Source organism: Providencia manganoxydans (assembly GCF_016618195.1).
Lineage (GTDB): Bacteria > Pseudomonadota > Gammaproteobacteria > Enterobacterales > Enterobacteriaceae > Providencia > Providencia manganoxydans.
The window spans coordinates 865070-922740 of record NZ_CP067099.1 but is presented as its reverse complement, the minus strand read 5'-3'; the positions used below and the strand labels follow the sequence as shown (position 1 = coordinate 922740).

At 39.9% G+C, this 57671-nt stretch carries 49 protein-coding genes (1 of these 49 cut by a window edge); 23 read left to right on the top strand and 26 right to left on the bottom strand.

Annotated elements, in window-relative coordinates; all coding sequences use genetic code 11:
• The 8 genes from JI723_RS03975 to JI723_RS03940 form a co-directional block, all read left to right on the top strand.
• On the top strand, positions 1-173 hold the 3' end of the coding sequence (locus tag JI723_RS03975; RefSeq protein WP_319066948.1) for an AmpG family muropeptide MFS transporter. It extends 1339 nt beyond the left edge of the window; 173 of the gene's 1512 nt are visible here — the last part of the coding sequence; its start codon lies beyond the left edge, outside the window; the stop codon is at positions 171-173.
• Positions 174-419: 246 nt separating this feature from the next.
• Positions 420-1193: a nucleoside-specific channel-forming Tsx family protein gene (locus JI723_RS03970; protein WP_070926775.1), complete on the top strand. Its 774-nt coding sequence runs from the start codon at positions 420-422 to the stop codon at positions 1191-1193.
• A 428-nt stretch (positions 1194-1621) separates the two neighbouring features.
• Complete coding sequence (gene cyoA, locus JI723_RS03965; protein WP_272580388.1) at positions 1622-2569, top strand: cytochrome o ubiquinol oxidase subunit II; 948 nt, start codon at positions 1622-1624, stop codon at positions 2567-2569.
• 4 nt (positions 2570-2573) lie between these two features.
• Complete coding sequence (gene cyoB / locus JI723_RS03960; protein ID WP_272580389.1) at positions 2574-4565, top strand: cytochrome o ubiquinol oxidase subunit I; 1992 nt, start codon at positions 2574-2576, stop codon at positions 4563-4565.
• Positions 4555-5169 carry a cytochrome o ubiquinol oxidase subunit III gene (locus JI723_RS03955; RefSeq protein ID WP_140181908.1) on the top strand — a complete coding sequence of 205 codons (615 nt, stop codon included), beginning with the start codon at positions 4555-4557 and terminating at the stop codon, positions 5167-5169. The genes cyoB and JI723_RS03955 overlap by 11 nt, the downstream gene beginning before the upstream one ends.
• The gene (locus tag JI723_RS03950; protein ID WP_070926779.1) at positions 5170-5502 is read left to right on the top strand and encodes a cytochrome o ubiquinol oxidase subunit IV; all 333 of its coding nucleotides are present in this window, start codon (positions 5170-5172) and stop codon (positions 5500-5502) included.
• Positions 5503-5514: 12 nt separating this feature from the next.
• The gene (gene cyoE, locus JI723_RS03945) at positions 5515-6402 is read left to right on the top strand and encodes a heme o synthase (protein WP_070926781.1); all 888 of its coding nucleotides are present in this window, start codon (positions 5515-5517) and stop codon (positions 6400-6402) included.
• A 541-nt stretch (positions 6403-6943) separates the two neighbouring features.
• A complete protein-coding gene (locus JI723_RS03940) occupies positions 6944-8308 on the top strand; it encodes an MFS transporter (RefSeq protein WP_272580390.1) in 1365 nt (454 codons plus the stop codon).
• An 81-nt stretch (positions 8309-8389) separates the two neighbouring features.
• Here the strand turns inward: JI723_RS03940 and JI723_RS03935 are convergent, their stop codons facing one another.
• From JI723_RS03935 to JI723_RS03925, 3 genes are read right to left on the bottom strand one after another with little or no spacing between them, the layout of a single operon-like run.
• Complete coding sequence (locus JI723_RS03935; RefSeq protein ID WP_070926783.1) at positions 8390-9214, bottom strand: MoaF C-terminal domain-containing protein; 825 nt, start codon at positions 9212-9214, stop codon at positions 8390-8392.
• Between the two features lie 29 nt (positions 9215-9243).
• Positions 9244-9609, bottom strand: a complete 366-nt coding sequence (locus tag JI723_RS03930; RefSeq protein WP_070926785.1) for a nuclear transport factor 2 family protein — start codon at positions 9607-9609, stop codon at positions 9244-9246.
• A gap of 3 nt (positions 9610-9612) precedes the next feature.
• Positions 9613-10899 (bottom strand): MFS transporter, encoded by a 1287-nt coding sequence (locus JI723_RS03925; protein ID WP_319066957.1) that lies wholly within the window; start codon positions 10897-10899, stop codon positions 9613-9615.
• Positions 10900-11177: 278 nt separating this feature from the next.
• Here JI723_RS03925 and JI723_RS03920 point away from each other — a divergent pair, with 278 nt between their 5' ends.
• Entirely contained in the window at positions 11178-11975 is a 798-nt protein-coding gene (locus tag JI723_RS03920; RefSeq protein ID WP_337979791.1) for an SDR family NAD(P)-dependent oxidoreductase, read from the top strand.
• Positions 11976-12052: 77 nt separating this feature from the next.
• On the opposite strand, the gene JI723_RS03915 is transcribed toward JI723_RS03920, so the two are convergent.
• Positions 12053-12544 carry a YajQ family cyclic di-GMP-binding protein gene (locus JI723_RS03915; RefSeq protein WP_140181946.1) on the bottom strand — a complete coding sequence of 164 codons (492 nt, stop codon included), beginning with the start codon at positions 12542-12544 and terminating at the stop codon, positions 12053-12055.
• Positions 12545-12649: 105 nt separating this feature from the next.
• Here JI723_RS03915 and panE point away from each other — a divergent pair, with 105 nt between their 5' ends.
• Both panE and yajL read left to right on the top strand, forming a co-directional pair.
• Positions 12650-13564 carry a 2-dehydropantoate 2-reductase gene (gene panE / locus JI723_RS03910; protein ID WP_272580392.1) on the top strand — a complete coding sequence of 305 codons (915 nt, stop codon included), beginning with the start codon at positions 12650-12652 and terminating at the stop codon, positions 13562-13564.
• Complete coding sequence (gene yajL / locus JI723_RS03905) at positions 13524-14117, top strand: protein deglycase YajL (protein WP_272580393.1); 594 nt, start codon at positions 13524-13526, stop codon at positions 14115-14117. Before panE ends, yajL begins: the two co-directional genes overlap by 41 nt.
• 82 nt (positions 14118-14199) lie before the next feature.
• Here the strand turns inward: yajL and thiI are convergent, their stop codons facing one another.
• Positions 14200-15651 (bottom strand): tRNA uracil 4-sulfurtransferase ThiI, encoded by a 1452-nt coding sequence (gene thiI / locus JI723_RS03900; protein ID WP_070926794.1) that lies wholly within the window; start codon positions 15649-15651, stop codon positions 14200-14202.
• A gap of 217 nt (positions 15652-15868) precedes the next feature.
• Between thiI and xseB the strand changes: the two genes are divergently transcribed.
• The 3 genes from xseB to dxs all read left to right on the top strand — a co-directional run bounded on the left by xseB (position 15869) and on the right by dxs (position 19427).
• Positions 15869-16120 (top strand): exodeoxyribonuclease VII small subunit, encoded by a 252-nt coding sequence (xseB, locus tag JI723_RS03895; protein WP_070926795.1) that lies wholly within the window; start codon positions 15869-15871, stop codon positions 16118-16120.
• Positions 16121-16123: 3 nt separating this feature from the next.
• The gene (gene ispA, locus JI723_RS03890) at positions 16124-17041 is read left to right on the top strand and encodes a (2E,6E)-farnesyl diphosphate synthase (RefSeq protein WP_272580394.1); all 918 of its coding nucleotides are present in this window, start codon (positions 16124-16126) and stop codon (positions 17039-17041) included.
• Between the two features lie 517 nt (positions 17042-17558).
• A complete protein-coding gene (gene dxs, locus JI723_RS03885; RefSeq protein WP_272580395.1) occupies positions 17559-19427 on the top strand; it encodes a 1-deoxy-D-xylulose-5-phosphate synthase in 1869 nt (622 codons plus the stop codon).
• A gap of 516 nt (positions 19428-19943) precedes the next feature.
• Here dxs and thiL read toward each other — a convergent pair.
• The 10 genes from thiL to queA form a co-directional block, all read right to left on the bottom strand.
• Entirely contained in the window at positions 19944-20933 is a 990-nt protein-coding gene (gene thiL / locus JI723_RS03880; RefSeq protein ID WP_272580396.1) for a thiamine-phosphate kinase, read from the bottom strand.
• A gap of 230 nt (positions 20934-21163) precedes the next feature.
• Complete coding sequence (nusB, locus tag JI723_RS03875) at positions 21164-21580, bottom strand: transcription antitermination factor NusB (RefSeq protein ID WP_070926800.1); 417 nt, start codon at positions 21578-21580, stop codon at positions 21164-21166.
• A 26-nt stretch (positions 21581-21606) separates the two neighbouring features.
• Positions 21607-22077 (bottom strand): 6,7-dimethyl-8-ribityllumazine synthase, encoded by a 471-nt coding sequence (gene ribH, locus JI723_RS03870; RefSeq protein WP_070926801.1) that lies wholly within the window; start codon positions 22075-22077, stop codon positions 21607-21609.
• Between the two features lie 173 nt (positions 22078-22250).
• Positions 22251-23366, bottom strand: coding sequence for a bifunctional diaminohydroxyphosphoribosylaminopyrimidine deaminase/5-amino-6-(5-phosphoribosylamino)uracil reductase RibD (gene ribD / locus JI723_RS03865; RefSeq protein ID WP_272580397.1), 1116 nt, complete (start codon positions 23364-23366; stop codon positions 22251-22253).
• A 3-nt stretch (positions 23367-23369) separates the two neighbouring features.
• Complete coding sequence (nrdR, locus tag JI723_RS03860; RefSeq protein ID WP_070926803.1) at positions 23370-23819, bottom strand: transcriptional regulator NrdR; 450 nt, start codon at positions 23817-23819, stop codon at positions 23370-23372.
• Positions 23820-23997: 178 nt separating this feature from the next.
• Positions 23998-24966, bottom strand: coding sequence for a protein translocase subunit SecF (secF, locus tag JI723_RS03855; protein WP_140181886.1), 969 nt, complete (start codon positions 24964-24966; stop codon positions 23998-24000).
• A gap of 10 nt (positions 24967-24976) precedes the next feature.
• Positions 24977-26824, bottom strand: a complete 1848-nt coding sequence (gene secD / locus JI723_RS03850) for a protein translocase subunit SecD (RefSeq protein WP_081335912.1) — start codon at positions 26822-26824, stop codon at positions 24977-24979.
• Positions 26825-26851: 27 nt separating this feature from the next.
• Positions 26852-27184: a preprotein translocase subunit YajC gene (gene yajC / locus JI723_RS03845; protein WP_004905542.1), complete on the bottom strand. Its 333-nt coding sequence runs from the start codon at positions 27182-27184 to the stop codon at positions 26852-26854.
• A gap of 93 nt (positions 27185-27277) precedes the next feature.
• A complete protein-coding gene (gene tgt, locus JI723_RS03840) occupies positions 27278-28405 on the bottom strand; it encodes a tRNA guanosine(34) transglycosylase Tgt (RefSeq protein WP_070926809.1) in 1128 nt (375 codons plus the stop codon).
• Between the two features lie 85 nt (positions 28406-28490).
• The gene (gene queA / locus JI723_RS03835; RefSeq protein ID WP_272580398.1) at positions 28491-29561 is read right to left on the bottom strand and encodes a tRNA preQ1(34) S-adenosylmethionine ribosyltransferase-isomerase QueA; all 1071 of its coding nucleotides are present in this window, start codon (positions 29559-29561) and stop codon (positions 28491-28493) included.
• 473 nt (positions 29562-30034) lie between these two features.
• On the opposite strand from queA, the gene JI723_RS03830 reads away from it, so the two are divergent.
• The 4 genes from JI723_RS03830 to ggt all read left to right on the top strand — a co-directional run bounded on the left by JI723_RS03830 (position 30035) and on the right by ggt (position 34467).
• The gene (locus tag JI723_RS03830; RefSeq protein WP_070926813.1) at positions 30035-30643 is read left to right on the top strand and encodes an acyl carrier protein phosphodiesterase; all 609 of its coding nucleotides are present in this window, start codon (positions 30035-30037) and stop codon (positions 30641-30643) included.
• 334 nt (positions 30644-30977) lie between these two features.
• Positions 30978-31580 (top strand): peroxiredoxin C, encoded by a 603-nt coding sequence (locus tag JI723_RS03825; RefSeq protein ID WP_070926815.1) that lies wholly within the window; start codon positions 30978-30980, stop codon positions 31578-31580.
• 281 nt (positions 31581-31861) lie between these two features.
• The gene (locus tag JI723_RS03820) at positions 31862-32482 is read left to right on the top strand and encodes a hypothetical protein (RefSeq protein ID WP_140181884.1); all 621 of its coding nucleotides are present in this window, start codon (positions 31862-31864) and stop codon (positions 32480-32482) included.
• Positions 32483-32700: 218 nt separating this feature from the next.
• A complete protein-coding gene (gene ggt / locus JI723_RS03815) occupies positions 32701-34467 on the top strand; it encodes a gamma-glutamyltransferase (protein WP_070926819.1) in 1767 nt (588 codons plus the stop codon).
• Between the two features lie 66 nt (positions 34468-34533).
• On the opposite strand, the gene brnQ is transcribed toward ggt, so the two are convergent.
• The 3 genes from brnQ to phoB form a co-directional block, all read right to left on the bottom strand.
• Positions 34534-35859: a branched-chain amino acid transport system II carrier protein gene (brnQ, locus tag JI723_RS03810; protein ID WP_140181880.1), complete on the bottom strand. Its 1326-nt coding sequence runs from the start codon at positions 35857-35859 to the stop codon at positions 34534-34536.
• Between the two features lie 679 nt (positions 35860-36538).
• Positions 36539-37852 (bottom strand): phosphate regulon sensor histidine kinase PhoR, encoded by a 1314-nt coding sequence (phoR, locus tag JI723_RS03805; RefSeq protein WP_319066988.1) that lies wholly within the window; start codon positions 37850-37852, stop codon positions 36539-36541.
• Between the two features lie 20 nt (positions 37853-37872).
• Positions 37873-38562 carry a phosphate regulon transcriptional regulator PhoB gene (phoB, locus tag JI723_RS03800; protein WP_070926825.1) on the bottom strand — a complete coding sequence of 230 codons (690 nt, stop codon included), beginning with the start codon at positions 38560-38562 and terminating at the stop codon, positions 37873-37875.
• Between the two features lie 300 nt (positions 38563-38862).
• Here phoB and sbcD point away from each other — a divergent pair, with 300 nt between their 5' ends.
• Both sbcD and JI723_RS03790 read left to right on the top strand, forming a co-directional pair.
• On the top strand, positions 38863-40083 hold the full coding sequence (gene sbcD, locus JI723_RS03795) for an exonuclease subunit SbcD (protein WP_140181876.1): 1221 nt from the start codon (positions 38863-38865) through the stop codon (positions 40081-40083).
• Positions 40080-43757, top strand: coding sequence for an AAA family ATPase (locus JI723_RS03790; protein WP_272580400.1), 3678 nt, complete (start codon positions 40080-40082; stop codon positions 43755-43757). Before sbcD ends, JI723_RS03790 begins: the two co-directional genes overlap by 4 nt.
• Before the next feature lie 40 nt (positions 43758-43797).
• Here the strand turns inward: JI723_RS03790 and JI723_RS03785 are convergent, their stop codons facing one another.
• Together JI723_RS03785 and JI723_RS03780 are read right to left on the bottom strand one after the other, a co-directional pair.
• Positions 43798-45084 (bottom strand): cystathionine gamma-synthase family protein, encoded by a 1287-nt coding sequence (locus JI723_RS03785; protein WP_070926831.1) that lies wholly within the window; start codon positions 45082-45084, stop codon positions 43798-43800.
• A gap of 42 nt (positions 45085-45126) precedes the next feature.
• On the bottom strand, positions 45127-46161 hold the full coding sequence (locus tag JI723_RS03780; RefSeq protein ID WP_140181870.1) for an isopenicillin N synthase family dioxygenase: 1035 nt from the start codon (positions 46159-46161) through the stop codon (positions 45127-45129).
• A 328-nt stretch (positions 46162-46489) separates the two neighbouring features.
• On the opposite strand from JI723_RS03780, the gene JI723_RS03775 reads away from it, so the two are divergent.
• The 3 genes from JI723_RS03775 to JI723_RS03765 all read left to right on the top strand — a co-directional run bounded on the left by JI723_RS03775 (position 46490) and on the right by JI723_RS03765 (position 49099).
• Entirely contained in the window at positions 46490-47347 is an 858-nt protein-coding gene (locus tag JI723_RS03775; RefSeq protein ID WP_319066993.1) for a MetQ/NlpA family ABC transporter substrate-binding protein, read from the top strand.
• Positions 47348-47655: 308 nt separating this feature from the next.
• Positions 47656-48255, top strand: a complete 600-nt coding sequence (locus tag JI723_RS03770; protein ID WP_070926838.1) for a nitroreductase family protein — start codon at positions 47656-47658, stop codon at positions 48253-48255.
• Between the two features lie 541 nt (positions 48256-48796).
• Complete coding sequence (locus tag JI723_RS03765) at positions 48797-49099, top strand: hypothetical protein (protein ID WP_337979790.1); 303 nt, start codon at positions 48797-48799, stop codon at positions 49097-49099.
• A gap of 70 nt (positions 49100-49169) precedes the next feature.
• Here JI723_RS03765 and JI723_RS03760 read toward each other — a convergent pair whose 3' ends face one another.
• From JI723_RS03760 to JI723_RS03735, 6 genes are all read right to left on the bottom strand, one after another.
• A complete protein-coding gene (locus JI723_RS03760) occupies positions 49170-50342 on the bottom strand; it encodes a fimbrial protein (protein WP_272580403.1) in 1173 nt (390 codons plus the stop codon).
• 81 nt (positions 50343-50423) lie between these two features.
• Entirely contained in the window at positions 50424-52892 is a 2469-nt protein-coding gene (locus tag JI723_RS03755; protein ID WP_272580404.1) for a fimbria/pilus outer membrane usher protein, read from the bottom strand.
• A gap of 15 nt (positions 52893-52907) precedes the next feature.
• Positions 52908-53669: a fimbrial biogenesis chaperone gene (locus JI723_RS03750; RefSeq protein ID WP_272580405.1), complete on the bottom strand. Its 762-nt coding sequence runs from the start codon at positions 53667-53669 to the stop codon at positions 52908-52910.
• Positions 53670-53875: 206 nt separating this feature from the next.
• Entirely contained in the window at positions 53876-54388 is a 513-nt protein-coding gene (locus JI723_RS03745; protein WP_272580406.1) for a fimbrial protein, read from the bottom strand.
• A gap of 116 nt (positions 54389-54504) precedes the next feature.
• Entirely contained in the window at positions 54505-54780 is a 276-nt protein-coding gene (locus JI723_RS03740) for a helix-turn-helix domain-containing protein (RefSeq protein WP_272580407.1), read from the bottom strand.
• Between the two features lie 874 nt (positions 54781-55654).
• On the bottom strand, positions 55655-57604 hold the full coding sequence (locus tag JI723_RS03735; protein WP_337979789.1) for a bifunctional 2',3'-cyclic-nucleotide 2'-phosphodiesterase/3'-nucleotidase: 1950 nt from the start codon (positions 57602-57604) through the stop codon (positions 55655-55657).
• Positions 57605-57671: the final 67 nt, after the last annotated feature.

Genomic DNA, 57671 nt, shown 5'->3' with positions numbered 1-57671 from the left:
CCTCGTTTGCTTCAGTCAAAATTTACTTATTCACCAATTACATCTCTCTTTGGCTTGCATTACCTGAATATAAAAACTTTATTTTCAATACTGGCGCAAGTATTGGTGCACTCAGTTTAATCATTGGTGGCTGTCTCGATTTCTTCGCTGTCCGCAAAATAGTTAAGAAATAAAATATTAACAATGAAATCATCCCTAACTGAAATTAATTCGGTTAGGGTTTTTATTGACCTTTTAAATTAGATCTGACTAGCAAATATTGATATATCCATCGCCATAACGTGACAGACATCACTCATTGCGTGAAATATATTTTTTTATTGCAAATGAAAAGTCTAATATCTCACATGTTAAGGGCTAATCAGCCTTTTGGCTGACAACAATAAATCTCGTTAATACTCAAACGAAAATAATATATCATGAAAAAACAACTTCTCTGCGTCGCGGCAATCGCTTCTTTAGCTGGAACGGCCAATGCTGACGACTTTTTAGGCTATCAGAATGGTTTCGCGGATATCAATGTCAACTATCTAGACTGGTCTCACCGCACTGAAACTAAATCAGAAAATACCACTCGTAAAAAAGACTTTGCTTATATTGAATTAGAAGGCGGAGCTAATTTTAATTGGGGTGAGCTATACGGCTTTTTTGATGTAGAAAACCCATTCCACAAACGTCGTACAGAACCGGGACGCAACCAACGCTATACCATCAAAACAACAGGTCGCTTCTATTTAGGTGATACTGGTTTCAACGTCTATGGTCACGTATATGGTACATGGTCAATGCCAGGTGCGAAATATGGCGGTAATTTCCATGAAGTCAATACGTTATACGGTTTAGGTTATAACACTTCATTTGGTGATCTGTGGTTTAAACCTTTTGTGGCAATGCACTATGTTGACCAAACTTACTATTCAGGCAATAACGGCTATGTCGTTGGTTGGGTTGCAGGCTATGGCTTTAAGATGTTTGAAGAAAACTTCATGATCACTAACTGGCATGAAATGGAGTTTGCTCGTCATAAGCGTTACGGAAATGGCGGACGTGATGGGGTGAACGGGGCGCTAGCATTTTGGTGGAATGCAACACCAAACTTAGCAGCCGGTGTCCAGTACCGCTATGCAGACAATAAATTGGGTGATGATTTTTATCAAGATGCGATCATTTATACATTAAAGTATACGTTCTAAGACGGCCTATTTGATTGTAATAAAATTTTAAAAACACTCTTTTATTTTCAATGAAGTAAAAATTTTTCTTAGCTATTTTGCCGATAAGGTAGTGAAAACTGCCTTATCTTGATAAATAATCGTATATTTACCTACCATTTTATTTAACATTCATATCAGTTCCCCTGTTTTTAGCTCACTTTTGTATATATTTTTCTTTGATAAATGACAAAGATACTTTAAAATCTGCTCTGTTTTAGCAAAGAATGCCTATAAATTAGATAAGCTTTAACTTTTTCATCATAAGTTCTTCACATGTGATCATATTAACATAAAGAGCTAACAATCCAGCTTCTTTACCTTACAATTGTTTACACTCACATAACCTTACCGTAGAATGCCCCCACTGATGAAACGACAATTAGAATCTTTGTCATTTGGGGTCGTGGATGAGACTTATGAACTACAAAAAAAGCATTGGGGCAATCTCACTGGTTGCTGCTGCCTTCCTATTAGGTGGCTGCGATATGGTGTTGATGGATCCTAAAGGCGCCGTTGGCGTTAAACAAAAAGAGCTGATTCTTATTGCAATCGGCTTAATGCTCGTTGTTGTGATCCCGGTTATTTTCATGGCGTTTATCTTTGCTAGAAAATATCGTGAATCCAATAAATCAGCAACCTACCGTCCTAACTGGGCTCACTCAAATAAAATTGAGTTAGTCTGCTGGACTGTTCCTATCATCATTATCATTATTCTAGGTACTATCACTTGGAAAACGACTCATGAGCTTGACCCATATAAGCCATTAGTCAGTGATCAGGAACCTGTCACTATTGAAGTTATTTCAGCTGACTGGAAATGGATATTCATCTATCCAGAGCAAGGCATCGCAACAGTGAATGAAATCGCATTCCCTACTGGTGTCCCAGTTAACTTCAAAATTACGTCTGATTCGGTGATGAACTCGTTCTTCATTCCATCTTTAGGTGGCCAAATCTACGCAATGGCAGGTATGCAAACTAAACTTCACCTAATCGCTAATGAACCAGGTACCTACAAAGGCTTCTCTGCAAGCTATAGTGGCCACGGTTTCTCTGATATGAAGTTTAATGCGATTGCAACGGCTGATCGTCAAGGTTTTGATGAGTGGGTACAAAAGGTGAAAGCTTCACCGAAAACAATGGATACCATGCAAGCTTTCGACGAAGTCGCGAAGCCTAGCACAAACGTTCCTGTTACCTACTTCTCTAGCGTGAAACCAAACCTGTATAACGACATCGTTCTCAAGTTTGGCCATGAGCACCATAAGGGTCACGCTCCTGTTGAATCGAAAGATGAAAATACAGGTCACACTATGAATATGGGCCATTCTGCTCATACTGGCGTTGAGGAATAAGGGCATGTTCGGAAAATTAACACTAGACGCAATTCCGCTCCATGAACCTATTATCGTTATCACACTAATTGCTATCGTTATTGGCGGCTTGGCGCTAGTTGGTGCGATTACATATTTCGGTAAATGGAAGTGGTTGTGGAAAGAATGGTTAACCTCTGTTGACCATAAAAAAATTGGTGTCATGTACATCATTGTCGCAATGGTCATGTTGTTCCGTGGTTTCGCGGATGCCATCATGATGCGTGGTCAGCAAGTACTTGCTTCTGCTGGCCAAGAAGGGTTCTTAAACCCTCACCACTATGACCAAATCTTTACCGCGCACGGCGTTATCATGATTTTCTTCATGGCTACGCCTTTCGTTGTTGGTCTGATGAACTTAGTTGTTCCTCTGCAAATTGGTGCGCGTGACGTTGCTTTCCCATTCCTTAACTCATTGAGCTTCTGGTTCTTTGTAGTGGGTGTTGTTTTAATCAACATCTCTTTAGGGGTTGGTGAATTCGCTCAAACAGGTTGGTTGGCTTACCCGCCATTATCTGGCTTGGAGTACAACCCCGGGGTCGGGGTGGATTATTGGATATGGAGTCTCCAGATATCCGGTATTGGTACTCTATTAACTGGTGTTAACTTTATTGCGACCATTATCCGTATGCGTGCACCGGGTATGTCGATGATGAAAATGCCAGTATTCAGCTGGGCAGCACTGTGTACTAACGTACTGATCGTGGCAGCATTCCCTATCTTAACTGTCACTATTACCCTTCTGACTCTTGACCGTTATCTGGGCACCCATTTCTTCACTAACGATATGGGCGGCAACATGATGATGTACATCAACCTGATTTGGGCCTGGGGCCATCCAGAGGTGTATATTCTTGTTCTACCAGTATTCGGTGTGTTCTCAGAAATTGCAGCGACTTTCTCCAAAAAACGTTTATTCGGTTACACTTCCTTAGTGTGGGCGACTATCGTTATTACCGTGATGTCCTTCATCGTTTGGTTGCACCACTTCTTTACGATGGGCTCAGGAGCAAACGTCAACGCCTTCTTTGGTATCGCTACGATGATTATCGCAATCCCAACTGGGGTTAAGATCTTCAACTGGCTATTCACTATGTACCAAGGTCGTATTGAGTTTAAATCGCCAATGCTGTGGACTGTCGGCTTCATCATCACCTTCTCTGTTGGTGGTATGACTGGTGTTCTGCTAGCGGTTCCAGGTGCAAACTTCGTTCTGCATAACAGTCTATTCCTGATCGCTCACTTCCATAACGTTATCATTGGTGGTGTTGTATTTGGTTGTTTCGCAGGTATGACTTACTGGTTCCCGAAAGCGTACGGCTTTACTCTGAATGAGAAATGGGGTGTTCGTGCCTTCTGGTTCTGGATCACTGGTTTCTTCTTAGCATTTATGCCGTTGTACATTCTTGGCTTCATGGGTATGACCCGTCGTTTAAGCCAAAACATTGACCCTACATACCATACAATGTTAGTTGCTGCTGCTTGTGGTGCTGCATTGATCGCTATCGGTATTGCATGTCAAGTTATCCAAATCATTGTGAGTATCCGTGACCGCCATGAAAACCGCGACTTAACCGGTGACCCATGGGGTGGACGTACACTGGAGTGGGCAACTTCTTCTCCACCACCATTCTACAACTTCGCGATTGAGCCAAATATTCAAACTCGCGATGCATGGTGGGATATGAAAGAAAAAGGCATCGCTCATAAGAAACCGACTTCATATGAAGAAATTCATATGCCAAAAAATACAGGCGCTGGCGTGATTATCGCTGCATTTAGCTTGATTTTAGGTTTCGCGATGATCTGGCACATCTGGTGGCTGGCAATCGTTGGTTTCGGTGGCATGATTGTTACTTGGATTGCAAAAAGCTTCGACGAAGATGTTGATTACTACGTACCTGTTGCTGAAATCGAGGAAATCGAGAATAAGCACTTTGAAGACCTACGTAAGGCAGGTGTGAACGATGTCAACTAACACTATGACTAATCATAACGCAGCCCATGCAGAGCATGGGCACCACGATGCAGGCGGAACTAAAGTATTTGGTTTCTGGCTGTATATCATGAGTGACCTTATTCTGTTCGCCAGTTTATTTGCAACTTATGTTGTTCTGGCTGATGGAACTGCGGGCGGCCCTGAAGGTAAAGATATCTTCAGTTTGAAGTTCGTTTTAGGTGAAACTTTCCTACTATTATTTAGTAGTATCACCTACGGCTTCGCCATGATTGCAATGCATAAAGGTAAGATTGGACAAGTCAATTTATGGCTGTTCGCAACCTTCCTGCTCGGTCTTGGCTTCGTTATCATGGAAGTTTATGAATTCCACGAACTGATCGCTGAAGGCTTTGGCCCTGATCGTAGTGGTTTCTTGTCTGGCTTCTTTGCTTTAGTTGCAACACATGGTTTGCACGTAACTGCTGGTCTGATTTGGATCATTATTATGATGATTCAAGTCACTCGTCGTGGTCTTACTGACGTGAACCAAACTCGTTTGAACTGCCTGAGCTTGTTCTGGCACTTCTTAGATGTTGTTTGGATCTGTGTATTTACCGTTGTTTATCTTCTGGGGGCTATTTAAATGAGTCATGCAAAAGATGCTCACACTGGAGCAAGCCACGGTAGCGTAAAAACATACATGATTGGTTTTATACTGTCGGTTATTTTGACAGTCATTCCTTTCTGGATGGTGATGGAAGGCACAGCTTCACAAGCAGCTATCCTTTGGACAGTTGTTGGTATGGCTGTTGTGCAGATCCTCGTACATTTAGTATGCTTCCTGCACATGAATACTTCATCAGATGAGCGCTGGAACCTGGTAGCATTCCTGTTCACTATGCTAATCATCGGTATCGTTGTCGTTGGCTCTCTGTGGATTATGTACAACCTGAACATCAATATGATGCTCGACTAAAGAGTTGCCGATATGTTTAAGCAATACCTGCAAGTGACCAAGCCAGGAATTATTTTCGGAAATCTAATTTCTGTGATCGGCGGTTTTCTACTGGCCTCAAAAGGCACTATTGATTATCCGCTGTTTATTGCGACTTTGCTGGGTGTATCACTGGTCGTGGCTTCTGGTTGTGTTTTTAACAACTATATCGACCGTGATATCGACCGTATCATGGAAAGAACGAAGAATCGCCCTTTAGTTAAAGGGCTGATTGACCCGAAAATTAGCCTGATTTACGCCGCTGCATTAGGTATTGCTGGCATGCTGCTACTTCTTGTAGCAGCTAATGCTCTGGCAATGCTCCTTGCGGTAATTGGTTTCATCGTTTATGTAGGTATTTACAGCCTATATATGAAACGTAAATCAGTCTATGGCACGCTAATTGGTAGTTTATCAGGCGCAGCGCCACCGGTTATCGGTTACTGCGCAGTCACAAACGAATTTGATACAGGTGCACTGATCCTGTTATTGATCTTCAGTTTGTGGCAGATGCCACATTCGTATGCTATCGCGATTTTCCGTTTTAAAGACTATAAAGCAGCCAATATTCCTGTTTTGCCAGTTATTAAGGGGATCTCTGTCGCTAAGACACATATCTTCTTATACATCTTGGCATTTATGGTTGCCACTTTGATGTTAGCCATCAGTGGTTACGCAGGATATAAATACCTCGTGGTGGGTGCTGCGGTCAGTCTTTGGTGGCTTGGCATGGCAATTTCTGGTTTTAAAACCGAAAATGATGACCGTGTTTGGGCTCGTAAACTGTTTATCTTCTCCATCGTTGCGATTACTTCATTAAGCGTGATGATGTCAGTTGATCCGACAGTTTCAACCGATACTGTTATAGCTTTGGTGAGATAATTTCTATACTCTAAATAATTCGAGTTGCAGGTAAGCGACAAGAGAAGATAGCCGATGAGCATGGATAAACGATGTAATTCGGCTAGCTAAGCTTAGTCCCTTATACCTTAACGAAAAGCCCTGCAACTTGAAGGATGACGAGTATAACCAAATTAATTCTAACGGCAGGCTTGTCCTGCCGTTTTTATTTGCACTAATTAGCCTACCCTACTGAATAACTTTTATGTTCTAATAACGAGATATTCACTTCTAAAATAGCTAGATAAACAAAGCCTTTCTGACTAGTAAATAATTATCTACTCTAAAGATTCGGGGTTCAGCTAGACAACTAATCCCTAACCCCATGAGTAATGATGTGAATAGCGTTTGTAATTAAAGAGGTCACCGCTACAGCTTGAAGTTTCACGAGTAGAATACTCTAAATAATTCAAGTTGTAGCAAGGCGGCAAATGTAACTAATCCCTAGGAGCATACAAAAGTATGTGACTAGGGTTAGTGAATGAAGCCAACACAGCTACAGCTTGAAGTATGACGAGTATTTATGAATGACAACAAAATGACGCCTAACGAACTCCGCGCTACTTGGGGGTTAGGATCTGTTTTTTCCCTACGCATGTTAGGGATGTTTATGGTATTACCTATCTTGACCAGTTATGGCATCCACTTAAAAGGCTCTACTGAATTTTTAGTGGGTTTAGCTATCGGAATATATGGATTAAGCCAAGCCATTTTCCAAATTCCATTTGGGTTACTGTCAGATAAAATCGGTCGTAAACCTCTCATTGTATTCGGATTGATCATTTTTATTATTGGCAGTGTGCTGGCAGCCATGAGTGATTCTATCTGGGGTATTATTATTGGCCGTGCCTTACAAGGTGCAGGGGCAATCTCCGCAGCGGTTATGGCCTTACTGTCAGATTTGACCAGAGAACAAAACCGTACTAAAGCGATGGCATTTTTGGGGATTAGTTTTGGTTTAACTTTTGCTATCGCGTTGGTTTTGGGTCCTATTATTACCCATTGGGTTGGTTTGAGTGGGCTGTTTTGGGGAATAACGCTACTGGCAGGCGGAGCCATCGTCGTTACTCTATTTGTTGTCCCTAATAGCCATAATCACGTCACTAACCGTGAATCCGCCTTTGTGAAAGGTAACCTACGAGCAGTTCTAACGGCGCCACAATTACTTAAACTCAATTTTGGTATATTAAGCTTACATACATTATTAATGTCTAGCTTTGTAGCTTTGCCGTTACTTATGGAAAAAGCGGGCTATTTAGCCAAAGATCATTGGAAAGCTTACCTAGTCACCATGTTAGTCGCGTTTGTTTCAGTACTACCTTTCATTATTTATGCTGAAAAACACCGTAAAATGAAACAGGTATTTATTTTTTGTATTACCCTACTCGCATTGGCTGAAATCACGCTATGGCTATCAGGTGATCATTTATGGGTGATCTTTGTCGGCCTACAACTCTTTTTCGTTGCTTTTAATATCATGGAAGCCATTCTGCCTTCACTGATCAGTAAAGAAGCGCCTGCTGGCTATAAAGGGACTGCAATGGGGGTTTATTCCACCAGCCAATTTATCGGTGTTGCTATCGGGGGAATACTTGGTGGCTGGTTATATGATGTTAATGGCGCCGCTGCGGTGTTTATTGGTGGATTATTATTAACAGCAATCTGGCTTATTGTTAGCTTAACCATGCAGCAACCACCTTATGTCAGTAGTATTCGCTTAGAATTACCTAGCCACCTTACAGATAGCACACGGTTGCAAGCATTGTTAGCATCACAACCCGGTGTTATTGACGTTGTCGTTGTTGCCCAAGAATACAGTGTGTATCTTAAAGTCGATAGAAAAGCCACATCAAGAGAGCAGTTAGAAACAGTTATCTCACAATTTTGATGATAACTGCACCTTCTGTTGTTTCGAGTATAGGGCAAAAAGTGCAGTCAACTCATGGGATCATTTAAAATATGACTGTTTTTATCGTGGTGCTATACCTGTTGGATAGCAGTTATAGCTCATTTTATAAATAAAGGCTCCCGCACGTGAAGTTTGGATTTCACCTTGACTGGTGATACCCAAAAATTTTCCTGTACAACGGCCAATAATATAATCAAAGAAAAATACCGAACAAACAGGGATAATTTTTTCTCTAAACGTAAAAATATACATGTCTTCTTCAAATTTGTAGCAGGTAGCATAATCCATATCACCATGACCGAATTGCTCACCACGTAAATTCTGCCATGCATAGCGTTCTGAATTAACATAGAAGTGTTCGTAATAATGATTAGGACTATAAACATTCAGTGTTCTATAACCAATAAGCTCACGAGTTGGCCGAGGCTCTTCACCTGTGACCTCACCACCAAGGATCACCCCAGCCTGAAAATGCTGTACTAACCGCGAGCCATTACTCACTTTCCCCTCCGGTAATAAAATGCTACGAACAGTTAATACGCGCCGTGTTGCTATATTTAAGATCAAGGTTAAACTTTCATTTTGTTTATCCGTAAACTGAATATCGAAAAAATAATGATCTTTTGAAGTACAAACTTCTTCGCAGGGATCACAACCATATTCATCGTTGTATTGCCAATTAACCAATAGGTGACTTTGCTCTCCCTGAACAAATTGTAACTCCATAATACCGCCATCTGAATACTCTATAGTGATGGTTTTATCTAACCAATCCTGTGTATTAGGTAATCGATTCGTATCAATTCCTTTTGCAAAATCATCATAATTTTTCCAGCCAGATTCAGCATTTTGGTTTAATACATCTTGTTTTTCTGATCTCGACATATTCACCTTCTTTTTCTAAGTTAATATCATTACTGACTGCTAAACGTTTTATTCACAATCAACCAACGTGAATCGATTTCAACAAGAGATAAATAATCGATAAATTGCAATCCGTGGTAGAGTAATTTGACTTTCACATTGGCTATTCCCCCAGAAATATCAATAGTGACAATCTGCATAGAAAAAACTTCACCACATTCAGACGGGATCGGCATATGACTGATTTTATCTAGCCACTGTGATAACGATAATTTTTCAAACTCCCCCACAAGATAGCCAAATAATTGAGCATCTGGATGAAAAGCTTGGGTAAGCAAGCCAATATCGCGGTGATGCATTCCAAGAAAATAGGATTGTACAGTGCTATTGATTTCGCTTAATAGAGTATCTGACATCGTTCACTCTCCTGTTATAGGCATAGATTTTGATTGTGTTCGCTTTGCAATAACCAATGGCGCAGTTTCTTTCAAAAAGCAGGCTAGAATGCAAGAAAGTAATGCACCAACTGAAGCGATCAACAGAGGGCTAGCTAGCCCATAGTTATCAGCAATAAACCCAGCGGTGAAAGGTGCCACAAAGCCACCAATAAACTCGCCAATTCCCATAATCAAGCCTAATGTTGAGGCTATCATGGTTCTAGATACGGTTTCCGAAGGAATTGTTGCCATGAATAAAGTAAAGCAGCCCATTCCGGTATAAGTCAAAAAAACAATAATCCCTAATAAAAATGGATTATTGATATAACAAAGAAATAAAGGACAGCTCATTGCAATCAATGAAAAAAAGATAAGAATGGGTTTTCTACCTAGACGATCAGAAATCGCGGGGATCACAGTTCCCCAAAATACCCACGCAAAACCAATAGCACTGACAATCAACCCCATAGATTGTTCACTGAAGCCACGCTCTTTGACAAGAAAAGTCGGTGTGAAAGTGACAATAAGAATAAACCATGTCACAAAAAAGCAAGATATAAAAATACACAAGATAACATTTTTATTTTTACAAATTTCTTTATAACTGGTTTTTGCTATTTCTTTTTCATTTTTTTCAAATTTGCTATCCGCTATATCAGTCGTCAGATTTTTATTACTATTAATTTTCACCAGTTTATAAATTAAGAAAGCTAATATCAAACCGGGGATTACGGTAATATAAAAGGCATTTCGCCAACCATAATCGAGAGCAATCATAATAATAAGTGGCGGAGCGATAATTGCACCAAGCAATCCCGGAGCTGTGGCTTGAACTAACCCCATATTTAATCCACGGCGTTTAACTTGTGATGCTTCTAACATCAAAGATTGTGATATTGGCAATACAGGCCCTTCGGCGATCCCCATTAAGGCTCTGAAAACTAATAATAGAGCAAATGAAGACACAATTCCTGAAAGCCCTGAGAATACAGAGAACATCGCAACACAAATCACTAACATCGGCTTTCTAATATTAAAGCGGTCTGATATCGCCCCTAAGCCAGCGCCAGATAATGCCCAGCATAGCGCTAAAATAGCCGATAGCATTCCAAGATGTGCATTAGTAAGATTTAATTCATCTGACATCATCGGAAATAAAAAAGAAAGGGACAAGCGATCAAAAAAAACACAGCCAAATACACAAAACAAAAGTAGTAATAATTTATTTTCATAGCTAAATAAATTTAGTTTATTAATAACTATTTTCATTATTCAAACCTCACAATTAGGCTTATTCAGATATTATTTAGCCTAATCTAGCAAGTCAATTTATTTGTTACTATTTTGTTAATGATGAATTTTATCTATTTAAAAAACGCAATGAAATAAAAATACAATTAATTCACAAAAACAATTAATAAAAAATAAATTAGACCGATATTTTTATTATATTTTAGAATATCATTCTTTAGGTCGATATTCATTTAAAGTTAATTATTTCTATATTAATTATATGAGCTAAAATTTTAAAATAAAAAAGAGGAAATATGAAACCAAGGAATATCGTTATTACAGGCGGTGGAACAGGGATTGGTGAGGCTTGTGCCCATTTATTTACGCTTTTGGGAGACAACGTTTTTATTATTGGTCGACGAGCTGAACCTTTGCAAACCGTTGCTTATCAAACTGGCGCTATCGCTATTACTGCTGATGCCGCCACTGAAACTTCATGGAATGAGGTTATTTTACCGCAAATTAAACAACATACCGATACTATAGACGTTTTGATTTGTAATGCAGGCGCGATGGGGATAGGTAAAGCCGAAGATATCAGTGACCACCAATGGCATCAGGCTATGACCGCTAATTTAGACAGTGCTTTTGCGAGTGCCCGTGCTTGCCTACCTAATTTAGTTCAAAGCCAAGGCAACATACTTTTTATTGGCTCAATTGCTTCATTAGCATCAGGGCCTGAAGTTTATGGATATGTTACCGCAAAGCATGCAATCATTGGGTTAATGCGTTCTATTGCTCGTGATTATGGTCGTCAAGGCGTAAGAGCCAATGCCATTTGCCCTGGATGGGTAAAAACGCCAATGGCTGATGAAGAAATGCAACCGCTGATCAATCAGTATCAATTTACGTTAGATGAAGCTTACCAATACGTTTGCCGTGATGTTCCATTACAACGCCCTGCTACACCAAAAGAAATCGCCCTTGCCTGCAAATTTTTGTGTTCAGCTGATGCCGCAATCATTACAGGAACAACACTGGTTATTGATGGTGGTGCAACAGCCGTTGATTTACCCACTCTCGCTTTTACTGAAGGCGCTATCAGGGCATAACGTAACATCCTATTGATAGGTACTTTATCTAGCAAAAGTACCTATCAAATCAATGACGGATTACTGCAACAGTAAAACTAGTCGCGGAAGTTATTGAATTGGAAAGGTTGCCCTAAATCACTTGAACGCACTAACGCCATAACAGATTGCAAATCATCGCGCGATTTTCCAGTGACACGAACCTGCTCACCTTGGATCTGAGCTTGCACCTTCAATTTGCTATCTTTAATTGCTTTGACAATTTTCTTAGCAACCGCTGACTCGATACCTTGTTTTAAGGTCACTTCAACGCTATAAGTTTTTCCGCTGTGAACAATCTCCTCAGGGACATTCAATACTGCGCCATCAATACCGCGTTTAGACATTTTTTCTCTTAAAATATCCAGTAATTGTAGAACCTGAAAATCGGACTCACTGGTTACCTTGATGGATTCACTTTTGTCGTTTAACTCAAAACTCGCCGTCACATTTTTAAAATCCCAACGACTGGTTAATTCACGCTCGGCATTTTCTACCGCATTTCGTACTTCATTCATTTCAACTTCAGATACAATATCAAATGATGGCATGGTTAAGACCTCCTGATAATCAATATGATGCATGATAGCTGCTTTCTATTGATAGCAAAAGTACTATACTGGAAATCTACACTCATCACTGCCTTTAGGAGGAATATGAGAATAACGCTTATTGGCTGTGGTGCCATTGGCAAGCTATGGCTCGCTGCGCTAGCCCAACAAGGCCATGATATCCAAGGCTGGCTACGTATGGCTCAGTCTGATTTATTCGTTGATGTTAATGAACCTGATGGTCGCGTTTTTCGTGAACTTATCCCTTGCAACAACCTTAACCATCTACAACATAGTGAGCTAATTATTGTCTGCTTAAAAGCATGGCAAGTGTCTGATGCACTACTCCCTTTAATTCATAATATCCCTGAATCCTGCCCAATTTTATTACTGCATAACGGGATGGGGACATTAGGTGAATTAACACCTTTACGTCAGCCATTTTTAGCGGGTGTTACAACGCATGCCGCTTGGCAAAAAAATAATCAAGTCTTTCATGTTGCAAATGGCATAACTCACATTGGTGCGGTTAACTCAATTGCTGAAAATTGCTATCCTATCGCGGATATTTTGCATACAGCCCTACCCGATGTTGCGTGGCATAATGATATTTTAGCAACCTGCTGGCAAAAACTTGCCGCAAACTGCGTAATTAACCCGCTAACCATTATCCATGATTGCAAAAATGGTGAATTACTAAACCATACAGCCCAAATCAATTTATTAATTGATGAAATTTGCCAAGTGATGGATATAGAAGGATTGCATACCGATAAATTACAGCTCACTGATTATATTTATGGCATTATCCATAATACCGCAGATAACTATTCTTCTATGTTGCAAGACATTCGTAACAAACGACGCACTGAAATTGACTACATTACCGGTTATCTGATTAAACAAGCACGCGCACATGGGCTAAATACACCAGAAAATGATCGCCTATACCATTTGATTAAACAACGAGAAGAAAAAAATGACGGCTTCCGTACTAATATGCATCGCCAATGGCAGTGAAGAGATAGAAACGGTAACAACTGCCGATCTATTAGTCAGGGCTGGGATCGCAGTCACCTTAGCAAGCGTGACCGACGATGGTTCAGTGGCAATAACTGCATCAAGAGGAATAAAATTAATTGCAGATACACCTCTGATCAAAGTGGCCGATGAACCTTTTGATGCGATAGTCCTTCCAGGAGGAATGGGAGGCGCCGAAACATTTAGAGATAGCCCATTGGTGGTTGAAAAAGTCAGAAGAATGCATCTGGATGGAAAAATTGTCGCCGCTATTTGTGCAGCACCCGCTATGGTTTTGGAATATCATCAATTATTTCCTATCGGCAATATGACAGGCTACCCAAGCACACGAGAGCAAATTGCAGCCAACAAATGGGTGGATAAACGCGTTTATTTTGATGAGCGAGTTAATTTACTGACCAGTCAAGGACCTGCAACTACCTTTGATTTCGCCTTAAAATTGATTGAATTACTGGTTGGCCGTGATTCCGCGGCAAACGTTGCTTCACAGCTCGTACTCCCACCCGGTATTAATGATTATTTAGAACAATAATAAAAACCCCCAGTAATTGGCTATCCAACTATTGGGGGCACGGTACAGCCATCTCGGCTTTTATCTTGTCGAAATGAACAATTTATGGACGATAAACTTTTACATTATTAAAACCTTGCTCTTGCAAATAGAGCGCTTGTAAACGACTCATCACACCACGGTCGCAATATAATAAGTAAGTTTTCTCTTTAGGTAGATCACCAAACTGAGTACCAAGACGATAGAATGGAATGTGTTTAACGTCTATCCCTTCAATCGCCAACGGTTTGTCTTCGTGTTCATCAGGGGAACGGATATCTAAGATAACTTCATTTTCAGCTGAAAGCTCACTCACCATTTCAACTTCAGCCACTTGCTCGCGGCTTTCTTGCGCAATTTGGCGGATATCAATATTTTGTGATTGCTCAACCACTGAGTCTAAAATAGTGAAATCAAAGTTTGCTTCTTCGGCCTCGATACGTGCTTTGACTGCTTTTACCGTAGGGCTTTTAGAAATCACACCACAGTATTCAGGCATGGTTTTCGCAAAGTCTTCTGTACCAATTTGGCGCGCGACTTTAATGATGTGTTCTTTATCATGAGAAATTAGTGGACGCAGTACCAATGTATCTGAAGCATTATCAATCAAACGCAAGTTAGTTAAGGTTTGGCTTGATACCTGTCCTAATGCCTCACCCGTGACTATCGCTTGAACGCCATAACGCTCAGCCACTTTTGAGGCAGCACGTACCATCATACGTTTTAACACAACGCCCATTTGGCCATCATCGACTTTTTCTAGAATTTCAGCCACAACGGGTTCGAAGTTAACCGCAATAAAGCGTACCTTATGTGAGCTGCCAAAACGGTTCCATAAATAATGAGCGATTTGTTTTACGCCAATTTCATGAGCCGCACCACCTAAGTTGAAGAAACAATAGTGAACTCGACAACCTCGGCGCATTAACATATAGCTGGAAACGCCTGAGTCAAAGCCCCCTGAAATGAGAGACAATACATCTTCTTGTGTACCGATAGGAAAGCCACCAATGCCTTCATAACGTGCTTTCACGAGGATCAGGTTTTCATCTTCAATTTCTAGATGGACTGTGGTGTCAGGATCGGTGAGTTTCACTTTTGCTGAAGCGATATGTTGGTTTAAACCACCACCAATATAACGTTCTGCCTCAATCGAGGTAAATTCGTGCTTCCCTCGACGTTTTACACGAACACAAAAGGTTTTATTTTCTAGCGATGCACCGTATGCCTCATGTGCCATTTCATAGATATGATGTAGGCTAGTAAACGGTTTTTCTTCAACTTCTAAAATATGATGAATACCAGGGATACGTGTGAGCATATCACAAATTTCGTCGTGCTTTGTTTCCCCTTTAACACGCACTTCAATGTTATCCCAATGACGAACAACCGCGATTTCTTCACCTAGCGGCTTAAGCACATTGCGAATATTACTGGTTAGGATCTTAATAAAACGTAACCTAACGGTCTGGCTTTTAATGGTAATTTCTGGAAATAACTTAATGATAAACTTCATAATAGCTGCATGTTAATGTTATAGGGGCAAATGAACGTATTGAAAGAGACACACGCACAGGTTACCAATTGTCAATAAAGAAGCGTATTATAGCACCATCTTGCGGGTTGAATCTAAAAACACCAATAATAAATTGTATCCGCTGTCAGACTAAGTTAGTCTGCTGAATGAATAAAACACCCTAGTCGAATGATTGAACATTTGCGGTTAAAGAAATATGGCTAAAGAAAAACCTCAACAAGTCCCAGTAGTTAGCTTTGAAAACTCGCTTAAAGAACTTGAGGAAATTGTTTCTCGTCTTGAGTCTGGCTCGCTACCCCTAGAAGATGCACTCAATGAGTTTGAACGTGGCATCCAAATCGCTAAGCAAGGGCAAAAAGTCCTACAACAGGCTGAGCAACGCGTTCAGATCCTACTGAGCGATGATGAAAACAAAGCGCTTGATGATTTTTCACCCGATACTGAATAAATTATGTCTGAACAACATTCTAACAGCTTCGCAGTACAGCAGCAGCTAGCGTATGAGCGAGTTAATCAATATTTATTGCATGCCTTAGATGCACTTCCATTCTCTGATTTACCCCTTGCAGCGGCAATGAAGCATGGCGCCCTTCTCGGGGGTAAGCGCTTACGTCCATTTTTGACCTATACCGTAGGTGAAATGCTTGGCGTGAGTCGCAATAATCTTGATGTTCCCGCAGCAGCTGTTGAATGCATTCATGCCTACTCACTGATCCATGACGACCTTCCAGCGATGGACGATGACGATCTACGACGTGGACAGCCCACATGCCATGTCAAATTTGGCGAAGGAAATGCCATCCTTGCTGGGGATGCGTTGCAAACATTGGCATTCCAATTATTGTCATCTGGCTCAATGCCTGATGTTACAGATAAAGACAGAATTGCTATGTTAGCCGAGCTCGCTTATGCAAGCGGTTTGGCGGGTATGTGTGGTGGCCAAGCATTAGATCTCGAAGCAGAAGGCAAGCAGGTAGATTTAGTGGCACTTGAACGTATTCATCAACATAAAACGGGGGCTTTAATACGTGCCGCAATTCGTATGGGTGCCTATTCAGCAGGAACAAAAGGTCATCAAATTTTACCAGCGCTAGATAAGTATGCAGAAGCTATTGGCCTCGCGTTTCAGGTACAAGATGACATTTTAGATGTGGTTGGTGACAGTGAGGTGACCGGTAAGCGCCAAGGTTCAGACGCAGAACATGAGAAAAGCACTTATCCATCATTGTTGGGGCTTGAAGCCGCTCAGGAAAAAGCCCGTGAATTGTATTATACTGCGCTAGAAGCATTAAAAATAATTGAAATTCAAGGCTATAATACACAAACCTTAGTCGCACTTGCCAATTTCATTATCGAGCGAAAAAGCTAATGTAATACAATGTCATTTTACATTCAGACGAAGAATGATAAAGGTGGCATAATAGATATGTACTTTAGATAATTCGAGCGCTGGGTTGACCGGCGCTATACTCTTATGTGATTCAAATCACCATTCTGTGATAACTGAATAACACACTAGTAGTAAAAATATTACTGTGGCAAAGACATATTTTGCTTGCAAAAAACGATGCCACTTAATGTGTATACTCTAAGTCATTCGAAAGGGCAGCTAGACGATAAGATAATAGGTCGCTAGGAACATAAAAGACACTTTGACTGGTACAAATGAGAGCAGTCACCACGCCTTAACGAGAGGCGCTGCCACTTGAAGTATGACGAGTCATACTCTAAATAATTCGAGGTGCAGCTAGGCGACAAGTGAATGAGTCCCTAGGAGCATACAAAAGTATGTGACTAGTGCGAGTGAATGCAGTCAACAACGCTGCAACTTGAAGTATGACGAGTATATTACTTTATTAACAATTATAAATAGTAGTGAGCCCCTAATGAGTATTGATATCGCTAAGTATCCAACACTAGCGCTGGCAGAAACACCAGAAGAGCTACGTTTACTGCCAAAAGAGAGCTTGCCTAAGCTGTGTGATGAACTCAGGCAGTTTTTACTTAGTAGTGTTGGTCGTTCTAGCGGTCATTTTGCCTCTGGTTTAGGCGCGGTTGAACTCACCGTTGCATTACATTATGTTTATAAGACGCCTTTCGATAACTTGGTGTGGGATGTTGGTCATCAAGCCTACCCCCATAAAATTTTGACGGGTCGCCGTGATCGTATTGATACTATCCGTCAAAAAAATGGCTTGCATCCTTTCCCATGGCGTGGAGAAAGCGAATATGATGTATTGAGCGTTGGTCACTCATCGACTTCAATCAGTGCTGGCCTAGGTATGGCAATCGCCGCTGAAAAAGAAGATAAAAACCGTAAAACGGTGTGTGTGATTGGCGACGGTGCTATCACAGCAGGTATGGCATTCGAAGCGATGAACCATGCTGGTGATGTCGCGCCTGATATGTTAGTTGTCCTAAATGATAATGAGATGTCAATTTCTGAGAATGTTGGCGCACTCAATAATCATCTAGCGCATCTGCTTTCAGGCAAGTTGTACACCACGTTACGTGAAAGTGGTAAAAAAGTTTTCTCTAATATGCCTCCCATTAAAGAGCTATTAAAGAAAACTGAAGAACATATCAAAGGCATGGTCGTTCCAGGCACCATGTTTGAAGAATTAGGCTTTAATTACATAGGCCCTGTTGATGGCCATGATGTGATCGCGCTGGTGCAAACGCTAAAAAATATGCGTGATCTAAAAGGCCCTCAATTTCTACATATCATGACTAAAAAAGGTCGTGGATATGAACCCGCAGAAAAAGATCCTATCAGCTGGCATGCCGTACCTAAGTTTGATCCAAGTACCTTTACCTTGCCAAAAAGCAAAGAAACCGGCCCAACCTATTCGAAGATCTTTGGTGATTGGTTGTGCGATGAAGCACAAAATGATGACAAATTGATGGCGATCACCCCAGCAATGCGTGAAGGATCGGGCATGGTACGCTTTTCAAAAGAGTACCCTGATCAATATTTTGATGTTGCCATCGCCGAGCAACATGCCGTAACTTTTGCCGCGGGATTAGCGATTGGCGGCTATAAGCCAATCGTAGCTATCTACTCTACGTTCTTACAACGTGGTTATGATCAGGTGATCCATGACGTTGCTATTCAAAAAGTGCCTGTTTTATTTGCAATTGATCGTGCAGGTATTGTTGGGGCTGATGGGCAGACCCACCAAGGATCGTTTGATTTGTCTTATCTACGCTGTATTCCAACGCTAGTCATCATGACACCAAGCGATGAAAACGAATGTCGCCAAATGCTGCATACAGGCTATCACTATAGTGATGGACCAAGTGCAGTACGTTACCCTCGTGGTACTGGTACAGGGGCAGAATTACAGCCTTTAGCGCCATTACCTATCGGTAAAGGTGTTATTCGCCGTCAAGGTGAAAAAATTGCCATCTTATGTTTTGGTACATTACTCAGCCATGCGTTAGTTGCAGCTGAAAAACTCAATGCAACTGTTGTTGATATGCGTTTCGTTAAACCACTTGATGAAGCATTGATTTTAGAAATGGCTAATAGCCACGATCTAATCGTAACTTTGGAAGAGAATGCGATTATGGGCGGTGCAGGTAGCGGTGTTAACGAGTTTCTCATGCACCAACGAAAGATCCTACCTATATTGAATCTTGGACTACCTGATTACTTTATTTCACAAGGTAGCCAACAAGAAGTGCTTGCAGACTTAGGTCTCGATAGCGATGGCATCATCAAAGCTATTGAAGAGTATCAACAGAAAGCTTAATCCCTAAAAAAAGCAGGTATTGGAGTTATTCAATACCTGCTTTTTTAGCGTTATTTTAAAGATCCGTTATTTTAAAAAAGCATAGCTACGATCAATTTAAATCAAATTTCTTTTAAAAGGATCTTGCTTTTATCTCAAATAAAGTTCAGTATGTTTTTAATACCTAATTGCCCTCATAAGAATTTCTGTCAATATTGACAAAAACATCTCATACTTTTATGGGATATACGCCTCATTTTATTTTAGCTGCCTTTTGGCAGCTTTCTTTTGCCAATCCCAAAAGCTTATTTGTTTTAATTCAAATAATTATCGGTAGCCTTTATTGAACTAACGCTAGTTGATTTTATACCGAAAAAATTACTTCAATTATATTTTCATAACTCAAGCTGTAAGAAATAGATATTATTTTTATATTATAGATAATCGATAAATATCACTATCTGATGATAAATAATCAATAAAAAAGTCCATACCAGCAACTGACATGGACTTTTTTAATAATATTATTTTGATCCTTTAACTATTTACACTTTCCAAAACAAAGTGATCAAACCCTTTTAGGTTCACATCAACTGCTTGGTTATCATGATAGTAACGGATCCCTTCCGATTGAGGTTTGATCTGCCCAATACACGTAAAATGCGCCCCTGTATGTGCTAGTGCCATTTCTAACGCACCACGATTAATTTCAGGGATAGTGAAACAAAGTTCATAATCTTCACCGCCGCTAAGCGACCAAATCTGAGCTTGTTCTTGAGAGCAGTTTTGCTTCAATGCTTCTGATAAAGGCAAAGCATCTAAATTGATATGTGCTCCACAGCCACTCGCTTTCAGTATATGGTTAAGATCAGAGATCAGCCCGTCAGAAATATCAATTGCTGAAGAGGCTAAATTACGTAGCGCTTGCCCTTGTAAAATGCGAGGTTGAGGTCGTAAATGGCGACCAATTAACCACGATTTTTGCTCTTGATCCGCGATATCTAAACGCCCTTGTAGCAGAGCTAAACCCGCAGCACTGTCACCAAGCGTTCCTGTTACATATATCCAATCACCGTTACGAGCACCGGCTCTGGATAACGCTTTCCCCGTAGGCACAAGTCCATGTACCGTATAAGTTAGGCTCATAGGACCACGTGTAGTATCACCACCAATTAATTGCATTCCATAATAGTTAATTTGTTCAAACAAACTATCACTAAACTGCTCTAACCAAGTTGGATCAACATGAGGTAGCGTGATCGCCAAGGAAACCCATGCAGGATCAGCGCCCATCGCGGCAAGATCGCTTAAATTGGAAGCTAATGATTTATAGGCAAGATCTGCTGGTGATATATCAGGAAGGAAATGAATGCCAGAAACTAAAGTATCAGTGCTTACAGCAAGTTGCTGCTTTTCTGGGATAGTCATCAAGGCACAGTCATCACCAATACCGATGTTTACATCACGCCGATTCGTTTTTTGACGATTAAAATAACGCGCGATGAGGTCAAATTCGCCATATGACATGGTAGGTTTTCCGTTTTCGCTATACTTGGGAACTTCGTTATTAAAAAATAATAGACATAAAGATAGACCGCATAAGCAGTCTATCTTATTACTACTGTATACCCGCCATACTTCAAGTTGCAGTGCTTTTGGTTAACATATGGTGACAATACTCATGCGCACTTGTCACCTAACTGCACCTAGAATTATTTAGAGCATAGTACTATTACAGGAGGGGACCCTGAGCAATTTTATTTTTTACGGCGAACAGCAGGTGCAGCCTTATCAAGAACACCATTAACAAATTTATGGCTATCTTCTGCGCCAAATACTTTAGCGAGTTCGATGCCTTCATTAATCGCAACTTTGTAAGGAACATCTTCACGGAAGCTAAGTTCATACATAGCGACACGTAAAATCGCTTTCTCTACCTGCCCCAGCTCTTCCAGTTGACGAGATAAAAAAGGTGCCATCAGTTGATCAAGTTTAATAGCGTTGTTCGCTACACCTGACAACAGTTCACGAAAATAAATTACGTCAACGTCAGACATGTCCTGTTCAGCAATAAATTCATATTCCACATCAGAAACATTATTGCCAGATAATTGCCATGAATAGATGGCCTGTACAGCACACTCACGAGCGCGGCGACGAGCAGCAGGTTTCACAAGATTCCCCTTAAATAAAAACTAAATCAGCCTTTTACAGCTTTAAGTACATTAATCATTTCTAATGCAGTCAATGCAGCTTCAGCGCCTTTGTTACCTGCTTTTGTACCAGCACGCTCAATCGCTTGCTCAATATTTTCAGTGGTTAAGACACCAAAGGTTACAGGTACTTCACTGTTCATTGCAACGTGAGAGAGGCCTGAGCTACATTCACCAGCAACAAATTCAAAGTGAGCCGTTCCACCACGGATTACGGTACCTAAAGCGATAACTGCATCATATTTTTTCGTTTCAGCTAATGCTTTGACTGTTAATGGCAGTTCATAAGCACCCGGTACCCATACAACAGTGATGTTGTCTTGAGAAACTTGGCCGATACGCTCTAGCGCATCAACAGCGCCGTCCAGCAGACTATCATTAATAAAGTTGTTAAAACGAGCGATTGCAATAGCGACGCGCGCTTGTGGCGCGGCAACAACACCTTTAATTACGTTCATAGCCTTCCTTAAATTAATTATACTTGTCATCCTTCAAATTGCAGCACTTTGCACTAAGGTATAGCGGCTACATTTCGAATTATTTAAAGTATATACCCCATGGGGCGCGGATTTTATCACATTCTTTCACTAACCGCGTGGTTGAATTTCAGCAAAACCATAAAAAACTTCAATTACCACACAGGACGTAGTCTGACACGCAAGTCATCACCGACTTTCTGCACATCAGTAAATTCAAATTTTGGCGCATCTGATAAATGAGCAAGCGCAGGAAAATTCACTAGGCCACGCGCCGTATCACCGAGTAATTTAGGTGCAATATATACAATGAGCTCATCGACTAAACCAAGCTTCAATAATGAGCCTGCTAATATTGGCCCAGCCTCAACCCAAATGCTGTTTACGTTTCGCTTAGCCAATTGCATCATCAAAATAACCAAATCAATACCGTTATCATCCGCAGGGATCGCGAGTTGTTCGACTTGCCCTTGCCACATGGCATCAACCTCTGGTTTTGGACGCACTAACCAGCACTCCCCTTCAAGCTGAGTGACTTTGTGCTGAGCGGTGACTCTATTATGGTTATCCAAAACAATACGAATAGGCTGACGTAATGCATTTTCAGGATAAATAGCTTGAATATCGGTAGGCAATTCATTCCAGCGAACTGTCAATGATGGATCATCCGCTAACACAGTATTACTTGTGCTTAAAATTGCACTGGCTTGTGCTCGCAACATTTGAACATCTTTCCTAGCCGCCGCTGAGGTGATCCATTTACTTTCCCCAGATTGCAAAGCGGTTTTACCATCAAGCGAAGCCGCTAGTTTTAATTGGATATATGGGAATGCCGTACGCATGCGTTTTAGAAAACCACGATTTAGCGCCTCAGCCTGCTCCATTAATACGCCACTGGCCGTTTCAATGCCTGCCTTAGATAGCATATATAGGCCTCGCCCTGCTACTTGAGGATTGGGATCTTGCATTGCGGCGACGACACGGCTAACCCCTGCATTAATTAAAGCTTCAGCGCAAGGTGGTGTGCGCCCATGGTGGCTACAAGGCTCTAGCGTAACATAAGCTGTCGCTCCTTTGGCTTTTTCACCGGCCATTCGCAATGCGTGTACTTCTGCATGGGGTTCGCCTGCTTTTTGATGATAGCCTTCACCCACTATTTCGCCATTATTGACGATAACGCAGCCAACATTTGGATTAGGTGACGTTGTAAAACGGCCTTTTTCAGCGAGCTCTAGGGCTCTCGCCATATAGATGCTATCTTGTTCTATCATGCTTTAATCCTGTAATTTAGCGATCTCTTCGCCGAACTCACGTATGTCTTCGAAGCTACGGTACACTGAAGCAAAACGGATATAAGCGACTTTATCCAGTTTTCTCAGTTCATCCATCACTAAATTACCAATCTGTTTAGAAGGAATTTCCCTTTCACCTGTTGCACGTAATTTTGATTTGATGGAGATAATAGCCTGTTCAACTGCATCCGCGCTAACCGGTCGTTTTTCTAATGCTTTTTGCATACCGCGGCTGAGTTTTTCTTCATCAAAAGGTTCACGTACTTCATCACTCTTAATTACCCGTGGCATAACAAGTTCCGCCACTTCAAAGGTGGTGAAGCGTTCATGGCAAACGAGACATTGACGACGCCTACGTACTTGAGAGCCTTCTCCAACTAGACGCGAGTCAATTACTTTCGTATCCACAGCTGAGCAAAATGGGCAATGCATAGTGTTTCCTGATCTTATTTCGGGTAAACAGTGTAACTCAGTGCTTAATAAAAAACACCCCGCAAGGCTGTACATTTAAAGCCTAGCGGGGTGTTTTAGTTTTGTGTTTTACTTTTCAGTAAACTAGAAAGATTGTTTTAACGCTTAACCCAAAACATTAGCCATGGTGAAAACACCTTTATGGCAATAAAGACTCTTGGTCAGCGCCTTCTTTCTCAACCTTCGGTGGAAGCAAATGTTCACGTCTCATACCCATCTTCAGTGCTAATGCAGAAGCAACATAGATAGATGAGATAGTACCGATGGTCACACCAATTAACATAACCAGTGAGAAGCCTTCTAACATCGTGCCACCAAAGATATACAGCATCAGAACCACTAATAATGTTGTTGCTGATGTCATAATGGTACGGCTTAATGTCTGAGTCAAAGAGACGTTCATGATTTCGTATGGCGTACCACGACGAATTTTACGGAAGTTCTCACGAATACGGTCAGATACCACGATACTGTCGTTCAGTGAGTAACCAATCACCGACATCAACGATGCCACGATGGTCATATCTATCTCAATATGAAAGAGAGATAAAATACCTAACGTAATCACAACGTCATGTGCAAGCGCTAATACGGCCCCTGCTGCTAGACGCCATTCGAAACGGAAGCCAACATAGATCAAAATACAGATCAGCGCCGTTAACAGTGCTAATGCACCTGTTTGAGCGAGCTCAGCCCCAACACTTGGACCAACAAACTCAATACGTTTAACTGTCGCTTGTTCATCAACATTTTTATTGATGATAGTAATGATCTCTTTACCAACTTCTTGACCCGCTGTTCCTTCAATTGGTGGTAGACGGATCATAATGTCACGGCTGCTACCAAAGTTTTGGATTAACGGATCTTTGTGCTCTGAATTAGATAAACTCTCACGAATTTTATCTAAATCCGCAGGCTGACTTAAGTTGATTTCTATGACGGTACCACCAGTGAAATCAAGCCCCCAGTTGAAGCCTTTAACTCCAATAATCACAATTGATGCGATCAGCAATACGATAGAAATACCAAAGGCAACGTTGTCCCAGCGCATAAAGTCATAAACTTTACGGCCATAGTTCAATTGTTCAACAGTATAATCCTGTGCCACAACGTGCTCCTTAAATTGACAGCTTGTTGACACGTTTACCGCCATATAGCAGGTTCACGATTGCACGCGTACCGATAATAGCTGTAAACATAGAGGTGGCGACACCGATAGCTGTCGTAATTGCAAAGCCTTTGATTGACCCTGTACCCACTGCGTACAGAATAATTGCAGTGATCAATGTTGTCAGGTTTGCATCGATAATACTTGAGAAGGCGCCTTTATAACCTTCATGAATCGCTTGCTGGACGGAACGCCCATTGCGCAGCTCTTCCTTGATACGTTCGTTGATCAAAACGTTGGCATCGACCGCAACGGCAAGGGTTAATACAATACCGGCAATACCTGGCATGGTTAACGTCGCCCCTGGTAACAAGGACATCACACCAACAATCATAATCAAGTTTGCAAACAGTGCCGTACTGGCAATCAAACCAAACTTACGATAATAAATAATCATAAACAGGATTGATGCTAATAGACCTGCTAAACAGGCTTTCAAACCTTGCTCGATATTTTGCAAACCAAGGGTTGGACCAATGGTACGCTCTTCAACGATTTGAATTGGCGCAATCAATGCCCCCGCACGCAGCAATAGTGATAGCTGGCGAGCTTCGTTTGGATCTTGAATACCTGTAATACGGAACTGGCTACCGAAACGCGCTGAAATATTGGCAGCATTGATGACTTTCTCATCTTTGACCAAAATCACACGGCCTTCAGCGTCTTTCTTGCCACTGTCTTTATATTCAACAAACAGTGTTGCCATGAGTTTACCCTGATTATCACGAGTAAAATCAGACATGGTAGAACCACCAGCACTATCAAGACCAATGCTTACTTGTGGAGCACCGTTTTCATCGCCGCCAGACGTTGAATCAGTAATATGATCACCCGTTAAAATAACGCGCTTATACAGTACGTAAGGCACACCATTACGATCATATTTAACTTCAGAATCACCCGGTACACGACCACTTTCAGCCGCTGATGGATCAACGCTTTGGTTGACTAAACGGAATTCCAATGTGGCTGTCGCACCAAGAATTTCTTTAGCGCGCGCAGTATCTTGAATACCCGGTAACTCAACAACAATACGCTCCGCACCTTGGCGTTGAACTAATGGCTCGGCAACACCTAATTGGTTTACACGGTTACGAATAATCGTAATGTTTTGAGATACAGCATAGTTACGAGCCTCACGTAGACGCTCATCCGTCATTACGGCAGTCATGGTATTGTCGCTACCATCTGAAAACACTAAATCTTGGAATTTACGAGCCAGTGTTTTCTCTGCTTGGCTACGATCATCAGCGTTACGGAAACGCACTTCAACGCTATAATTGTCGCCTTTACGGATAGATGAGTACGGAATGCCTGCTTGGCGCAAGTCATTGCGTATACCGTCCATGTTTTGTTCCTGCAACTTACCTAATGCAGTATCCATATCCACTTCCATCAGGAAGTGAACCCCACCACGCAAATCAAGGCCAAGTTTCATTGGCTCACCACCGACAGCTTCTAACCACTTCGGTGTTGCTGGTGCAAGGTTTAATGCAACAACATATTGATCACCCAGTGCGCTTACCAGTGCTTCACGGGCGCGTAGCTGGATATCCGAGTTGTTGAATCGGGCAAGTACAGCCCCATTTTCCAAAGCGACAGATTTGCTTTGGATATTGTCTTTTTCTAACGTTTTTTGGACTTGGATCAGCGTTTGTTCATTGGCGGCGGTTCCCCGCACGCCAGTGATCTGAACAGCCGGATCCTCACCATATAGGTTTGGAAGCGCATAAAGCAGACCGATGAGGATCGCAGCGATCAGCATCAGATACTTCCACAAAGGATAACGGTTTAGCACGGCAGTTCCCTTCGGGAAAATCAGAAATTAAATAGCTTTCATTGTGCCTTTTGGTAAAACGGCAGCAACGAAATCACGTTTGATGGTTACTTCAGTGTTCTCACTCAGTTCAAGAACAACATAACCCGTTTCAGAAACTTTGGTTACACGTCCAATCAAACCGCCGGTCGTTAAAACTTCATCACCCTTAGTGATTGATTCCATCAGTTTACGGTGCTCTTTAGCACGTTTTTGCTGTGGACGCAGGATCATGAAATAGAAGATCAGGGCGAAAACGACAAGCATGATAACCATTGTGTATGGGCTACCCTGTGCTGGAGCGCCTGCGGATGCCGCTGCTTCAGAAATAAAAAAACTCATTCAACTTTCCTCATTGTTATTGAACGCAATTTAAAACATAAGTACAGCCAAGCCTGCTATGCTACACAGGTTCAACCTATTTCGCACTTAAATTCATTCCATATTTAACGAAGGTTGGGTTTTCCCAATCTTCTGATAAAAATCTTTAGCGAACTCGTCGAAGTTTCCTTCTTCAATCGCCTGACGAATACCCGCCATTAAACGTTGATAATAACGTAAATTATGAATGGTATTTAACCTTGCGCCAAGAATTTCATTACAGCGATCGAGATGGTGCAAATAAGCACGGCTATAATGGCGGCAAGTATAGCAATCACACTCTGAATCGAGTGGGGCAGTATCCGATTTATATTTCGCATTGCGAATTTTTACCACGCCAGTGGTGACAAATAAATGTCCATTTCGCGCATTTCGAGTTGGCATCACACAATCGAACATATCAATACCGCGACGGACACCTTCAACTAAATCTTCAGGTTTACCGACACCCATTAAATAACGAGGTTTATCAGCCGGTATTTGCGGGCAAACATGCTCTAAAATACGATGCATATCTTCTTTTGGCTCACCAACCGCCAAACCGCCTACAGCGTACCCATCAAAACCAATCTCCACCAGCCCCTTAACAGAAATATCACGTAAATCTTCGTAAACACTGCCTTGGATAATGCCAAATAACGCATTTTTATTGTTTAACTCATCAAAACGCTGACGGCTACGTGCAGCCCAACGTAAAGACATTTCCATTGACGTTTTAGCATAATCCCAATCAGCAGGATATGGCGTACATTCGTCAAAAATCATCACAATATCAGAACCAAGGTCGTACTGAATTTCCATTGATTTTTCAGGGCTTAAGAAGATTTTCTCACCGTTAATTGGATTACGGAAATGCACACCTTCTTCTTTAATTTTACGCATTGCACCAAGACTAAAAACTTGGAAACCACCTGAGTCAGTTAAAATCGGCCCCTGCCATTGCATAAAATCATGTAAATCGCCGTGCAATTTCATGATTTCTTGCCCAGGGCGTAGCCACAAATGGAACGTGTTACCTAAAAGGATCTGTGCGCCCGTTTCTTTAACTTCTTCAGGCGTCATGCCTTTAACGGTTCCATAAGTACCAACAGGCATAAACGCAGGGGTTTCAACCACACCACGCTCAAAAATCAAACGACCACGACGCGCTTTGCCATCCGTGGTTTGTAATTCATATTTCACTATTATGTCTCCTAGCATCAGAAAAACAGTCCGATGCTGATTTTCACTTTTATCAGCAAGCAGCGTTGCTGTTGCCTACATTAACTTACTCTCCAACCTGCTCATGACGAGCATCGGGATTACAGGTGATATACATCGCATCACCATAACTAAAGAAACGATATTGCTGTGCAACTGCTTCTTTATAGGCTTGTAGGGTATTTTTATACCCTGCAAACGCAGAAACTAACATAATCAACGTTGATTCTGGCAAATGGAAGTTTGTGATCAATGCGTCAATGATTTGGTATTCATAACCTGGATATATAAAAATTTGCGTATCATCAAAGAATGGTGCTATCAGCGCATCTTGGCTGGCTTTAGCCGCACTTTCTAATGAGCGTACTGAGGTTGTTCCTACCGCAACAACACGGTTTCCTCTTGCCTTACAAGCTAATACCGCATCAACAACATCTTGTGGCACTTCTGCATATTCAGAATGCATTATATGATCTTCAATGCTATCAACCCGAACAGGTTGGAATGTACCCGCACCAACATGCAAGGTGACAAAGGCCATTTCGACACCTTTTGCTCGTAGCGCTTCTAATAGTGGTTCATCAAAGTGTAAACCTGCTGTCGGTGCAGCAACGGCGCCCGGACGCTCACTATAGACGGTTTGATAAAGTTCTTTATCTGATTCTTCATCAGGTCGATCAATATAAGGTGGTAATGGCATATGGCCGATTTGATTGAGTATACTCAATACATCGCGTGGATCATCAAAACGCACTTCAAATAAGGCACCATGACGCGCTAGCATTGTCGCATTCACGCTTTCATCTTCACCTAAAACCAGCTCAGCACCTTCTTTTGGCGCTTTAGATGCCCGAATATGTGCCAATACACGATGCTCATCTAGCATTCTTTCGACAAGTAGTTCGATTTTACCGCCACTCGCCTTACGGCCAAATAAGCGTGCAGGGATCACCCGAGTATTGTTAAAAACTAACAAATCACCGGGCGCCAGTTTATCTAGAACATCGGTAAAAATACCATGGGTCAGTTTTCCCGTTGGTCCATCGAGGCTCAGCAGTCTGCACGCGCTTCTTTGCGCTTGAGGATAGTGGGCAATTAATTCTTCAGGTAATTCAAAAGTAAAATCGGAAACACGCATTGTCTTAACTTCGATCTAAAAAACAGGCGACTAGTCTAGTGCTGAGGACTCGAAGGCGCAAGAAATAAGCGTATTTTTGCCGAAAAAACTGTTTTTATGTAACAAATGTTTTGCAAAATCCGCCATTTCTTTAATTAAAAACAAAACGCTTCTCTTTTTCCCTTTTCCCTTTTCCCTTTTCCCTTTTCCCTAACTCGATCTTATACCCCATGAATTTCGAATTAGAGCAAGGCAGCTAGCAAACTGCCCCCTAGGAGCATACATAAGTATGTGACTAGGGTCAGTTTGTGCGGCGAACACAGCTATAATTTGAAAGGCATCGGGTATAATTAGCGAGCAAACTGAGCCCTAGGAGCACACATAAGTATGTGACTAGGGTCGGTTTGTGTGGCGAACGTAGCTATAATTTGACGTAGCTATAATTTGAAAGGCATCGGGTATTATTAAGATAGTATCGAGTATATGATAACCACATGAACTTCTTAGCTCACCTACATCTAGCTCACAAAGCCAATAGTTCCTTGCTTGGCAATTTAATGGCCGATTTTGTTCGAGGTAATCCCGAAGGCCTCTATCCGCCTGATGTTGTTACAGGTATTTTTATGCATCGAGCCGTTGATAAAGCGACCGATACTCACCCTTTAGTCAAACAAGCTAAATTATTGTTTCGTGATGATTATCGTCGTGTTGCCCCCATCACGCTTGATCTGGTCTGGGATCATTTTCTTTCTTTGCATTGGAATATCATTGAACCTACGATGTCGTTGAGTAATTTTGTGCATTTTGCCCGATCTCAAATCGAACCCGATCTTTGTCATACCCCTGAAAGATTTCAGGAGTTAAATGAGTTTCTTTGGCCACAACAATGGTTAATTCGTTACGCTGAAAAAGCGTATATCGGTAAATCATTAAATGGAATGGCACGTAGACGGCCTAAATTGCATGCACTCAGTGGTTCTTTTAATGACTTTTTATTGCACTACACTGAGCTCGAACAGCTATTTTTCGAATTTTACCCACAGATGGTTAATAAAGCTGAACAACGAATTTTTGTCGGTAACCTCACAACATCGACAACTTGATCGCTATACCACTTGCACTTTGTTGTATTAAAATTATTGTATTGATGTTAATTTATTAAATTGCTACAATTGATAGGCAAAAGCTATCACAACGATTGGTATTTATACCTTTATTGTTTGTAGGGAATTCCATATTCTTCCACAGTGTATAAATATACTCTAGATAATTCGAGAGGCTGCTCGGTGGCCAGTGAATGAGTCGCTAGGAACATAGAAAACTATGTGGCTGGCGTTGAATGAACGTCATCACCATGTTTTAACGAAAAAGCGCGGCAACTCGAAGTATACCGAGTATATATAGAAAGCCTTTAATTCAAACTCATAGGAGTAAATTATGGTTCTGGTAACACGTCAAGCCCCTGACTTTACTGCGGCAGCTGTTCTTGGTAACGGTGAAATCGTTGATAACTTCAACCTAAAAAACCACCTGAACGGCCGTGCAGCTGTGATCTTCTTCTGGCCAATGGACTTTACCTTTGTATGTCCTTCAGAATTGATTGCATTTGATCACCGTTATGAAGAATTCAAAAAACGTGGCGTTGAAATTGTTGGTGTCTCTTTTGACTCCGAGTTTGTTCACAACGCATGGCGTAAAACTCCTGTTGATAATGGCGGTATTGGTGAAGTTAAATACCCAATGGTTGCTGATATCAAACGTGAAATCATGAAAGCTTACGGCATCGAGCACCCAGAAGCAGGTGTTGCTCTGCGTGGTTCTTTCTTAGTAGACAAAAATGGTGTTGTTCGTCACCAAGTCGTTAACGACCTACCACTAGGCCGTAATATTGATGAAATGCTGCGTATGGTTGATGCGCTGCAATTCCACGAAGAGCACGGTGATGTTTGCCCAGCTCAGTGGGAAAAAGGAAAAGAAGGTATGAACGCATCTCCTAAAGGCGTTGCTGACTACCTGACCAAAAACGCAACGGGTCTGTAATTAAGACCTTTTAAGTTTTTATAGATCGGCATAGGCGTTGCTTGTGCCGATTTTTCCATTTTTAGAGATTGCCATCATATTATTCCCTCCTGTCTTGTCATCTTTTTTGCAATAGCGATTGCTAGAAAATTCTTAATTAAACTTAAAATTCAATATATTTAAGAATATATAGCGAACCATACTTTCATGGTTTCAATATTTATAATATGGTTACATTTATCAATAATTAGTTACATTTTTTAGCTTAATCGCTAAGACAATCATAAAGTAGGATAAATGTCATGAAGTTCAAAATGTTAGCATCCATTGTTATTGCTGGAGTGGCACTTGCTGGCTGTGATAATAACCAAACGGCATCCGAAAGTAATTTCAAAAAATCCATTCAAGATTATCTCGATACAAAACCTGCTATTTGTATTAATACAGGCTCATTCCCTGCTGGTTTTTTAGCACCATCCAATACACGTACTATTGAACAATTAGATACTTTGGTTGATGCGGGACTATTAAATAAAGCGAACAAACAAATTGTTGTTAAGGATATGTGGGGCACTGAGAAATCAGGTGATGGCGTAGAGTTTACGTTAACTAGCGAAGGTCAAAAATTCTTTGACGCGACAAAAGCCGATTTCTCAGGTCGTGGTAGCTTCTGCACCGGTAAATTTGTCGTCACCGAAGTCACTAACTTTACTGAGCCAGCTGAGCGTGGTGGACAAAAAGTTTCAATTGCTAATTTCAAGCAAAAGATTGAAGACGTCGCACCTTGGGCTAAAAATGAAAAAGTGATTGCCGCTTATCCACAAATTAAAACCAGCCAAGAACGAGCTGAAAAATCACAACAAAGTCCTTTAGTTCTAACCAATAATGGTTGGATCCATATCGCCTTATTTAATCAAAAATAAACTCAAAAAATATCTTTAGAGGCACCCCTGTGTGCCTCATTATTGCCACGAAAAATTCCCTCAAAATAAATTTTTTAGCATTTTGTTAACACTTTTCAGTTTTATCCTTCAGTTATCTCAACTATTTTATGCTATACATTAAGCGTACAAATGATTAACAAATAATTCACATTAGTCGTTTATGTTACATAATCTCATACATTCATCAGGAGATACTAATGATAAAAACATCATGGCGCCCTTCTGCCCTACTACTTTCGCTACTTATCTCACCTCAGTTATTTGCTGCCTCAGAGCCTGCTGTTGAGGCACAAAAAGGCATGGTGGTATCTTCTCAACATTTAGCATCACAGATTGGTGCTGATATCCTTAAGGCTGGTGGTAACGCGGTCGACGCTGCTGTTGCTGTTGGTTATGCACAAGCGGTCGTTAACCCATGCTGCGGCAATATTGGTGGTGGTGGTTTTATGACAATCCACCTTGCTGATGGCAACGATCTTTTTATCAATTTCAGGGAAACGGCCCCTAAAGCAGCTAATGCAGACATGTATCTCGATAAAGATGGCAAACTCATTAAAGATGCCAGCCTTTATGGTTATTTAGCTTCCGGTGTTCCAGGTACTGTCAAAGGCCTTGATTATGCTCTTGAAAAATATGGCACCATGAGTCGCCAACAAGTGATGGAGCCGGCGATTAAATTAGCCAGAGAAGGATTTATTTTGACGCGAGCAGATACTGACGTACTGGATACGACGACAGATCGCTTTAAGCAAGATCCTGAAGTGGCACGCATCTTTTTAAAGCCTGACGGTAGCGCTTTCCAACCGGGTGATCTATTAGTACAAACCGATCTAGCTAATACACTGGAAAAAATAGCAAAAGAAGGACCTAAGGCTTTCTATGAAGGCGAGATCCCTAAAATTGTTGAACAAGCCTCTAAAAAGAATGGCGGCATCTTAACTGCCGACGATTTTGCAAATTACACGATCACCGATACAACACCAGTTAGCTGCACCTATCGTGGCTATAAATTTATCTCTGCGCCACCACCTAGCTCAGGTGGTGTAACGATTTGCCAAACGCTGAATATATTAGAAAACTATGATCTTAAAGGAATGGGCTTCAATTCCGCTGAATATATCCATACGTTAACAGAAGCGATGCGCCATGCTTATATGGACAGAAATACGTTCTTAGGTGATCCCGCATTTGTCGATAACCCAACGGATAAATTGCTGAGCAAAGCCTATGCGGAAGAACTGCGCAAAGAGATCAAACCAAATCAAGCCACACCATCAACTCAAGTTCAGCCGGGTGTTGGCCCACATGAAAAACCAGAAACGACTCACTACTCTGTTGTCGATGATAAAGGTAATGCGGTTTCAACCACCTATACCATCAATGGCCGTTTTGGCTCAGTGGTGATCCCGCCGGGTACCGGCTTCTTTTTAAATGATGAAATGGATGATTTCACCACTAAAGTCGGTGAAAAAAATATGTATGGGCTAGTGCAAGGGGAAAGAAACTCTATTGCTCCCGGTAAGCGCCCACTTTCATCAATGAGCCCAACCATTGTGACTAAAGATGGCCATGTGTTCCTAGTACTTGGTTCACCGGGAGGATCGCGTATTATCTCAATTACCCTACAAACCGCATTGAATATTATCGACCATGGCATGCCGCCACAAGAAGCGGTAAATGCTGCAAGGATCCACCACCAATGGTTACCTGATGAGGTCTATTATGAAGAAAGAGGCGTCTCTAAAGATAGTTTAGCCTTACTTGATAAGATGGGCTACAAGATGGTGGAGCAAACCCCATGGGGAGCCGCTGAGCTGATTATGGTTCCTGTACCTGATGCAAAAGGTGACAAAACGGATTCGTCAGGTAATGACTCTGCTGTTTCAGGTAAAGTTCGCCAAGGCTATATCTATGGGGCAAACGATGTAAGACGCCCTGCGGGTAGTGCTGTTGGCGTTAATTAAACTATCCCTATTTCAAATAAACCAAAAGGAGCAAATTTGCTCCTTTTGGTTTTTAATATAGTTCTATTAAGCCTGATGATGCTCAGTTGCTGGCGTCACCACCCGATCACAAACAGCTGCAACAATTAGCACGACAATCGAAGGCAATAACCACGCTAAGTCTTGCTGATACAGTGGAATAGAGGTCATCCATTCAGGAATATAATCTTTCAGGTTATCTGATGCTTTTGCAGCGCCAATCAACCCAACCACAAAACTCGTCAACATAGTTGGTGCAATCACTACACTTGGGTTACGCCACCACTTGAGCGTGAAGCTAAGTAAGATCAACACAATACAAGGTGGATAGATCGCCACTAACACAGGAACAGAAAATGCAATCAGCTTACTTAAGCCAAGGTTAGAGACCACCATAGAAAACACGCCAAGTATCAGCACTAAAGTACGATATGAAATCGGCACATAGCGGCTAAAGAACTCAGCACAAGCGCAAGTCAAACCGACCGCCGTCACCATACAAGCAACGAAAATCAGAACAGCTAGGAAGAAACTACCATAATCGCCAAAGGTATATTGAACATACGCGTGCAGAATGTCTGCCCCATCTTGTGGATTAGGAATAATTGATGCGCTGTTTTCACCTAATTTAAATAATGATAGATAAACCAGTGTCAGCAATACCCCTGCAATTAAACCAGCCCACATAGTATAACGCGTTAATAATGAAGAGTTTTCAATTCCTCGAGAACGCGCAGCATTAACAATAACAATACCAAATACCATCGCCCCTAACGTGTCCATGGTTAAATAACCATTGATAAATCCATTAGAGAATGCCATATCACGATATGCATCTGTTGAAGGCAGTGGTTCACCTGCCGGCCACAATACCGCAGCAACGCCAAGGATAGCTAAAGCCAGCATTTTCACCGGTGCGAGTATGTGGCCAACACTGTCGAGTAATTTTCCCGGATACAATGAAATACCGATCACTAACACAAAATAGACCGCACTGTAAATCAATAGCGAGATGTCAGATTCACCGCCAAGTAACGGTGCTATGCCCACTTTATATGATACGGTTGCGGTACGAGGTGTCGCAAATAAAGGCCCAACTGAAAGGTAAGCAACAACGGCAAGTAATAAACCTGCGGTTTTGCCTACAGGTGTACTTAAGGATTCAATGCCACCACCGACTTTAGCTAGTGCAATAACGGTTAAAACGGGGAGACCAACGCCAGTTACAAGGAAACCAAGGGCTGCGGTCCAAACTTGTTCACCTGCTTGTAAGCCGACCATAGGTGGAAATATGATATTTCCAGCCCCAACAAATAGCGCAAAGGTCATAAAACCTAAGGCAATAATATCTCTGGATGTTAAACGATGAGCCATATTTTATATTAAATCTATGTAACGATATTAGAAAATGTAGAGACGCCTATAGGTATCTCTTTGAATTATAATTGACGACACACTCGTCACTCTTCAAGTTACAACACTAATGGCATCATTCGTTCCGACTAGTCACATACCTTTGTATGCCCTTAGCACTTCACTCACTCGCCGCCTAGTTATACCTCGAACCATGTAGAGCATAGAATTTTAATTAACAAGCCATTAACAATACAATGTGTATTATTTATCACATCAGGCAAGATGAAAACTCAGAAAATAGGGAAAATCGCCAATAACTGGCTACAAGTAAAACTTTTATAGGGTAAAAAGGCAATAGCAAACCAGAAAACAAGCATAAAACACTAAAGTATTTTTGCTAGCCAGTGATTACTGTCAGTAAACTACGAATATACACTATATGATTTGAACAAAAAACAATCAATATGCGATTATTCACTCTCGCTATTTACCATGACAGTGGCTAAATGAGGACGAGGAAATAGAATATCGAATGACCTGAGAAGTCGCTAGAGTTTAGAGAAAGTTGACCTTGGCTACTGGCTTTTATCACTAAAAAAGAACAAATAAACATCTAAAAAAGGGATATATACGTTGAATTAACAAGCAAAAGCGGCAACTAGCTGCCACTTTCATCAAGGATCATGTTAGGGGCTATTTATACTGTCTTAACCGTTTTCTTATCAGTTACAATCAACACCGGTGGTAAAGTAAAAGAGAACTCACTGCCTTTGCCAAGTTGGCTGGTGATCACTAACTGACTATTATGGTGCTGTAAAGCATGTTTGACGATGGCTAAGCCTAAACCTGTTCCGCCACTCCCATGGCGAGTCCTTGCTTTATCAACACGATAAAAACGCTCGGTCAAGCGAGGGATATGTTCAGCAGGGATCCCTGTACCATTATCTGCCACACTAAAGCGTGCGCCATGATGATTTTTCTGCCAACTAACACGAATAGTTGAGCCTTCAGGTGTATGAGCAATCGCGTTATACACTAAGTTTGCTACCGCACTACGCAGTTGTTCCTCATTACCATAAACACGCAGTTTTTCATCGACAGAAAATTCAAATTGTTGCCGCCCCTGACTTAAGCTAATCGCCTCTTGCTCAATCATTTTTAAAATAACAGGGATATTAATCTGCTCATCTAAACTAATTTGTGGAGCCACTTCAATACGTGATAGTTGCAATAATTGCTTAACCAAGCTATCCATACGGTGTGCTTGTTCTTGCATCACATGAAGGGCTTTTTTATTGGCGGGTGAGGTATTTTCTTGGTCATCCAGTACTTCAAGATACCCCTGAATAACCGTCAATGGCGTGCGTAACTCATGACTTACGTTAGCAAAAAAATCTCTACGTGCTTTTTCTAACCGACGTTTTTCAGTGACATCGCGAGCCACCATTAATAATTGACCTTCCGTATAAGGAAGAATACGAAATTCAACAATCGCACCACTATTCAGCTCAAGCGTTAACGGTTGCTCATAATTCTGTAAGGTAAAATAACGACTAAAATCAGGGTAACGTAGTAAGTTAAAAATAGGTTGTCCACTATCTTCAGGCCAACGAAAACCCAATAAGTGTTGGGCATGGCGATTACACCAAAAAATATTCCCTTCAAGCGTCATCATTACCACGGCATCAGGTAAAGATTCAGCCCCACTTCGAAACCGCTTAATTAATTGTCCTAGCTCACGACGACGTTTACGATTACGTTGTTGCATTTGATATATCCCGTAAAATATGGGTTCCCATCCACCTTTACCATCAGGAGGGAGCATACTACGGTCTAGCCATAACCAATATGACAGTTTCATTAAGTTATAACTATGCCAAATCAGCGCTGCTGCAAGCGAAATCACCAACAGCCATGCAAGATGGCCGATAAATAAAGATAAAATTAATGCAGGTAAAATAAATAAAAACAGCCCTAAAATCAGCTGTTTCCATGATAAGCGTTCAAGCACGCGGGAATCCCCTTTAGTTATCAGTAACGCGTTGAGAAGCGATAGCCCGTACCACGAACTGTTTGCACCATTTTATCATGCCCTTCGACTTCTAATGCCTTTCTAAGGCGGCGAATATGTACGTCAACGGTGCGATCTTCTACATAAACATTTGCGCCCCAAACATAATTAAGTAGCTGCTCACGACTATACACCCGCTCAGGGTGAGTCATAAAGAAATGCAGTAATTTATATTCCGTTGGCCCCATATCAATAGGCGTATCTTGACTACTGACACGGTGAGAGGTTGGATCTAATGTTAACCCGTTCATTTCAATGATGTCTTCTGTCGCCATCGGCGAAATACGACGTAAAATGGCTTTAACACGAGCCACCAGCTCTTTTGGTGAAAAAGGCTTAATCAAATAATCATCAGCCCCAACTTCTAGCCCTTTTACTCGGTCTTCCTCTTCCCCACGCGCAGTCAGCATCATCACGGGCACATCACGCGTGTCACTGTCACGTTTCATATGTTTAATTACTTGGATCCCTGAACCACCCGGGATCATCCAATCCAATAACACCAAATCAGGTAACGGGTCAACTAACTGCGCAATTGCGGAATCATAATCATCAGCTTCAATAGACTGAAAACCATTCTGCTCTAGTACAAAACAAACCATTTCTCGGATGGGCGCTTCATCTTCAACTACTAGAATGCGTCTTGCCATGATTAATCCTGTAAATAAGAAGAGATTATTAAAAGTAAAATCATTATGCGTCACTTTTATGACAGAATTATGAATGTTAACACTCAATGATGATAGTCCGATAATAATTGTCATTTTAGTGAAATATCGAGGTCATATGAGCAAAACGACAATTCTCCGCATCAACGCGCTCTGATAAGGTATACTGCATAACGTTCAATTAGCATAATTTCAATTCCAGTATTCGTCATACTTCAAGTGATAGCGTTGGTAACTGCAACTTTAAATATGACGATTAGTCATCCTTAGGAACCTATATTGATGCGTATCATCCATACCTCTGACTGGCACCTTGGCCAATATTTTTTTACAAAAAGCCGTGCTGCGGAACACCAATATTTCTTAACTTGGCTAATCGAACAAGTTAAACAATATCAGGTTGATGCTGTCATTGTTGCCGGTGATATCTTTGATACGGGCTCACCGCCCAGCTATGCAAGAGAACTTTACAACCAATTTGTCGTCTCTTTACAACAAACTGGCTGCCAATTGGTGATACTCAGCGGTAATCATGATTCTGTTTCTGTGTTAAATGAAACCAGTTCACTACTGGCTTATTTAAATACTGATGTTGTCACCTCGGGTAGTCAACCCCATGTCATCACACTTAAAAATGCACAAGGTGAGCCAGGGGCATTGCTATGCGCTATCCCATTTCTGCGCCCAAGGGATATTCAACTCAGCGTTGCAGGGCAAAGTAGCGAACAAAAACAGCTCTCACTACAAAATGCAATTAGTGAATATTATCAGTGTAGCTATCAACTAGCCCAGCAACAACGTGAAGCTTTGGGGCTTGAAATTCCGATTATTGCCACAGGTCATCTAACCGTTGTTGGTGCCGAAGTTTCTGATTCTGTGCGGGATATTTATATCGGCACCCTAGATGCCTTTCCATCAGGAGCCTTTCCCCCTGCCGACTATATTGCATTGGGGCATATCCATCGTCCACAAGTCATCGGCGGAAAACCGCACATTCGCTATTGCGGGTCACCTATTGCATTAAGTTTTGATGAAGCTGAACAACAAAAAAGCGTTTGTTTAGTGGAGTTCGATCGCAGTGATATCGCTCAAATTCAACAATTACCGATCCCTATATTTCAGCCATTAAAAACCCTCAAAGGATCACTTGCCGATATCCAAAAGCAGCTAAATGAAATAGATAATAATGACAATATTCAACCCATTTGGCTGGATATCGAGGTTGCCAGCCAAGACTACCTTGCTGATATACAGCAACGTATTGAAGCATTGGTTAAAGATTTACCTGTTGACGTGGTTTTGTTACGTCGAGCTCGCAAGCAGCCACAAGGCCAACAGACAGCTCTCGCCAATGAAACATTAAATGAGCTTACCGCCGAAGAGGTGTTTTTACGTCGCTTAACAGAAGAAGAACTGGGCGATAAAGAAAAAGAACAACGGCTCTTACTGCTATTTAAACAATCTCACGATGCATTACGTTCTGAGCTTGAGGGGGACGCATGAAAATACTGAGTTTACGTTTTAAAAATATTAACTCCCTCAAAGGTGAATGGAAAATTGACTTTAACCAAGAACCTTTTATCAGCCAAGGCCTATTCGCCATTACTGGCCCTACCGGAGCTGGTAAAACAACACTGTTAGATGCGATTTGTCTTGCTCTTTATCATCAAACTCCGCGTTTAAATACCTTATCAGCCAGCCAAAATGAACTCATGACCCGTCACACAGGCGAATGTCTTGCGGAAGTTGAGTTTGAAGTGAAAGGAACAGCCTACCGCGCTTTTTGGAGCCAAAGACGCGCAAGTAATAAGCCTGATGGTAAATTACAGTCACCGAAGGCCGAGTTAGCCACGGTGAATGATGGCAAAATTATCGCTGAGAAAATCAGTGAAGTCAGAGAGCAAATTATTCAAATTACTGGGCTCGATTTTGGCCGTTTCACTAAATCAATCCTTCTATCTCAAGGTGATTTTGCAGCCTTTTTGAATGCCAGTGAAAAAGAACGAGCTGATTTACTTGAGGAAATCACTGGCACCGAAATTTATAGCCAAATCTCGAGTTACATTTATCGTCAGCACAAACACGTTAAAAATGATTTAGAAATTTTAAAAGCTCGTGCACAAAGTATTCACTTACTCACAGAAGATGAATATCAAACATTACTCACTGAACAACAACGTTTGGCTGAAAAAGAAATAGAGTTAAATCAAAAGCGTACACAAAATCAGCAAATACTACATTGGCAGCAACGCCAACAGCAACTCAATATACGTTTACAACAGCAGCAATTAGAGCTGCAACAAGCTCAAAGTGCCTATCAATTAGCTGAACCTGAACTAAAAAAACTCACTGATAACATCCCTGCTGAGCACCTACGCCCTCTATGGCAAGATGTAGAGCGCCAACAACAATCACTAAATGAATTATTAGAAAAACAGCAAAATCTTTTACTGGCTCTAAATACTCAGACTCAACAGCTAGCTCCATTACAAGAACAATTAACACAAGTTAATACGCAAAATACGCAGCACCTAAGCTACGTCCAGCAACAAACGTTAGTGATCGATAACCAAGTTCGCCCATTAGATAACGAAATTATTAATTTAAATCAGCAAATTAAAGAAATACTAGAGCAACAAAATCAATATCAATCCCAACATCAAACAAAACAAACCGTAATTGAACGTGCTCAACAGCAAATAACACTGTCAAATACAGAACTCAGCACTATTCAGCATTATTTGCAAGAAAACCAACAAGATGCACTAATTTCGCAACATATTGCTTCATGGCGTCAACAGGAGCAATATCTTGAACAATCTAAAAAACAAGTTACCCAGCTTGAACAGAAACAGCAGACACTAAAACAACAATATGCAACGTCATGCAATGAACAAAAGCAACAAACCGAACAATATGCGCAACTTCAACAACAAGTTGAGCAAGATAGTGCTATTTACCAGCAAATTGAAAAAAAATATTTAGCATGGCTGGAAACTCATGATCTTGAAAAAATTAGCCAATCTGTTGAGCAATTGCGCATAACAGCACAGCATCTACAATTGTTACCCGTTCTGCTTACTCAATGGCAAGAGCTGCAAAATCAGCAGCAAATTAAATTAACTCAACAAAAAGAGATTACCCAATCAATCACACAAGTTGAAAAACAGTGCCAACAGATAGAAACACAAATTAGCCATACTCAGCCACATTTAACCGATTTACAGGCTCGATTACGATTAGAACAAAAAATAGTCAGCTTAGAAACAGAACGCCAACAGCTGATCGCAGGTAACCCTTGCCCACTTTGTGGAGCAACTGAACACCCTGCGGTAACCGAATATCAAGCCATTGAGCCGAGCCAAACAGAACAACGTTTACATGAACTAACAACGCAATTTGAGCAACTCAAACACACCTTAGTCACTCAACAAACACAATTGCAAAAGGATATTCAACGGCAAGAGGACAACCAGCAAGCACTATTACAACTTGCCAATCAAGAAAGTCACATACAAAAACAGTGGGTAACAACCTGTCAGAAAGCAATGATTGATGATTTAGCGATTGAGCAAAGCGCCGTAGAGCAGCTGCTCAATCAAAGCCAGCAACAGCTCTCTCGCCAACAACAGCTCTTGGAGGATTTCACGTTACTAGAACGTGAATATCAGCAATCAAAGCATCAGTTGCATGAAAAACAATCATTAAATAAGCAGCAACAATCAACGTTAACTTTACTTGATGAGCGCATACAGCACATTCAACGCTCAATCGATGAAACCCAAACGCAGCTAGTGACTCAGCAACAACGATATAATGAACAACATCAACAACTGCAATCGTCATTATCAGCCTTTCAATTACCGGCTAATGAACACATTTCTCAGTGGTTTGATGGACTAGAAAAACGCGGTCAGTTATATGAAGTCAAAAAACAGGCCATCCAAGATCTCACCAAAAAAATTGCCGTCACAGAGGCTATGTTACAGGCCGAAGTCGCTCAACAAGCTACGGTGAAACAACAATTAGAAAATAGCCAACAGCAGTTACAACAACTGCAACTGTTACTGCAACAAAAGCAGCACTCGCGACAATCATTGCTGGGAGGTCAATCCATCTCACAATTTGTCAGCCAATTACGCGTAGAACAAGAGAAGATCACTGCTCAGCTACAACAGCTCAACGAGCAAGTGACTTATCGTGAAAAAGAAATCGCATCACTAAAAGGGAGCTATCGTGAAGTTAGCAGTGCGATTGAGAAGGGTCAGCAGCAACAGAGCAGCGCCCAAGAACATTTTAATCAAGCACTGATAAACAGCCCTTTTGCGACACAGCAGACATTTTTGGAAGCGTTATTATCAGCTGAAGAAAAATTGCGATTAGAACAATTACATCAACAATTAAAGCAATCCTGCATACAAGCAGAAACACGTTATAAAGAAGGTGAGTTAGCATTACAAGAGCATTTGGCACAACAGCCAAAAGAGATGTTAAATACCCAGCAAGCACAATTGCAGCATGATATTAATGAACTTGATAGTGCAATAAAAAATCTCAATCAGCAGCAAGGGCAAATTATCAGTCAGCTAAATACTGATAAGCAGCAACGCCACCAACAGCGTGGCCTATTACAGGAAATAGAACAAAGCCAAGCGCATTGTGATGATTGGGGACTACTCAATGAATTAATTGGCTCTGCCGAGGGAGATAAATTCCGTCGCTATGCACAAGGCTTAACCTTTGATTGTCTTATTTCGCTCGCCAATCAGCGGCTCGATAAGCTACATGGGCGTTATATCTTAAAACGGAGCCATAATTCTGATCTTGAATTACAAGTGATTGATGTCTGGCAAGCCGATACCATCAGGGATATCAAAACCCTTTCCGGAGGCGAAAGTTTCTTGGTCAGCCTCGCATTGGCATTGGCGTTATCAGATATGGTGAGCAATAAAACGCAGTTGGAATCATTATTCCTTGATGAAGGATTTGGGACGCTCGATCCAGAAACCTTGGATATCGCCTTAGATGCTTTAGAAAGTCTAAATGCCTCAGGTAAAACCATTGGGGTCATTAGCCATGTTGAGGCAATGAAAGAACGGATACCTGTGCAGATCCCCGTGAAAAAAACCAATGGTTTTGGATTTAGTGAATTACCTAGCCAATATCGAGTTAACTAAAAACAATCCGCAGAGGCTAATGCCTCTGCAATTTTTCAAACTAGATAGCATCCAAAGCCTGCGATAGCGCTTGCTTTAAATCATTAACGTTTTCAATTCCTACTGATAAGCGGACTAAGTTACTTTCAATACCTGTTGCTTGGCGAACTGATGCTGCAATCCCTGAATGGGTTGTCGATGCAGGATGGCAAGCCAAAGATTCTGTACCACCTAAACTCACCGCAAGCTTAAACAGTGCCAGATGGTTTAAGAAATTAAATGCGTCCTCTTCATTCTCTCCGACATTAATTGAAAAGGTTGAACCTGCACCTGTGCATTGACGTTGATAGATTTGATATTCAATACTTTCTGGTGGTAAAAACTCAGGATAATGGACCTTTTTGACTTTGGGGTGTTGATGCAAGAACGTCGCTAATTGCAGGGCATTATCATTGGCTTTTTCCATGCGTAACTGTAATGTTTCCAGTGAACGTCCAAGCATCCAACTTGAATGCGGATCAAGCTGTGTACCAATCGCATTACGTTGCGCACGAACTTTATTCAATAGCTGACGGCTACCAACAACACCACCGGCAACTAAATCAGAATGACCCCCAACATATTTAGTTAGTGAGTACACACTTAAATCAGCACCTAATGATAACGGTTTCTGGAAAACTGGCCCAAGTAAGGTGTTATCGCAGATCAATAGTGGTTTCTCGTTTTGACGCGTTTGCGCTATCTCTTTGGTTAGCTCGCTCAATAAGTGAATGTCCACTAACGTATTCAATGGATTCGAAGGTGTTTCGATATAGATAGCTGCAATGTTTTTAGCTGGATCAACACCTTTAATCACTTCTCTTATCGATTCCACATCGCAGCCATTTGCGAAAGGAATTGAAGTAATACCAAAACGAGCCAATGTATTTAAGAATAGCGTTTCCGTTCCACCGTATAATGGTTGAGAATGCAGTAATACATCTCCAGGCTTCAAAAATGCCATTAGGCAGGTAGTGATCGCTGACATCCCTGAAGAAAACAGTGCCGCACTCTCCGCACCTTCATATAACGCGAGCCGGTCTTCAACGATTTCGCTGTTTGGATGATTAAAACGAGAGTATACAAGCCCTTGTTTTTGATCTTCAGGCGTTGGTGTGCGCCCACTAACCATATCAAAAAATGCTTTCCCTTCCTGTGCCGTTTTAAATACAAATGTAGAAGTTAAAAATACAGGGGGCTTAATCGCACCTTCTGAAAGCTGTGGATCATATCCATAGCTCATCATTAATGTTTCTGCTGCTAATGTGTGCCCGTTAAGCTCTTTTTTATAATAGCGATTTGACATCATGGTACTCCAATAAAATAAACGCTCAGCTGTATGCTAAGTACATCATAAGATATTGCTATTTTTAATTATTTGCTCGTATTCCTCCGGATAAAATTGGCGCGTTACTGATAAATGTGAACGTAGTCGCCCTTTGATGGCATTTTTACCCAAATTCGTAAATAAAGGGTTTAGTGGATCGCTATCAGGCCCCAATGCTTGTTTAGCCAAATAAGCAGGTAGAGGTAATAAGGGTACTTCATTCGCAAATACACTCGGCGTAATAAAATAGGCGATCGAATAGCGTGACACGCTGTTTTGCTTTCTAACTACCTGATGAACATTCGCACGTAGGTAGCCATTGGTGGCTAATTCAAAAACCTCACCAATATTGACAACAAAAGCATTTTCTAAAGGTGCAACATCAACCCAACCACTATCCGTCTCAACCTGCAATCCGCCAATGTTGTCTTGCCATAATAAAGTTAAGATCCCTGCATCTTTATGTGCACCAACACCTTGTTCCCCATTAAAACTATTTTCACGTGCAGGATAATGAATTAGTTTCAATAAATGCTGGGCAGGATCAGCAATAATAGGATCAAAGCTGTTTTCAGGAAGCTCTAATGCAACAAGAAATGCCTTAATTAATTTAATTGCAGTTGCTCTCATAGCCGATTGCCAAGCCAGCGCCTGCTCTCTTAATTCAGGTAGTGCATCAGGCCATTGATTTGGCCCTTGCAAATTAAACCAAATAGGATCCTGTTCTGTTAAAGATAATGCAGGCAGCTCTTCACCAATATCAATTTGTTCTCGATAGTCAGGTTGATTACGCGTATTTTCTTGTGTTGACCCAGTATAGCCACGAAAATGTTTTGAATGGCTCATATCTATTTTACTTTTTTCGGTTATTGGTAAAGAAAAAAAGCGTTTCGTGGTGGCTAATAAATTTTCTCGTTGTTCCGATGAAACATCGTGCCCAATAAGATAAAAAAAACCGATTTCACGTGCTGTAAAACGTAATTTTTGATAGAAGTTTTCACGGGTACTTGGATCATCTAATTCACGAAGATCAATAATCGGTAGTGGATATGCTGACATAATAAAACCTTATGAGTTGTTAGTTTTATTAATTAAATAGCACGTTAATAAAATACTAAAATAATTTAAAAGTATATCGATATACTCTAAATAATTGGAGGTACAGATAAACCACAAACGAAGATAGACGAGGAGTATAGCTAAACTCTACGACTCACTGGGCGTTACGTAGTCAACAACCTTACATCTTGATGTATGACGAATATATAGCAATTTATTAATAATATAGAGATATAACTAAAAGTTATTCTTACTGATGAAATGTTATTTCAATTACCTCTACGCAATCTGCTTATATATTCTTAAATAACACGTTTGGGATACTTTAATGAAAAAAATAGCTGCATTATTATTAGCACTTTCCGTTTCTGCTTTGATTGCTTGTTCACAAGAGGATGAGGTCAAACAAACCACCAATAGCAGCACTCAGGAGCAAAAAATCATTATTGGTAGTCATGGTAGCGATGCGGATATTTGGCAATTTATTGCCCAATCACAGGCAGCTAAAGATGCCGGTTTAGACATAGATGTTAAAATTATTGATGATGGTGTCACCCTCAATATTGCAACTATCGATGGTGATGTTGACGTGAATGCATTTCAATCTTGGGGATTTTTGAAAGACTTTAATAAAAATAATGGCAATAAATTAACGGCTATTGCCACAACTTACTTTGAGCCAATGGCTGTTTACTCATCTAAATATAAAAAGTTAGATGAATTACCTAATGGCGCACTCGTCGCGATCCCTAATGATACCGCCAATCATGCAAGAGCATTATTATTATTACAAAAGGCAAAACTAATTACATTAAAACCTAATTTTAACCAAGCAACCGGTTCTGTTAATGATATTATTGATAATCCCAAACAGTTAGAATTTAAACAAATAAAATATGCTCATGGCCCAAGAGCTTTGCCCGATGTTGATATCGCCGTTATTGGTAATACCGCCGCACAAGAAGGGGGATTAAATGCTTTAAGTGATTCTTTATTCCGCGAACAGAATGATGGTAGCATTAATGACATGATTAATGTGTTAGTCGTCAAAACAGAGAATAAAGATAACCCTGCATTTAGTAAACTCGAAAAAATTTATCATACTGAAGCAGTTAAGAACTATATTCGTGATAACTTTGGGGGGACAAAAATACAAATATCCCAACCTTTAGCATCTCTTAAATAAATTTATATGTATCAGTCTTTCTGTAGGGTATATCAAATTGTACCCTACTCCCCTTATTCAGTTCTCTTCATTAATTTCCCTTAATATCACTCACCCATTTACACAAAAAGTGCTAAAACACAACTAATTACTTGAATATTAACAATTTTATTAGCAAACTAACTTAGCCTAAAAATTTGAACTTTACGGTTAAATTTTTTTTCTATGATTTTTTAACCACAACGATATAGTAGTACTCATCAAATGAATAGCAGCGTCTGGAACTGTTCATATAATACCGTGCGCTAATAAATAGCTAGGAGACTTACATGTCAAACGCATTTATCGAAATGATTAAAAACCGTCGTACTATTTACAACCTAGGCGATCAATTACCTGTTTCTCACGATCATATTACAAAACTAATTAAAGAAGCAGTCAAACATTCTCCTTCATCATTTAACTCACAAACGTCACGTGTTGTCATTTTATTTGGTGAACAACATAAAAAATTGTGGAACTTAACCAAAGAAACTTTGCGCGCTATTGTTCCTGCTCAAGCTTTTGCCGCAACTGAACAAAAAATTGATAGTTTTGCAGCAGGTGCTGGTTCTATCTTGTTCTTTGAAGATATGAATGTCGTTAAAGGCTTACAAGAGCAATTCCCATTGTACGCAGACAACTTCCCTATTTGGTCAGAACAAGCAAGCGGTATCGCACAATTCGCAGTATGGACTGCATTAGCACAAGAAAATGTGGGTGCATCATTACAACACTACAATCCACTAATTGATAACCACGTTCAAAAAGAATGGGGTACACCAGATAATTGGGTATTACGTGCTCAAATGGTATTTGGTTCTATCAATGCACCAGCTGGTGACAAAGACTTTATGGATGACGAAGCAAGATTCAAAATCTTCAAGTAAGATTTAATCATTCAATTTGCCCTTGTATCGACAAAGAACAAGGGCAAATATCGTTCACACTTTTCATTTACACCTTTCATGATACGCCAACACCATGGGATTAAACAATAAACCCACTAAAGGCAGCTCTCTAAGCAGTTATTTAGTTCGTTTAAAAGTTTATTTTCCCTAAAAGCATCAAAACAATAATTGTTAATAAAACACCTAAAACAAATCCATTCCTAGCCTGTTTCCGGTTTTTATTCGGTAAACAGGCTATTTTCATTACCAGAGCAGAAGATTATACAGCAGCATGATCGTTTAAAAATTCCTCACATGCAAGATAAACTATGTGAAATGCATATTTCCTTAGCATATGTCATATTAATTACTCGCAATTGAACTAAACTTATAAATGAGAACCCGCAACGCGCTACTCGAATTTGTTGTATTCATCATGAATAACTCGAGATGCAGCTGAGCAATAAGCTCGTGAAGTCGCTCAACAACGCTGCAATTTGAAGTATGACGAGTATGTGCTAGTTCAATTAGGAGATAGACTATGAAACGCTTATCCTTACTTGCCACTGTTACTGCTGTACTCATTTCTAGTTTTTCTTTTGCCTATGCCGCTTCCAATGTAATTGGTGGCGGTACTATCACCTTTTTTGGCTATGTTTACGAACCACAATGTGAAGTGAAGGTCGCGAATAGTGAGCAAGTTGGCCTTGAGTGCTACCGTAATGGTAAAAACCAAATTAAAACCAGCTCACTTAGAGAGGCCAAAAAACTCAGTTCAGATTTTGTAAAGGTGGAATACAACCAATTTAACAACAAGCCGACTTTAAATATTACTTATGACTAGAGCTTGTTATTAATAAATTCATAATAAGATACCTACCGCTAGCAACGTAGGTATCTCTTGTTTGATATTATTACTGCATATCGATTAAAAATGTTGCTTTACTGTTTGCGTTTCCAGGCTTAACTGTTCCTCCTGTAGGGTATTTCACATACCGAGCACTAAAGGTCAAGTTAATCATCTGAAGCCCTGACCCACCTAATACAGAAACAGGAGTCCAGTTATTTGTAGTTGGAATTGGTGCTCCTACAGCACCTAATGATAATAATTTAACTCTTGCTCCGCTTGAATTTAATATTTCAATCGCTACACCTTTAGCTGTAGCACCTGAGCTAGGATCTAATAATAAATAGTTCTGTTCATCTGTTATTCTATTTTCTTCACTTGGTACAAAGCCATATTTTACTTTCGTTGATCCTCTTTGACATTCAATATCTACTGAAAAATTAGTTAAAGTGGATGGTAAATTATTTGCTGAATGAGTTCCTAGGTTTACAGTAGGTGTTACTCGTGAAATACCACAGGCATTATTTAGTCGGCCATAAATAACGCGCATAGCAAGAGGGATTGCAGCATAAGCGTTACTTACCGTACCATTTTCATTAATACCAGGACCGCTAAAGACAATTTGTCCCCGATTAACTACCCCAATAGGCCCTACATAGGATGTACCAACAGCCTGATTTGAGCGAACTTGTTTAGTCGTAAAACCAGCATAGTGTTTCATCTTAATAACTATTTTTTGATTATTACTTGGATCTATATCGTAGCCTATGGTTTCCTTTCTAATATTACTACTATTATTGCCAGTATAATTACTATAAAACTGTGTACTGGAAGAGGCCCCATTACCAATGAAAAAATTAAACATTAATCCAACCATATTAGTTTTCCAATAGCCTATACCATCTACGGTACCAAATGGAGTATAGTTATCTATCCCATATCCTATCGGTATATAATATAGCTGATAAATTTTATCTTTATCTGCAAGGTCACATCTAAATAAAACCTGATCGATAGGAATACCTAACTGTGAAGCCATATCCTGAGGAGATACATATTCATATCCTAATGTTGTTCCCTCTGGCTGATACTTTTTATCATAGATATTAACATCAGACTTAGCCCCTCCTCTAACTGGCCCACCAAAAAAAGTCACTTGAGTACATTTGGCATATGATAACTCAGATATAAAAAAGAGTACGATCCCCATCAATAATATTGACCGTTTAATTATAAACATAAATAACCCCAATAAATTATAATCTAATAAAATGGCGTGTTAAATATATTGCAACATTAATTATTCATTAATATAATGCTTTTAATATAAATAACATGTAGCTTCAGGAATTTCTTTATTAATTTTAATTTTATAAGAGAACTTGCAGCGTTGTTCATTTGCATCTCCCCATTTTACAAATACTAAACCTTGTTCATCAGTCGCATTAAAATGAACTAATCCTCCCTGCCCCACCAAACCAACTTTATTATTATTTTCATCATATATATCAGAGCCAAATGGTACTGATTTATTATTTGATAATATAATACGATAAGTAATATTATTACCTTTTTGAGTTTTAAATTTCACTAATGATATTGAACCTGCATAAGGTGCAACTTTCGCCATATTATTATCAATCTCAACATCTGAACTCATATTTTCAGAATTAAGATAAAGTGTGTTGTATTGATATGGCATTAATGATGGAACGACTGCCTGACCACGCTTATTCAAGACAATATTGTTCCATGATGACACGGATGCACCTTCACCACCTTCTGCTTCAATAATAGCAAAGGTATCACCTAAATAACGAGAAGGAATGATCCCTCCTTCGTAAACAACCAAAGCTCCATTCGCACCTGCTGAGAATGATTTATAATCACGCCCTTGAGAATAGCCTGCGTTAATTGCTGTTAGTGAAAACTCTTTTTGTATATTACCTGAGAAGTTACTATTTGAACGGCCAATATCACTTGCCGTAGCATTCCACGAAATTGAGTTATCTTCACCAAATGAACTACTCACACTTGTATTATTTGACCAGCGATCATTTGCGTCAGAACGTGTTACAGAGCTCGTTAAAGTTGTATTTTGCTCTGGATACCAAAGAGAGAATGGTACAGTGACGCTTAACATATAGTTATTATCACCACCTTGGTCACTATTACGATACATCTTCATATAGGTAAAGCTGTAACCAATACCTTTAAAGTTATTCATATACCCAGCCTGTAATTGTTTACTGTCTGGTAAATTATCACGCCAAGTCTGTAATGAGCCGCTTACATAAACAGTTCCGTAATCCAATAGATTTTGGTTGACGGTTAAAATATATTGAGCTCGCCTTGGGTTGATAGACTCTCCATTATACAAATAGCTATCACGATAGGTATCAGCTTCATATAAACTTAAATAGTCTTGTGATTCATAACGATATCCAGCTAAAGCGATATTAGTGCTAGTCGCTTGAATATCTTTATTCCACGTCACCCTTGCTCGCGCACCTTTATAGATTTTATCATTATTTAATTCAGCCTTAGAACTAGCCATATCAAAGCTGAAAGCTCCAATATATGTGTTAACCGCAAAGCCTAACATTCCAGACTGATATTTATTAGAATACTGCATACCGACGAATGGTGTTAATATATTACTTAGGCCATATTGCACTGTCGATTGTACAAATATATTGGAAGATGTGTTCGGCCCGCGTAGTTCACCACTAACAATGCTGTAATCAATCTGCCCTGGTCTTAATAAGCCGGGTACTGTAGAAAATGGAACAATAAATGTTGAAACACTGCCGTTCGCTTCAGTAACCTCCACAATCAAATCACCACCGTAACCCGTTGCATAGAGGTCGTTGATCACAAATTCGCCGGGCGATACGTTAGTTTCATAAATTGTATAGCCATTTTGAATAATTTTTACTCGCGCATTACTATTTGCAATTCCTCTTACTGTTGGAGCAAATCCTTGTAAGGATTGTGGGCGCATGCGATTATCAGTAGCCAATTCGGCACCAGTATAGGAAAAACTATCAAAAAGACTACCACTCGTAAATGATTGCCCAGCAGTTAATTCACTTTCTATTTCAGGGAATGCACGCTGAACATAAGTTCGAATACTTTCATGTTGAAATTTATCATTCTGATTATATTGCATGCTAGATTGATGGCGGATCCGATATAACCCCAAGTTTAACCCTGCGGAGATATTACCGTAAGCTGAGTGCTCATCCTCTCCATTGCTACGACTACTATAACCATTAACGTTATAATTCATAAATAGCGCTGAAACCCCTTCATTCAAGGAGCTGATTGGAACATAACCACGTGCATACTGTTCTACCATCGCCTGAGGAATCAATATATCTAATCGTAAAACATCTTGTTTTAAATGAATTTGCACATCATTTGATAGCGCTTGAAGATCTTCACATTGTCCATTAGATGTAATTAACGATAAAAAATCAGGTTTTATATTAAAACTGTCAATATCTTCTTGTGTTAAGCAAGGAACAACTTGACCTTTATCGTTTTCATAGAAAAGAATATTTTTGTTATAAATAAATTCATTATTTAAGTAGACATCAACAGACCAATCCCCAGTAGTAATTTGATCTTCCGAAAGTTTATCTATAGAAATTGACTTTGCGTTACCAACCAGAAAACCTTCATTATATGAATATTTTTTTTCATTCTGATTTTGTTCTACGGCGAGTGCAAACCGACCAGCTCCAAAAGATAAGGAAATAAATAAAAATATTAATTTAATTTTCATATCAATACCATTTAATTATATATTTGATTCGTAGGGATCCACACCGCCATAATCATTAATTATGCTGTAGTTCACTTTTTTAGAGTTAATAAATTCATTTGGTATCGAATTACCATTTTCATTACCTAGTGAGATAGTTGAAAATGGTGCAACCATATTTCCTTCAAGTTTTAATTTTTTTGAACCGTTTGAAATTGAAACATCTTGAAAGGTGATATACCAAGGTGAGTTATTTTTTACTAATACTTGATTACCTTTAGCTGTTTTTTCAAATGAAAAATTGAGTTTTTCATTTAGCAATGCGGGCATGCCAATTCCTTCAGGTCTAAAAAATAATTTGATCCTTGTCCGAATAGCGATTTGCATAGTATTTTGTTGCTTTTCAATTGCATCTTGATCTTCTGGTGGCACTTCCAGTACATTCATATAATAAATAGATTCTTTATCTTTAGGTAATGACTCACCAAGGTAGGTTATACGCAAATTTTGACCTGAACCAGGTCCCATTTTAAAAATAGGCGGAGTGATAGCAAATGGCGTTTTAATATTCTCGGGTGATTCATTAGGATCACCGTTATCTAGCCATACTTGAACAAGAGCAGGCCATTTATTTTCATTAACAAGTTGTGCAATTTTACTCTTAGATTTTTCATTATAAATAACACGAGTGCCATTAATAATTACACTAGCATAAATCGGCGTCGATATAATGAATAATGAAATGAATAATGAAATGAATAAAATAAATTTCTTTATAATTGATGCTCGAGTTATCATAATGACTTAACCTTAAAATTATCTTATTTACTAAAATAGTATTTTTATATAGCATCAAGAAACAATAGAGCTTTCATTTTGCCAAATAATAAAAAATAAAACTTATAATCAATGATTAATTATATTGATACTAAAAAGTGGAAATTATATTTCCACTTTTTAGATCATTTATATCAGGAAGATTTCTCTTCCTGATAATTCTGCTATTATGGATATGCGATTGTATAATTCACTTGAGCAGTAACAACGCCAGCGTTAGTTACTGGAGTTTTCGCAAAGTAGTAAGCTTGGAATGGCAGAGTTGCACTGCCTGCAACGATATTCGTTTGACCAGCTGGACCACCGTTTACTTTTGTCTGAGTACCAACAGAGTCAGCTAAACGGATCTGTACACCTGCTGGGCCGGTTGTTGGATTCAAGTTACCATTACTTGCATCAGTGCTGGTTGTATTTTCAAAGCTCGCTGCAACAGCAACGTTTGAAGTACAGTTTGCCAACTTCAATGAAAACTGAGTTACACCAGCGATATCACCAGCGTTTGCTAATGCTGTCGTAGATACTTTTGGTAAAGTAACGGTGAAGTCTTTACCGCCATTATCTGAAGTGATATCACAAGTTGTCGCAGTAATCTCACCATTAAATGTAATAACACCATCTGCCGCCATAACTGATGCTGAAATTGAAGATGCAACTAATAAAACCAAAAGAGATTTTTTCATATTTGACCTTTGTAAGATAAAACGAGTCCTATCCTTTATTATTAAAATAAGGATGATTAACTACACATATTGATAACTAAAGTTGTACTAAGTCCTTTTAATATTACTTCCAGAAATTAAATAACTAAGGTATTTGCAACAAATATATTTTTGTCGTAAATAGTCTTGTCATAATCAGATAATAAAACTACGATATTCACATTAAATGCATTAGCAAATTTAGCTAATGATTCAACATCAATTCTATTTATGCCACGTTCAAAACGGGAAATTTGCTGTTGGCTTATTCCTGTTACTTTACCTAGCATTTCACCACTCCAACCATTTTGTAATCTGAGTGATTTAATTCTTTGACCAATTGATAATGAGTATTTATATCTTTCAATTTCCATGTCTGGTACCTCTGAATTTATTATTCATGCTTTGATTCAGATTAGTTGATGTCCAATATATTACGTATCCAGAGTTTAAAAACAAATAACCTCACTCATTCACGAGTAGGTAAAGAAGTTTAATTAATTGGTAACACTGAAATGAATCAACAATAAACAAAACCAATAAAAACATAATGTTATCAATAAACAGCAAGCCAGAATTAACAACTATTTTTGTAAATTAGATAGAGATAAATAGGCTTAAAAACCTACTTTAAATCGAAAAATCGACATTAACACCAAAAAAACCAATTTTATGTTTAAATATATATTATCTTAGCTACATTTTTAGATAATAATTATTATTACCTATATTATGAGTTTCTTTTTTTGACTATAAACACATCATAAAATAACGGTTAATTAATGATTGCTCTATGCAAAAAATCACTTATCATTTAAAAAATCACAGTAATGGCATCTGTTTTTTACATAAACAACATTTCTCTCACATTCCTTTAGGCGTGTATAACACAATCGAATCTATTTCAGACGCTCTTATTTTAATCAATCAATAATGGGTAAATAAATAAAACAAGTAAGTCTTGTAAATTAAAAAGATTAAAATTTGATCATCATTAAAAATGATTTTGGAACTTTCCTTAAAAATTAATTTAATTATAAAATATATAAAAAAATTAATGTTTAATTTTTTTATATAAATTGATATCTCATTTAATTTGATTTTCTTTACACATAACCACATACATTTTTATATTTTTAACTTTAAAAAACCACATAAAATAAACCCCTCCGTTACTATTAACACAATATCAATAATAACGAGGGATTCTATTTATTAATAGGACATCTATATTTAATTATATTTCACTTATTTTTCAGTTAAATTAATTTGGTAAATAGCAAAACCTATGCTATCTGTTCCAACTTGTTTTACTGAATACAATGAATGCTGCTTAATAAATGTTGCAGCTTTCTCAGTAGGAGATGTCTCAAAACGAATATCCAGTTGCTTATCGGTCTTAATCGGTAAGAAAGACCAATTATTGTCAGCCTTACTTGCAACCTGGCCCTGTTGTTTAGAAACCTTCGCAATATAAGAAGCAAGTATTGAACGGTTTTCATCAGGTGAAGCAAATGCGATATGGCTATCTCCCGTTCCAGCAAATTTACCACCGTAAGCCCTATAATTATTGGTTGCGACTAAGAAGCTGGCTTTAGGATCGATTGGCTTACCTTGATAAGTCACATTTTTAATTCGATTAGATTGAGGATTTACAGGCTGACAATCTACATCATATTTTGCAGGTTGAGTCAGGTCTATTTGATAATTAACCCCACTAATAGTGTCGAAATTATAAGTTCTAAAACCATCCCAATTAATTAGGCTTTGAGGGGATGTCGATTGAGGATCAATACGATTAAACATACCAGCAGAGCACTCAAGCCATTCAATCACTTCTGCGCCTGTCGCTTTCACTACAACTAACGTATTAGGATATAAATACAAATCTGCGGCATTACGGAAAGTTAAATCGCCCTTTTCTACTTCAACAAATTCATCCGGTGCATTTTTCCTTCCTCCGACTTTAAATGGTGCAGCAGCAGCTAAAACAGGCAGATCGGCTAGATCAGGATCACCTTGAATATAGTGTTTGGTGTAATCAATTTGGGCATCATTCACGATCTGAACCGTTGGATCACTTTGAACTAAGGCCAAATAGCTGTACATATTGTCAGAAGCTTTACCGATCAGTTTGCTAACAAATTGACGCGTCTCATTGTGTGGTTTATCAATGATTTTAGCCAATTCATTATCACGCTCAACTAATGGTTTTTTATTAGCTTTATCATAAACAGGGCGTGCCTGTGCATTTGCATCAACAACTTTCCAGCTCCCGTCATCATTGTTTAATACCAAATCAACGACACCAAGGTGATCGCCCCATTGCCCAGGCATAACAGCAGGGATCCCATTAACCGTTCCTTTGGCAATGTCGACCCCTTTAATATTTGCAAATTCCTTGCTTGGAAATACACCATGTGAATGACCAAACATAATGGCATTAATATCCGGAACATCGCTCAGGTAATAAACGGAATTTTCAGCCATCGCTTTATATGGCTCTTGAGAGAAGCCTGAGTGCGGGATCGCGACAATGATGTCGGCACCTTCTTTCTTCATTTGCGGCACAAATTTTTTGGCGGTTTCAGTAATATCATTGACGGTAACTTTACCGCTTAAGTTTGGTTTGTCCCAAATCATAATCTGTGGTGGAACAAAACCTATATAGCCAATCTTCAAGTTATGCTCTTTGCCGTCACGATCTTTAACTGGCGTATCAACGATAATATAAGGTGTAAAAAAGTTTTCCCCCGTTTTAGCATCAATAATATTCGCGTTTATATAAGGAAATTTAGCGCCAGCAATGGCTTTTTTCAGGTAATCCAACCCAAAATTAAATTCATGGTTACCAAAGTTACCTACGGTATACCCCATGGTATTCATTAAACTATGGGCTGGATGGGATCCCCCTTCTTCGATGCCTTTCGCTGCCATGTAGTCTGCTAATGGGCTGCCCTGAATTAAGTCACCGTTATCCACCAACACAGCATTAGTTACTTCAGCTTTAGCCGCTTTAATCAAACTTGCAGTTCGAACTAACCCAAACTGATCTGTTGATTTATCCTTATAATAATCAAAATCAATCAAGTTACTATGAATGTCAGACGTTTCCATAACACGTAAATCAACTGTCGCAGCATTGGCATTCAATGTGATAAACAAAGCTAGCGCCGACAGTTTAAAGATATTATTCATCTGTAATTCCTCTACACAAATTGATGCAAAATCATTTTTAGTCAGAAAAGTGCTCAAAACCCTATTT

What these genes read in the sequence shown, in the direction of transcription:
- yajC (WP_004905542.1), bottom strand. Translation starts at nt 27,184, where the DNA reads ATGAGTTTTTTTATTTCTGAAGCAGCGGCATCCGCAGGCGCTCCAGCA.
- JI723_RS03950 (WP_070926779.1), top strand. Translation starts at nt 5,170, where the DNA reads ATGAGTCATGCAAAAGATGCTCACACTGGAGCAAGCCACGGTAGCGTA.
- JI723_RS03820 (WP_140181884.1), top strand. Translation starts at nt 31,862, where the DNA reads ATGAAGTTCAAAATGTTAGCATCCATTGTTATTGCTGGAGTGGCACTT.
- JI723_RS03830 (WP_070926813.1), top strand. Translation starts at nt 30,035, where the DNA reads ATGAACTTCTTAGCTCACCTACATCTAGCTCACAAAGCCAATAGTTCC.
- JI723_RS03775 (WP_319066993.1), top strand. Translation starts at nt 46,490, where the DNA reads ATGAAAAAAATAGCTGCATTATTATTAGCACTTTCCGTTTCTGCTTTG.
- JI723_RS03760 (WP_272580403.1), bottom strand. Translation starts at nt 50,342, where the DNA reads ATGTTTATAATTAAACGGTCAATATTATTGATGGGGATCGTACTCTTT.
- nrdR (WP_070926803.1), bottom strand. Translation starts at nt 23,819, where the DNA reads ATGCATTGCCCATTTTGCTCAGCTGTGGATACGAAAGTAATTGACTCG.
- dxs (WP_272580395.1), top strand. Translation starts at nt 17,559, where the DNA reads ATGAGTATTGATATCGCTAAGTATCCAACACTAGCGCTGGCAGAAACA.
- JI723_RS03735 (WP_337979789.1), bottom strand. Translation starts at nt 57,604, where the DNA reads ATGAATAATATCTTTAAACTGTCGGCGCTAGCTTTGTTTATCACATTG.
- ispA (WP_272580394.1), top strand. Translation starts at nt 16,124, where the DNA reads ATGTCTGAACAACATTCTAACAGCTTCGCAGTACAGCAGCAGCTAGCG.
- JI723_RS03930 (WP_070926785.1), bottom strand. Translation starts at nt 9,609, where the DNA reads ATGTCAGATACTCTATTAAGCGAAATCAATAGCACTGTACAATCCTAT.
- JI723_RS03920 (WP_337979791.1), top strand. Translation starts at nt 11,178, where the DNA reads ATGAAACCAAGGAATATCGTTATTACAGGCGGTGGAACAGGGATTGGT.
- JI723_RS03955 (WP_140181908.1), top strand. Translation starts at nt 4,555, where the DNA reads ATGTCAACTAACACTATGACTAATCATAACGCAGCCCATGCAGAGCAT.
- JI723_RS03765 (WP_337979790.1), top strand. Translation starts at nt 48,797, where the DNA reads ATGAAACGCTTATCCTTACTTGCCACTGTTACTGCTGTACTCATTTCT.
- JI723_RS03935 (WP_070926783.1), bottom strand. Translation starts at nt 9,214, where the DNA reads ATGTCGAGATCAGAAAAACAAGATGTATTAAACCAAAATGCTGAATCT.
- brnQ (WP_140181880.1), bottom strand. Translation starts at nt 35,859, where the DNA reads ATGGCTCATCGTTTAACATCCAGAGATATTATTGCCTTAGGTTTTATG.
- JI723_RS03755 (WP_272580404.1), bottom strand. Translation starts at nt 52,892, where the DNA reads ATGAAAATTAAATTAATATTTTTATTTATTTCCTTATCTTTTGGAGCT.
- JI723_RS03780 (WP_140181870.1), bottom strand. Translation starts at nt 46,161, where the DNA reads ATGTCAGCATATCCACTACCGATTATTGATCTTCGTGAATTAGATGAT.
- JI723_RS03970 (WP_070926775.1), top strand. Translation starts at nt 420, where the DNA reads ATGAAAAAACAACTTCTCTGCGTCGCGGCAATCGCTTCTTTAGCTGGA.
- JI723_RS03785 (WP_070926831.1), bottom strand. Translation starts at nt 45,084, where the DNA reads ATGATGTCAAATCGCTATTATAAAAAAGAGCTTAACGGGCACACATTA.
- JI723_RS03925 (WP_319066957.1), bottom strand. Translation starts at nt 10,899, where the DNA reads ATGAAAATAGTTATTAATAAACTAAATTTATTTAGCTATGAAAATAAA.
- panE (WP_272580392.1), top strand. Translation starts at nt 12,650, where the DNA reads ATGAGAATAACGCTTATTGGCTGTGGTGCCATTGGCAAGCTATGGCTC.
- JI723_RS03790 (WP_272580400.1), top strand. Translation starts at nt 40,080, where the DNA reads ATGAAAATACTGAGTTTACGTTTTAAAAATATTAACTCCCTCAAAGGT.
- JI723_RS03770 (WP_070926838.1), top strand. Translation starts at nt 47,656, where the DNA reads ATGTCAAACGCATTTATCGAAATGATTAAAAACCGTCGTACTATTTAC.
- phoB (WP_070926825.1), bottom strand. Translation starts at nt 38,562, where the DNA reads ATGGCAAGACGCATTCTAGTAGTTGAAGATGAAGCGCCCATCCGAGAA.
- cyoB (WP_272580389.1), top strand. Translation starts at nt 2,574, where the DNA reads ATGTTCGGAAAATTAACACTAGACGCAATTCCGCTCCATGAACCTATT.
- thiL (WP_272580396.1), bottom strand. Translation starts at nt 20,933, where the DNA reads ATGTCATATGGCGAATTTGACCTCATCGCGCGTTATTTTAATCGTCAA.
- thiI (WP_070926794.1), bottom strand. Translation starts at nt 15,651, where the DNA reads ATGAAGTTTATCATTAAGTTATTTCCAGAAATTACCATTAAAAGCCAG.
- JI723_RS03940 (WP_272580390.1), top strand. Translation starts at nt 6,944, where the DNA reads ATGAATGACAACAAAATGACGCCTAACGAACTCCGCGCTACTTGGGGG.
- JI723_RS03750 (WP_272580405.1), bottom strand. Translation starts at nt 53,669, where the DNA reads ATGATAACTCGAGCATCAATTATAAAGAAATTTATTTTATTCATTTCA.
- yajL (WP_272580393.1), top strand. Translation starts at nt 13,524, where the DNA reads ATGACGGCTTCCGTACTAATATGCATCGCCAATGGCAGTGAAGAGATA.
- xseB (WP_070926795.1), top strand. Translation starts at nt 15,869, where the DNA reads ATGGCTAAAGAAAAACCTCAACAAGTCCCAGTAGTTAGCTTTGAAAAC.
- ribH (WP_070926801.1), bottom strand. Translation starts at nt 22,077, where the DNA reads ATGAACGTAATTAAAGGTGTTGTTGCCGCGCCACAAGCGCGCGTCGCT.
- JI723_RS03915 (WP_140181946.1), bottom strand. Translation starts at nt 12,544, where the DNA reads ATGCCATCATTTGATATTGTATCTGAAGTTGAAATGAATGAAGTACGA.
- sbcD (WP_140181876.1), top strand. Translation starts at nt 38,863, where the DNA reads ATGCGTATCATCCATACCTCTGACTGGCACCTTGGCCAATATTTTTTT.
- cyoA (WP_272580388.1), top strand. Translation starts at nt 1,622, where the DNA reads ATGAGACTTATGAACTACAAAAAAAGCATTGGGGCAATCTCACTGGTT.
- JI723_RS03825 (WP_070926815.1), top strand. Translation starts at nt 30,978, where the DNA reads ATGGTTCTGGTAACACGTCAAGCCCCTGACTTTACTGCGGCAGCTGTT.
- JI723_RS03740 (WP_272580407.1), bottom strand. Translation starts at nt 54,780, where the DNA reads ATGGAAATTGAAAGATATAAATACTCATTATCAATTGGTCAAAGAATT.
- JI723_RS03745 (WP_272580406.1), bottom strand. Translation starts at nt 54,388, where the DNA reads ATGAAAAAATCTCTTTTGGTTTTATTAGTTGCATCTTCAATTTCAGCA.
- ggt (WP_070926819.1), top strand. Translation starts at nt 32,701, where the DNA reads ATGATAAAAACATCATGGCGCCCTTCTGCCCTACTACTTTCGCTACTT.
- cyoE (WP_070926781.1), top strand. Translation starts at nt 5,515, where the DNA reads ATGTTTAAGCAATACCTGCAAGTGACCAAGCCAGGAATTATTTTCGGA.
- queA (WP_272580398.1), bottom strand. Translation starts at nt 29,561, where the DNA reads ATGCGTGTTTCCGATTTTACTTTTGAATTACCTGAAGAATTAATTGCC.
- ribD (WP_272580397.1), bottom strand. Translation starts at nt 23,366, where the DNA reads ATGATAGAACAAGATAGCATCTATATGGCGAGAGCCCTAGAGCTCGCT.